The following is a 57,671-nucleotide window of genomic DNA, read 5'->3' as shown; positions in this document are numbered from 1 at the left end:
CGCTCGGCGGTGCTCACGATGTCCGCGTGCCCCGCGTGCCTTCCGGTTACCTCGGCGAGATGGATGAGCATCCAGGGGAGGTTGGTGTTGCCCCACCGGCAGTCGGGGTGGCGGCCGACGTCATTCAAAGAGGCGGCGGCCACGATCTCGTTGCCCCCGGTGCCGCCTCGTACGACGCACACGCGCGGCCGGGAGTGCGCCCCATCGCTGCGAGGGAACCGGATGCGCACCACCGGCCGTGGTTTCAGGCCCGGGTGTAGCCGCCGTCGGCGAAGAGTTCGGCGCCGGTGACGAACGACGAGGCATCCGAAGCCAGGAAGAGGGCGGCCTCGGCGATTTCCTCGGCGTCGGCCAGCCGCCCCAGTGGCACGACGGCCTCGGCGAACTGGTCGACGTCCGGCCCCGCGGCGCCCAGCAGGCCAGGGGTCCGCGTCGGTCCCGGGCTGAGCACGTTGACCCGGAATCGGCGCTCCCGCGACTGCCGGGCCCAGTTGTGCACGAGGTTGCTCACCGCCGCCTTCGAGGCGCTGTAGACCTCGAGTTGCTCATTGGGCCGCACGCTGTTGCTCGAGCCGACGACCAGGATGGAGGCGTTCTCCGCCAGCAGCGGAAGCGCCTTCTGAACGGTGAATAGTGGGCCCTTGACGTTGACGGCGAGCGTCAGGTCGACGTTCGCCTCGGTGTGGGCGCCGAGCGCGGCGTCCGCGACGATACCCGCGTTGGCCACCAGCACGTCGATGCGCCCGGCCTCCTCGCGGACTCGCGCGTAGAGCGCGTCCAGGTCGGCCAGGACCGAGACGTCGGATCGTACGCCGGTGGCCGCAGGGCCCAACTTGTTGACTGCCGCGTCGAGGCGGTCGATGTCCCGGCCGGTCACGAAGACCCGTGCGCCCTCCCGGACGAAGCGGTGGGCGATGGCCAGCCCGATCCCGCTGGTCCCTCCGGTGATCACGGCCACCTTCTCCTGCAGCACGCCTGGCATGTCGAGCCCCTTAAGTTGTGGAATGGATCGTCCATAACGTAGGCAGTAATGGACGATCGAGTCAAGAATGGCTAGGCTGAGACCATGCCGAGACCACGCGCATTCGACGAACGCCAAGTCCTGGAGCGGGCCCGGGAACAGTTCTGGGCGACCGGCTATGCAGGAACCCGGATGGACGACATCGCCCAGGCGACCGGCCTGGGCAAGGGCAGCCTGTACGGCGCATTCGGCGACAAGGGCAAGCTGTTCCACCGTGTGTTTGGCGACTGGTGCACCGCAGTCGTTGAGGTGGCCGAAGGGCGGCTGACAGGTGGCCCCGACGCAGAGGCTTTGGCCCGGCTGTCGGGATACGTGCACCTGATGGCGGCGAACACCGCCTCCGACACCGAGCGCCGCGGGTGCCTGTTGGCCAAGGGCGCGGCGGAACTGGCCCAGCACGATCCGACGGTCGCCGGACGGTCGGCCGAGACCATGACGGCACTGCTGACCCTGCTGCGGACAGAGATCAGCGCCGCCCAGCGCCACGGCGACATCGATAGCGCTGCAGATCCGGAGCGGTTGGCGGCACTGCTGCTGACGGTGGTCCGCGGTATCGAGGCGGTAGGCAAGGCCGGCCTGGACCCGGAGACGCTGCGGAACATTGCAGATACCGCACTGTCGGTCCTGCCCATGCCCGAGGGGCAGAAACGCCTCGCAACCGGGCGCAGCCCGGCCCGCGAAAACTGACTTGCCCTGCGAACCGATCCTCGAGCAGACGTCGGCGCCGGCGGAAGATCTTTCTGCCGGCGCCGACGTGTCCTGCTGCGTGTTTATACCTTGTTGTATCTCTTGGGCGACTCTGGAAACCGGTTGCGGCTAGCGAAGCCTGTTGCGGTCGAGCATCCGGCGCGTGATGTCGTAGGCCATGGTCATCCCGGTTGCGACGACGGCGGGCCAGACCAGGCGGGGATCCATTGTGCCGTCGGCGATGGCGAAGGTCATCAGGCCACCCCCGCCCAGCGCTCCCATACTTGTCAGCCGGGGAATCGGCGGGACCCACACGGAAATGTCCTTGCGTCGCCATCCGCTGTCGGTAGTCCCAGGGACGGAGAGCGGAGCGGGTGCCGTGGTGAAGGTGCGGCGGTCCGGCTGCTTCTTGCGGTCTTCCTTGTTCTTGCGAGGCATCAAAGGGCTCCATCCGACCAAGAGTGGGTGAGCAGATGTTCCGGGTCTTCCGGATCTGCACTGGACTCTTCCAGCGTGAAGCCGCACGCCGTCGCCCTTGACACTCCACCTGACACGTCACCAGGAACCCTCCCTACCAGGGGATTTACACGTCAGAGGGAGCTTGGCAACCTAACCTGACATGACGCGCACACTCTTGGACGACCTCAACGAACATGATTGGGAGTGGGATTGGCTTTCACCGGTCACACCGTGGTGGTCCTGGGGTGACGTCGGCGAGTTCTGGCTGGTGCGTCGACTTCTGAGCATGCTGCGGGACAGCCAACTGGCGCACTGGCACGACCCCGCACGGGAGCCTGTGTGCATCCTCGACGATCTGACGAGGCTTAACACGCGCCGCACAAAGCCCACCACGGACAGGGCCCGCGCGCTGGCGCTACGGCCCAAGCTCCGCACGGTGACCGCCACCCTTAGAGCGGTTCACGGGCTGCAACTGCTCCTCCAGCTCCGCCTCGACCAGTACACACATCGTGCGCGAAGACTGGGCATCCCCTGGGAGAGGATCCTGCCTGTCCTGGAGTCTGGCGCCGGTGACCGCAGTCTCCAACGCGATGGCCGGGTCACCACCCGGCAAGCCGTGGAAAAGCGGTGGAAGACGATCGAAGTCGGCGAGGCCGCGCTCGCTCCCTGGACCGGCGGCCCCTTCAAGAACGGCCTCGACGAGATTATCGGCATCCTCGCCGCGGAGCACATGCAGCAGGTCGCCGACATCCGCGTCCCCAACATCTTCGACCTCGTCGCCCGTGAGCGAAGTGCGCAGAACGATCAGGAGCGCAGAATGGCCGCCTTGCGCAGAAGAGCGGCCGACGGCCAAGCGGAGTGGCAGCAGACGTGGGATGACTGGTCGCCCCAGCAGCGCACCGCTCTGGCCTCCGTGGTCGCGATATCGCAGCTCCAGTACCGAGCTGCCAACGATCAGGAGAGCCTCGTATACGAAGCACGTCGCCGGGAGGCTACTTGGGAGGACGTTGGTCTCGCACTGGGCATGTCCCGCCAAGCTGCGCATGAGAGATTCAGCGACTGGCTGTCTGGAGACCAGGCACTGCCCGTGTCTGACCGACTGCATCGCGAGGTCCGCCTTGCATGTGTCGTTGCCAGTCGACTGCTCGACTCGCCTACCGCCTCGACGACAGACAAGGAGTTGGCGCGGCGCTTCTATACCCCCGCCGGCCCCGATTCGGCTTATCGCAACCACCGGCCCGGCTGCTGCCTGAGATGAACAGCACCGAGAACGTTGCCCATCGGTGGTGGGGTCGGGCAGGCCCGGTCAGTCATCGTGGCGATCAGACCGGAGATGGGACCACGGGTCGGCGGCGCTGCCTTTTCGCTGTGGAAAGGAACAGGACTGCTCCCATGTCACTAACCCCGGCAAGCCCCCCACCCTCAATGAGGTACGACCTTGCGGTGCGGCTGAGCGTGCGCGACCTGGTTTCCTCTACCAAGCAGGCCACGATCGGCTTTGTTCCGTGAGCTTCTTGACGACCTGCAAGAAGCGGCACCGGGCCTGGTCCGGGAAACGCTGAGGTAGCTGGTTGGCCGCGACGCTTCAGACGCTGCTGTGCAAGCACTCCTCTGCCGGGCGCGCGCGAGGCCACGCCGGGCTTCCCTCGCTCGCCTCGCCAAACTCATCGACAGGCGGCCACTGAGCAGGCTCTGTCTTTGCTGAGCCGAAGACCCTGCCTACAACGAGACCGCACTTGTTGCAGCTCTGGCCCTGAGTTGATCCCGCCAGTAGCTGGCCGCGTCCTGACCTGCCTGCATCGCGATGAACTCATCAGTCCGCTTCGTGAGCGCGACGGCGGGCGTTGTGCCCTCGGCGTAGGACTCGAGACCGAGGTTGAGTGCCCTGCCGCTCAGGAACTTGGCGTACTCGCGCACGGACTCAACTATTGCGAAGCCGGCGGGGTTGCCGTGTACCAAGGCATTCCGGACACGACCACGTCTGGCCTCCAACACGGCACCTTCGGCGGCGTAGTACTCAATCAGGGCGCGGTACTCGTTGTAGTCGCTCACACTTGCGAACATCCGCTTGATCCACGCCCGCTCGGACTCGATGCGGCAGAGCGAGAGTAGATCGTCAGAGCGGTCAGTGACGAACAGAATCCATGGGCGCGGCGGCTTGTTCGCGAGCCACTCGCGGGTCAGCTCGTCGCGCAGCTCGCTCCGAGATCCACCACCGAGGAGGCACATCTGAACGGCTCGCCGCACGTCGACCAGCCACCGAGCATGTGGCCAGCGCCTGCTCAGGAGATCAAACAAATCCTTTGGGGCGAGCGCCGCGTGCGCCGCGATGTGTTGCACTACGCGGTCCGCGAGGGGGATCACGCTGCTGATGTCGGCTTCGGAAGGCTTACGCAGCGCCATGGCACGGCTGAAGGGGTGGTCGGCGGTGGTCTGCACTTCGAGTGCGGCCGCGAGGAAACGCGGAAGCTCTCCATTGGCCAATGCTGAGGCGATGCGCGGCCCGTGTTCCTCGATCGCTCTTGCGGTGATGCCCGCGCCGTAATGATCGTCGGGGAAGCCCGTCGCATGCCCGGAGATCATGAGACTGGAAGAGCCGACCTGACCGGAGCGCAGGAGCCCGTGCTGGGCAAGGTGCGGGCGGACCCCACCAGAGTTGTGGATCGAGACGTTAAGGATCGTATTCACCATACGAACGGCACGGTTCAACGCGCCGGCTGCCGTGGTTCTGCCGAGGTCGACGCGGACCAGGAAGTCCACATCCGACTCCTCGTCGACCAGCTTGGCGACCTGGAACAGGCCACCATGCCTCACCAGCTCCCAAAGCTCTGCTCTGTGCTCGAAGTTCTGTCCCCCGGGCCCGGCGTTGGGTACCGCCCAGTAGGCATTCATGAAGGACACTCGCCCAGCGGAGAGATGCGGGAAAGCCTGGCCGCCCAGGTAGCCGAGCCACACCACGATCGGTTCGACTTTGGCGGGAGTGCTGACGTGAGCCCGGGCTCTCGCGATCCGCTCCTTCAGCGGTACGTTCTTCTGGCCGACGTGAACGTCGTGAGGATCGCGACCGTATGCGATCACCGAGACGAGATCGCGGAAGATCCGCTCCGCACTGAGGCCGCGTCTGCGCAGCTGGTCGAAGAGCAGATCAGCGATCGGGCGGTACTCCCGGCCTTCCAGTGTGCGGTCCTGTGCTGCGTCTACGAGGTCATCCCAGCTGGCGCGGACGGCTACGTCCGCGTCTAGCGCTTCGAGGAGATCCTTTGCGGCCGTGGTGACCTCGGCCCAGACGGCGCCCGTACGGGTTCCTGGTGGTTGCTTCAAGACCGCCGCGGGGCTGCGGTCGAGCCGCGAGAAGGCGGCTTGGAACTTCGCGAGTGATGGCGCGATGTGTACTCGAAGCAATGCACCGAGCGCGCCAATGGACTCGTCGAGGTCAAGCCTCAGCGACCTTCGGTTGGCGCCGTTCTTCCAGGCATCGACGCCGCTGGCAAGCTCCAGCCACTCCAGGACCTCCTCCGCGATCACGGTAAGCGGCAGAATGGTGCTGACACCGTGGTGGCGGTCGAGTGACGAGACGAGGGACTTCAACCAGTCGGGATCGTCAGCAGACCAGTGGTCGCTGACGTTGTAGTCGGTCATCATCTAGGGCCTGCCTCCACACGGTCCTGACTGCAGGCCATAGGGGCTGCTCCGTCATATCCCGCTCAGAGTAGGGGGCATGTTCGGCTGCAGACGAAGAGTTATGTTGTTGCCAGTCTGCAGCGAACCCCGCTGAGTGACTCCTGAGCCTCCTTGCGAGGAAGCGCCCGAGATCGTTGCGCGCACCTCCGTAGCACGGCAGTGGCCGTTTGGGCGTCATCTTGGACGTTTGGCTGGTGTCGTACCGCCTGGGCGGGTGGGATAGTCGGGGCCGCTGATTGCGGCCGCATCAGGATGAGGCAGGGTGGTGGGCATGGCGACGTTGGCAAGCCCGTCAGTGGGCACCTCTGTACGGGCGGCCTCGGCGGCACTTCTGGATTCCACCGCCCGCAGCGTCTCGCTGGAGCGCATGGGCAGCCAGGCCCTCATCTTCTATCGGCCCGACGACCGTGAATGCGCCCGCCGCATGAGCACCTCAGCGGGCCGGCTGGACAACATCGGTGTGCTGCAGACCCTCCTGGAGCTTCCGGTCGGCCTGCCCGTGGAGCGCACCACGCTTCCCCAGCGGCTGCAGGCCGGCATCCGCCGCCTCCCCGTCGGCGCTGCCGACCTTGACCGCAGCCAGGTCGTCCGACGCGCCGTGCGCCCCCTTGCCGTCGACCTGGCCGTCGTACGGGCCGCCACCGCCGGCTGGCGCGACGGACTGCGCCGCGCGAGCCGCTTCGCCCCCTTCTGCCGCCGTGCACTCTTCCTGGACGCCTTCCCCGCAGCACGGGAGGATCTGCTGATGGAAGCCGCGTTCTACGGTGTCGGCGTGCTGGTCCGCACCGGCACCGAGGGAACCGTGATGGCCTTGGAACCACGCCTCTATCGGCCGCAGCGGCACACACCAGCGGCATGGTGCTTCACCGAGGAGATACACCAGCAGCTGGCCTAGGGGTTGCGCGGCTCCGTACGCTCGACGCGCGGCGATTGCCGGTCGGCCGCCTCCGTGGCGCCGGACGGAGCCTTGGCCCAGCAATCGAGCTGCTTGGGCACCTTGAAGGCGTCGTGCTGGTCGACAGCCGCGTTCCAAAGCGCATAGCTGTCCACTGCCCGCCGACACCGCTCCTGCCACCAGTTGGCGCGTTCCGTGGCCTCGACGGCGTCAATAACGCGCAGCCATTCCATCAGTACGGCCGCATTGTGGGCGCCCGCCTCGACCTGCCAGTGGTTGTCAACGAAGGTGTCCAGCGGGAGTCCTCCCAGCTCATGACAGGCAGCGCACCGGCAAAGCGGCGCCTGGCCACCACCGAGCTTCTTGGCAAGCGTCTCGCCGAGGAAAAAGTCCATCAGCTCGGGAAACAGCACGTGCGGCGAGTTGGGCCCGCCCTTGGACCGCTTCGCCGGCTGTCCGGGCGGAACGATGTGCCGCACGCTGCTGGTGGCCCCGAACGCCGTGAACACCGCCCCGTGCGCCAGAGCACCGAACGCCGCCAGGTCGGCCCGCAGCAACGCCGTTCCGGGTACCTCGGCCAGCAGCCGCTTCAGATTGGCGACCGCCTTCGCAAACGAGGTCAGAGGGTCCATCTGGCCGCCGAGCATCACCGCCTTGATGCCCGGCGCGAGCTGCAGCCAGGCGATCAACTGCCCGATGGCATCATCCCTCAGCCAGCGGACATCGACCGGTACGGCGAAGATGACCCGAGGATCATCCAGCGCGATCACCCTGCGGACCGCAGCCTTCAAGGCACCTGAATCCTCCGCCTGCAAATATCCGGTCGGTGTCATCGCTGCTGTGGCCGCGTACGGATGCTCCACCTGCGCCTCGATCGACGTCAGCAGCGGATCACCGAACGTCAGCTGTCCAGAAGACACATCAGGAAAAGGATCGCTCTCACTCGCGGCCACGGTCGTGTACACCGCCGCGTCGGCCAGCAATGGGCCGCTGAACCCGTCCTGCCGCAGCCGACGGACCTTCGTCACCGCTCCTGGCCCACTGACCACCAAGCCGCTGCGCACGGGGTCCAGCTGCTGGCGTACATAGCCGACCCGCCCCACACCGGACTGCAACAGCAGCCGCCCGCGCAGCAACTGCGGCACCGTAACCGGCGTCTGGGCGGGCACGACAGCGGGCGGGTCGGGGGGATCTGCGGGATCCCGCTGCTGCGGGAAGAGCGACTCGGTCATGGCCTCACCTTCGAAGCGGACTCACCACCGCGGTCCCGTGCGGGGGTGTAGAGCTGCTGAAAGTCCTCGGGCAACAGACAGGCGCAGGACGCCAGACGCTCCAGACTCGTCCCGCGCTCAAGTGCTTCCCGGACGCTTTGCGCGACCCGCTGCGGCTGTTCGCGCGGCACCTCGACTGGCTCGGCCGTGCGATACCCGAGAGCGGACATCTCCACCATCAGACTGCGGTACTGCCAGTCGCTCACCGCACTCAGGCTGTGCGCCCTACGCAGCAGCGCAGCCATCGAAACCCGCCAGCGCCCCTTCAGTTCGGCGAGCACCGATAGGTCGATGCGACCGGTGAACACGGAGTGGATATCGCGGGCGGGCATGAGGAACTCCGAGGCGAAGTCATCGGCCTCCCGCTCCTGCGCGGCGCTGTCGCCAGGAGCACGGTGCAGCACCAGATGGCCGAGCTCATGGGCGAGGGAGAACCGGTAACGATCCCCTGGAGCCTGGTCGTTGACCAGAAGCAACGGCGCCTGAACGCCGTCCCATTGACTCACCGCGTCCAGCCGCCGACTGCCCAGGTCGCGGGAAACGACCAGAACCCCCGCCGCCTCCACCACCGAGGTCACGTCCGATACCGGCCCGGACTGCATCCTCCACGCCGTACGTACCTCCCGAGCCGCATCCTTGGCTGAGGTGAAAGCATCCACGCTCAGCGAGGGAACACTCGCCCGACCTGCGGCAGGCGGATATCGGCCACCCATGATCCCGTCCAGCTGAATGCGGGTCAAAGCGAGCTGAGCGTGCTGACGGCGCAGTGCAGTGGCCGTGAGCGATGCGCGCTTACGGTGGTGCACCAGGCCGATACCGACTCCGTGAACCTGCGGATTCAGCAGCAGCAACTCAGTCGGATAACCCAGCGCTGCCGCATACAGGTGCAACCGCTCTCCGGAGACAGCCAGCCGCCCGCTCTCCGCACGGCTGACATACCCCTGCGACACGGCGTCGCTACCGCTCTTCGTCATGGCTTGAGCCACTTCGGCCTGAGTCATCGACCTCGACTCACGGGCCAGCACCAGCATGGCCGGCTCCGCCGGACGAATACCAATCACGATCTATCACCTCGGATCAGACCTCAAAAGATTAGCCTCAAATATTCCTGCTGCAATGCCATTTGACAGAAATTCAGAAAATGCCAAGTACGCCTACAGCTGCCGCCTCAGCGGAAGACTCCAGGCCATCCCTGCCACTGCAGAAGAACCAGGACCCCGCCCACCCGCGCGCCGCCCGGAACGCTGACCGGGATCCACACCCACGCCGCTCACCCGCTCCACGCCGCGGGTACGTCGCGCTGCGGCCGTCGTGACCGGCTAAGGCGCGCCAGGCGCATCGCACACCGCTACGCCCCATTGGCTCCTGCGTGAACTGCCCGCCTGGGCCCATAGGTTCGGATGCTGGCCACCAGCTCGCGGGCCTGGACGCCCGTGACCCCTGTCCATCCGGCGCCGGGAACATCCTCGAAATCGACAGCAGACTTCATGCGTGCCGACTCCTGCGCAGCCCACCCCAAACATTCAGCGGATGCGTCATCCCGCCTCGCCACAAGAATCAACGGCCAGTCACCGCGACCGCTCGGCCCTTGAACGACCCACCGGCTGGCTCGGCCGGCTCCACACTCCGGTTCTGCGGATGGGCGCATTTGCATGTGCATGGCAGGTCGAGGCGTGCGCCGGTGGCGGGGGAGCGGCGCGGGAGCATACCCGATCTGCGGGCCTGGGCGGCATGTGTTGCCTAGGGGGTGGAATGCGGACAGTGGCGCGCGCGATTACCTCTCGGTGTCTTGAACTCGATGCCGTGTACCGGACAGAGGGCTGAATGTGACGTATCTCAGAACTGATTCGATCGTTTGGGATCGCTTTTGTGTAGGCGACGAGTGTGCAGCGATTGCATGCGAAACATGGCGCGTGTGCAGCGGCGGTCGCATTCGTCTTCTCGAAGGCGCAAGATTTGCTTAATGAACTGAAGCGGATGGCGGAGGAACGCGGCGAGCCGCTAGCGTCCATGGGCACGAGAAGACCCCGGGCGGGCTACCAACCAACTCCGGGGCCTCTCATATGCGTTGACCAACCAGCAAGAGAACAGAGGTCCCTCAGTGATCAGTCTTCCTGCCGTTCCCGGCTGGCTTCAGAAGCCGGAAGCGAGCTACGACGCTAACATTCCGCACGTTCTGGATGCCCAAACCCGCCTCGTGAGTGCCTGGGCTGGCACGGTGCAGCTCAGCGCGTTCCTCGCGCTGCTCGTTCTGCCTATCGTGCTCATCACCGGGGATTGGCAGACCCCCGACGGCGCCGTCGTCCTTGCCCTGGCATGTGCCGCCGCGCGGCGCTCCCATCTCCGCTACCTGCGACTTCAGGTCAGCTGAGGACTCCGTGGCGGCCGGCGGCCGCACCCCGGCCGCCGGCCGCCACGGTAAGAAGCACTGACCGCCGCGAATCCGGAATCCGGCCCTGCTCATCGCCGGGGAGCGATGAAGGTCTGCGGTCGCCCGGAGAGAAACGTCCAGCATGCCGCCTTGGAGGAAGCAATGCCGAACAGCGGCCCTCAGTATGGCAAGTGCTGCTACTGCAGGCAGCGTTTCGAACGGACTGGCAAGCCGGGACGAAAGCAGGAGTACTGCACCCTCCAGTGCCGCCGCCGGGCCCAGCGTGAACGCAACTCCAACACCCCACCGACCCCCGTGAATCCGCTGCCACTCGCACGGAACATCGCCGAATCCGTACAGGCTCTCGCACAGACTCTCCTGGCCTCCGAGTACGGCGAGCAAGATCTCGAGGCACTGCTGCGCCACGCCGACGAACTGACACGGGAAGTGGACTACTACATCTGTGCCGCGGTCCAGGACGCACGCAGGAAAGGGACCACCTGGGAGAAGGTCGCGGCAGCCGCTTCCGTAAGTGCGGGGACGGCGCGATCGCGCTGGGCGGAGAAGACGGTACGGCGCAGACTCGAGAGGCGCGCCGGCGAGCAGCTGGCGCTGCGACAACGTGACCCCGCCACAGCGACTGCCCCGCCCCGCACCGACGGGCAGGGCGGCGTGCCGCCGGGGGAGCGCTCCGCCAGCAAGCTGGCCGCAGCGCTGTCTCATCTGCACCGCAACAGCGGCCTGACCATCAGGCAGGTGGCCCAATCGACCGACCTGTCACCGTCGTACGTGTCCCGGATCATGTCTGGTGAACGTCTGCCGAACTGGTCCGTGGTGGAGATGCTCGCCTCTCTCTTCGAGGGTGACTCGGGCGAATTGGCCATGCTCTGGGAGAACGCTCATGGCATGACTCCGCCGGCCCGCCAACCGCTGCCCGATGCGGCCGCACGCCTCAATGCCGCGCTGCGCGGACTGTACTTGGCGGCTGCTTCACCATCGCCCACGCGCATCCACCAGGTCAGCGGCGGCACGCTCAGCATGCCCATCATTAAGGACATCCTGGCGGGCCGCACGGTCCCGGACTGGAGGACCACGGTGTCGTTCGTCCAGGCGGTCGGCGGGACCCCCACCGATATCCGCCCGCTGTGGGAGTCCGTTCACTACGCGTTCCTCGTTTTCCTCGACCCGGTTGAGGGCGACCCTCCGCTGCCGCCGCCGTTCGGCGCGGGCGACAAGAGCGGAGCGGCACGCGAAGACCAGAACCCCGGCGAGCGGTCATGAGATGGCCCCGTCCACGATTCAGGAGCATTGCGATGGCCCACCGGCCGTCCCCGCCGCATAAGCCCGTATCCCTGCCGCTGCCCCACTGCGCCATCTCGCCGCCCACCCTGACCAGTGGCCTCACCGTCGCCCTGCCGGCGGACTACATCGGGTTCTGCATGCACTACCAGGACCGCTACCTGCGCTACACCCGTGTCCGCGTGGCAGATCCGGGCCTCAGCCGGGAACTGGTCGAAACCACGCTGGGAAGCGTGGCCGTCAACTGGGCAGACCTGCTGGCCAGCCCCTGTCCCGCGGCCGAAGCGTGGGCCATCCTCGGTTCAGTCATCGCGCAGGCCGCACGCGGCCAGGCCGCGACCAGCCTCTCCAGCGTCGCCTACCGCATCCTTCCAGCGCTGCAAGCAGACGTTGTCATCCTGCGGCATCGCCTGTGCCTCAGTAACGAGCAGACCGCAGATCTTCTGGGAGTGGAGGAGTCGGTCGTGACCAGCCAACTGCGCATGGCCCACCGCACGATGTCCGGGCATCCGGAGCACTCGCCGATCCCGGCAGCCACGGGACTCCTGTGACGTTAACCAAACCTTTCAGGTTACTGCTCCATCCCCCGTCCACACTGGGCAATGGCCCAAGACACCGGTCCTCCCTACGATGGGTAACACGTAGTCGGCGTGCCGTGTTGACACGGCGGTGAGGGGCCGGATGGACAAGCACAGAACACCGCTTTCCCGCCCCATCGATGGGACACGGTCCAGCGTGAACCGTAGGGGCAGCTGCCACTTCTGCGGGAAAGTCAACTACCCAGCCGGCCGCCCGGGCCGGAGCGGCACTTCTCGAATACGCCCCCCAGTGCCCATTCGCTGACCGGCAGCCGCAGCCTCCTCCAACGGCCCTCGGAGCTCAGCGAGTTGCGTTGCCCACCCGCCCGACAGGGCAGCGAACTCAGTCCCACGGCGCCGGCTCGCTCTTGATTCTGGCCCTCCTGAAGCGTGTTCACCGAAACCTCGCTGACGGCCGGCTGCATTGCCATGCTTCTTTCGCCAACGCGCCCGAAGCCCTTCCTGCCGGTGAGTGGCTGGAAAGCTACCGCGCGCGCATACGTTCTCCCTTCACCGTGTGGATGCAATTTCAGAAGCAATTGCATCCACGGGCGTGGAGCGACGATACTGGCCCGGGCCAGGCATTCTTATGGCTGCCGATCCGGGCGGCTGCGGGGAGATGAGTAGTGCCGACACAACCCACGACTGCAGCGTGTCACGCAAAGAATGTGAACGACGTTTCGGATCCGGTTGAACCGGCAGCCTCGGCAGGAGCGATGCCGGATATTTCCGGAGAGGGCGACTGGGGACTTCTGCTGGGCATCAGTGCCGCCGAGTTCAGCGCCCACCGCTTCAGCGCAGACTCGGCCGGACTGCACCATGCCCGCCTATTCGCCCGAAATATCTTGGAGGAATGGGGGCTCTCCTCCTGCGCCGACGACGCGGTCATCGTGGTTGGCGAGCTGATTGCCAACGCCGCCAGACATGCCCTCGAACTCGAGGACCGCGACGGCCATGCCGCCACCGCCTGGCTGGGGCTGGTCCGCAGGCAGCAGGCGGTCATATGCGCCGTGGCGGATCCGAGCCCCTGCGCACCCGAACCTCAGCAGCCAGGGCACCTCAGCGAATCGGGCCGCGGACTGCGCATCGTCGAAGCCATCAGCTCCTCCTGGGGCTGCTCGCCGCCGCAGCGCTCAGGGAAAATGGTCTGGGCGCGCGTGCTGGCGGAGCCGGAACCGTGACGCGTCACGGGTCGGACTCGTGGTCAATCACGCTCACGACCGCAGCACGAGGGTGTCGTGCGCCTGGCCCTCGGAGGGAAGCGACGACCAGCAGCCCCTAAGCGCGGGTCAACAGGCGTGGGCTGGGAGCTGCCGGGCCTAAGCTCCAGTTAGCCAGGGTGCATCTCGCCCGGAGCGGACCGGGGCAGCGACAGACGGGCTAGCGCACTGCGGGCGCTGGGATAGCCGGAATCGGCCGCTCGTTGGTACCACTCGGTGGCTTCTTCGACGCGTCCGGTCTCTTCCAGGACGTCCGCCACGAGCAGCTCGGCTCCCAGGTATTCATGGTTCGCCAAGAACATGAGCCAGGTCACTGCCTCTTCGACCTGATCGTCCTGCTGCATCAGGTCGACTGCACGACCCAGAGCGCCTGGACGGTGCTGTTCGGCGAGGCCGCGCATCCACGGGATGATGCCGGCGTCCTGGCCGGTGTGCTGGAGCAGGGTAATCGCGGTGTCCAGAAGGTCGAGGTCCGTCTGCTCCGCGAGTTGCTTCACCCAGACGGCGGCTGCACCGGATTGGTCCTGGCGGAGCATGAGGTCGACAACGGTCGATACCGAGGGAAGGTGGCCTTGGGCCGCCGCCGCCTGATACTCCTGCACGGCCTCGTCCAAGCGCCCGAGTTGCTTCAGCAGTCCAGCGGCCCTTCTGCGGGCTGTCGCGTAGGCGCTGCCCTCTGCCGCGCGCTGGTACATGGTGAGCGCATCCGTGAGCCGGCCTGCACTGTGGAGGATCTCCGCGGCTTCCCACGCAGCGGCGTGGTCCCCGATCTCAGCTGCCTTCAAGGCGAACCGCAAGTGATCTGCGGGCTGGCCGAGGGCGCGTGCGGAGCGGCCCAGGGCGAACAGGTCCTCGGGGTGGGCGTGTTGGAACGCCGCCTCCCACAACGCTTGGGGAACGGGCTTGCGATACCGGGTTTCGCGGCCGTGCTGCTCCAGGTAGTCCGCCAGGCGGTAGTGCGGGGGGTCGACAGCCGCCTGACCAGGACGAGGTCTGATCCGGGTCAGTGCTCCCCGGGCCCCGTGACACGGCTGGGACGCGTAGGCCAGTGCTTCTTCGAACCAGTCGTCGCTGGCCTGATCCCACTCTTGATCAGTGAGGTATCCCGGCGCGGCAGCCACGAGCAGGGGGTGGGGTAGCGCGAGGCCGGCGCCGAGCCGCCGTGCGTCCATGGCTGCTTCCAGTACTGCTCGTGCAGGGGGAGGGGCGTTGCGGTAGCGCTCCAGCAACGACGGCGCTCCGGCCAGATACTGAGTGACTTGGCCGTCGGCGGCCCTCTGGGCGGCATAGAGCAGGCGGGGATCGCGAGCACTGTCCCTGCGGAGGGTGACCATGTCGGCTTTTGAGAACGTCGACGGCACCGAGATGTTCGTACCCGCGAGCAACTTCCTGGCCTGCTCATGGGCGTCCGGAGACTGTGGCTTGGGCAGCGCGGTGAGCGTGTCCCAGTACTCGGGCCAGATCGTGCCCAGCACCAGGACAGGCCGACGGGCTTGATCCTGCAGCAGCGCCCGCAGGCCAGCGGCCACACGCTCGCCCAGGGCACCGGTCGACGGCAACAGGTAGTGCTGCGCCTCATTCAGCCAGACAACGGTGCGCGGGCCGACCTTCTGGATGTCAGCCAATGCGGACTCCGGCCGGGTGGGATCAAAGGGATGCCACAACCGCCAACCCTCACCGAGCAGTTGAACTGCTTCCCAACACGCTCGGGTCTTTCCGCACGACGAACTGCCCACCAGCATCGCCATCCCGCTGTGCCCAGTCACGCCCCGGAGAACCAGCCCACGCAGATCCTCGTCGTGGGCCCGCGGAATGTACGGAGTAAGGGCGGGCAGCGAGGAGAGACCCTTCGACCTGGCGGCGCCCACAATCGGGTCGTAGTCGTCGTAGCGCAGGGTGCGGCTGCCCTGGAACCACTGCCCCGGCGTCGCGTCAACACTGTGGTGGACCTCCAGGTCGAATGGGTCCAGCTGGTCGATGGCACGCCCCACGGCCGTGGCGATGCGATGCTCGCCGAGTGCGGCTTCGGCCTGAGCCCGCTGCACGCCGGCCCGCACCGTGTCGGCCCTGTGCCGCGCCACCGCCGAGTGCTGATCACGCCACCACAGGGGGTCGAGCACATGCGCTTCGGATGCCGCCGGCTCGAAACCTTCGGCAGCAGCCGCAGCACGCAACTGCTCCACCACCTTGACCAGAGCGTCGACCTGCTGGGGGAAGCGGCTGCCATCCAGCCACGCCCCGATCGTCGTCGCCACAGGCCCCCCAGCGCCCCGTGACAAGGCCCGCAGACTGACACGCCGCGCGAGGTGCTCGCCATGGATGGCGCCGAGCCGCTGCATAGCAGCGAAGAAGGCTTCCTCGCTCCGTGCACTCACTGCGCTGTCCCACCCCCTGTCCTGCCCAGACACCACACTTGGACACCCGCGAACTCTACGACCTCAGACCATTGTTGTTGGGCAGGTTGCGCGCAACCTGCCACTGAATAGCTGCTGGACACCGCCTCGCACAGACATCGTCGTTGCCAGGCCGCACAGAGAGGCCTTCTCCCACGACGACACCCTCCAAGGAGCACCCCATGGGCATCGAACCGTCCGTCTTGGTCATCCCCGGCGCACTGGGCATCATCGCCTTTGCGCTTCTGTACGCCGGAGTCATTCTCCCCACCATCTGGTCCCGCCACCCCGACCGCCGAGCAGCCGCACACCGCACCCTCGACACGCTGCTCAAGGCACGCCACAGGCTCCGCCGTAACCGACTCTGAGATCATTTCTGGAGACGTGGTGTCCTACCCGTAGGCATCAGCGGACCCTGCTTTTGGGCCGTTCGCAGCGCACACTGCAAGCCGCGAGGCATTACCCGGGCGCCTTCACCGGGCGGGGCGGCTCAGCTTCGCGAACTGGGCCAGCCACGACTATCTCACTCGGTCGTCGACGGGCCTGGATACGATCACCGGCGTGTGATCGCGGCCATTACATCCCTCGTCACCACCATCGTCGCGTGGTCGGTGCACCGACGGTCCACATGCAGGCCCGCACAGCACGCCTATCAGCGGAGGCCGATGAGCGGGCACAGCTGCAACACACCCGACGAACAAGCCAGCACGTTGACCGACGACGCGGTATACCGCACAACGTGACGGAATCCGGCACGCCTCGCGCCTCAGCTGTCTGCATCAGAGCGGACAGGGCAAACTGCGCCACCTTCGCAGGACACGCTCCGGCTCTCTGCTTCTGAGCGCTAGCATCCGCAGGTTCTGGCACTTGGGGGAAGGGCGAGCAGATGCTGCCGTTACAGGACCGGCTGGAGCCGTGGGGAGCTAAGGCAGAGGACTTCCTGAGCGGAAGCGACAAGATCGGGATCTATCGCCGGTGTGTGCGGACCGCGCTCGCCGATCCGGAGACGCAGCGGCTGCTGGGAAAACGGGACGGTGTGACCCGGGAGGCCGTCTTTGAGCGAATGAGTACGCCCCGATACCACCGCTACGCCACCATCCGATGCCCATCTACCGACTTGGACGAGGCGGTAGAGAAGCTGGATGAACTCTTTGAGAACCACGAGAGGGCCGCCAGCAGGACCGAGTGGAACTGGCGGGTGGTCTGCTCCCTGACCGCAGGTGGAGCCATTGCCGTTCTCTACTTCGGCGGCCTGATCGCCCTCGTTGCCGCGGCTCTGACCATGGCCGTGGTGATGTTTGCGTTGTTCTGGCGCGGATCCTCGGTGTGGTTCAACTTCGGACACTGTTTGGTTGCCGCCGGCCTTGGCTTCTCCTGGCTGGTGCAACGCTTCGAGGTCGGAGTGTGCGCCGCTCGCTGGGGAGAGGAATTGCAGGACGCGGGCACAAGCCCGGTCGTTACCGATCTGGTCCGCCACATGCTGGGCGATGACCCAGACTCCTTGTTCGTTCCCGAGGACTACGACTGGGGCCTGCGCGCACCGCGGGCACCCGGCTACATCGTCGAGAACGGGGCCAGGCGGCAGCTTGAGCGCAAACTCTCGCACATCGAGGACGGCACCATCGCCGTCTGCGGCCCACGGGGCGCGGGGAAGACGACACTCTTGGAGCAGAGCGTCAAGAAGGCCGGCTTCGGCGTGATTGTCCAGGCTCCGGCTACCTACACTCCGCACGACTTCCTGCTGTCGTTGTCGGTGCAGCTGAGTGAGAGGTACATGCGCGACCAGGGTTACGAGCCGCCTGAGTTCACACGGCTGTCCCCGGCGCGCAGGGTCCTGCGGCGATTGAAGCACCGAGCCCAGCGACTGGCACGGTGGAGCTCCTTTGCCCTCCCGGCCGCCGCCCTCTTGGTGCTGGGCCTGTCCGCTTCGGTGCGTGTTCTCTATACGCAGTACGCCGCGTCCGTCACCGCCTCTGTCCGCACGTTCGCCGAGTCGATCCACCACGATGTGGTGGACATTTGGCAGGGTCACGCGATCCTCGCCAGCGTGATGGTTACGACTGCTGGAGTCGTCTGGTGGCGGACGCGGCACACGGCCTGGCTGCTCCGCCTGTTGGGGCGGATGTGCGTGAGCGGCAGTCGGCCTCTTGGTCTGCTCCTGGTCTGGCTGTCCGCTGCCTCGGTGCTCTTCGACGACGAGCTCCGTCAGCAGGCCCAGCGGATGCAGCACACTCAGCCGGACGAGCTGGCCAGGGCCGGGGCATACGTGCTGTTTCTCTTGTTCGTGTGGGGGCTCCTGCGCCTTGCCCGTGACTCCGGCGTCGAGTTCCCTCTCGGACGATGGCACATCTCCCTGAAGAACGTCTTCCGCCCCTTGGCTGCGGCCGCCGGGACGTACCTGCTGCTGTACGCCATCGACAACCCGCAGACGCGCACTCTCCTGTCAGACACCGAGAATCCACTGCGGCTCGCCGGCGTCATTGCCGGAGTCCTGCTGTCGAAGGCGGGGGACTGGAGCCCGCAGCCCGAGGAACCAGAACTGGTCACCCGGTGCCGCAACCACCTCTACCGTCTCCAGACAATCCAGCAAGCCACCAACGGGTTCACTACCGGCGGTGCCGCCCAGATCCTGAGCCTGGGCACCAACCACACCACGTCCGTCTCCACCGTTCCGCCGAATTACCCAGAACTGGTCGACGAGTTTCGCGAACTGCTCAGGTGCATCGCCACGGACAGAGCCAGACAGGGCAAGACCGTAGTGATCGCCATCGATGAGGTCGACCGCCTCGGCACGGACACCCAGGCGCTGGCCTTCCTCAGCGAAATCAAGGCCATTCTGGGCGTGCCCGACGTCTACTACCTCATCTCCGTAGCCGAAGACGTCGGGGCTGCGTTCGTTCGCCGGGGCCTGCCACACCGGGACGTCACCGACAGCTCCCTGGACGACATCATCCACGTCCAGCCCAGCACTCTCGAAGAATCGCGCGCGATCCTCGCGAAACGCTCCCAGTCTCTGAAAATCCCCTATGTCATGCTCGCCCATGCCCTGTCCGGGGGAATCACCCGTGACCTGCTCCGCTATGGGCTGCAGATCCGCGAGATACAGGACAAGACACAGTCCCACGAGCTGACCAAACTCTCCCGCCACCTTGTTCTGGAGGAGGTGGCTGAGACGTTCGGAGGCTTCCGGACTCTGCTGAGCAAACAGCAATGGACCCACGAGACCAGTGACGTCCTTGCCTCGTTCCGTACTCTGTGCGGCTATCTGCGCGACCCCTGCCCCTGCAGCGAGGCCGAGATGCTGCACGCTTTGGACCAGTTCGCCTTCTACGCTCTCGCCGCGAGGACACAAGCCGACCCCGGTGACGACTCCGCAGCCAGCAGAGAACTCACCAGCGACGCCCGCCAACTCATCGACGAGGCCTCCGCATACGCCTACTTCTCGCTCACCCTGCTCGACATCTTCAGCTCCGAAGGCCTCGAGCGCCGCACCCAGCTGGCGGCCGCACACGGGCCGGAGGGAGACCCGGAACGGCTGGCCGATGCCCGGCAAGAGCTGGGCATCTCCCCCTACAGCGCACGCCCACTGATAGACACCATCCGCAAGGCTTGGTCATTACCCCTGGCCCCAACTACCAGCAGCCACACTCCGTCCCTACCTGCCGGATGCCCACGCCATCACCGCCACGCATGACCTCCCGAACGACTCGGCCGTATCACGATCCCAGGCATGGGTAGTGCACAGCATCACTGCGCCAGCGTCACGGCAGCCGATGCCGCCCGAGCAGCCGAAGCGCCCTCGCGCCCCGCCGGTCCGGGGCGGTCGACGACGGTGTGCTCTGGGAGACGCACGTGGGGGGTGCGGACCGGCACTCCGACTTGGAGCAGGTGGCAGTGATGCGGCGTCTCACGGGGAGATGGAGTCACGAGGGGCGACTGCCCTTTGCGGTTCGCCGTCGAGCGGCCAGCACTGCCGCTGCGGCTATTGCAGCGGCTCCGGCACCCAGAGCGACCCCGTAGCTGAATCCCCATCTGCTCGTCTTGCTCTCCTGGAGAGCTTCTACGTGCAACTCGCTCCACACAACGGTGGAGTCGTAGTCGCAGACGCTGTCCCTGTCTTCTTCGTTCCAGCATGGGACATCGCGGTAGGTCAAGGTGAACTTGGCCTTGTACGTGCCTGGTTTGACCTTGGCGACAGCGTGCGCTGCTCCGACCCAGGCGCGACCGGTGTCTCCGAGGACGCTGTCCTCCGCGAGCGCTGGGCTGGACACCGTCACGCCGGACGGGTGCGGGTTTCCCGGCCGTTCCTTCACGCTGACGCTGACGTACCCGCCGGGGCTGACCGAGCCGGCGAACGTGGCGTCCCCACTGTCGGGGAAGGGCACTTGGTCTGCCCACCCTGGCCCTGAAGCGACGATCAAGAATGAGCCAGCTAAAGCCAGAACGTGGCTGACACGCCACCTATTCAACATGCTTCCCCCTTTACGTAACGCATGATCTTACGATCATGGCGCATTCAAGGGGGATCACGCCACACAGAGTGATCTGCCTCTCTTTTGACCACGGAGAAGCAACGTGCACATACGAAAAACGCTCGCGGTCCTCGTGAGCGGACTGGCGCTTGCGGTGCTGCCGCTACCGCAAGCCCATGCGGAACCCGCACCACCGCCCACACCCGTCCCGGCCGCGGGAGACAACGATGCCCGCGGATTCACCCCTGCTGACGCGGACGCCTACTGGACGCCCGAGAGGATGCGCGCGGCGCAGCCGGTAGAAGGCGGAAAGAGCAACGGCGGTCCTGCACCACGCGGATTAGCGGCATCACCCAGCAAGCAGTTCGAAGGCATTCCGATTGTCGGGACCTTCTTCTTCAGCGACGGCACCGACACGGGCCGATTCTGCGGAGGAACGGTCGTCAGTAGCCCAGGCAAGAATCTCGCCATGAGCGCCGGGCACTGCTTCGACGACCAGGACGCACGCAAGAATCTGACGTTCGTTCCGCAGTACGACAATGGAAAGAAGCCCTTCGGGGCTTTCACCGTCAAGCCGGGCCGGATCTACGTCGACAGCCGCTATCTGGCACAGGGCCCTGATGCCGCGGCCGACCTCGACTTCAACTTCCTGCAGCTGGAACCCCGCGGCGGCAAGAACATCCAGGACGTCGTCGGCGCCGCAGAACTCCAGATCAACGCCGGCTACGAGCACAAGCCCGTCCGTCTCATCGGCTACCCCAACGTGCTGCAGCGACCACTGGACTGCACCGACAAGACCGTCCGCTACAACAGCACCGACGCCAAAATCCCCGGCAGCTTCCTCCGTATCGAGTGCAAGGCCTACTCGGGCGGAGCCTCCGGCGGCCCGTTCCTCGTCAAGAAGGGGAACGGCTGGGGACTCATCGGGGTCATCGGCGGCTGGCACACCGGCGGCAATGTCGACGACGTCTCCTACAGCTCCTATCTCGACGCAGACGCCAAGAAGCTCTACGACGACGCCGTCAACAACCGTCCCCCGGCCGGCCGTGGCGTCCTGGGATCCGCATCGACTTGGCAGCACGCCGAGGTGCTGGCCGGCGGCTACTTCACACAGAGCAACGCGGGCGGCTTCGACTACTCCGACCTCGTCGTGCGCTGGTCGGACGGCGAACTCACCCTCTACAGAGGCGCCGGAGAAGACGAGGACAACTTCGACAAGGAGATACGACTCGCCGGCCCAGGAGGTATATGGAGCCACGCGGAGAGCATCGCCGCAGGCGACTTCACCGGCGAAGACACTGACGACCTCATGGTCCGCTGGACCGACGGAGAACTCACTCTCTACCCCGACGTCGATGAACAGGGCTTCCACGGTGAACACCAGATCCAGCCACCCAACGCCCTGTGGAAACACGCCGTGTCCATCACCGCCGGCCGCTACACCACCGGCAGCAAATGGACCGACGACCTCCTGGTGCGCTGGACCGACGGCGAAGTCTCCCTCTACACCGACATGAACAAGGACGGCTTCCACGGCGAGAAGAAGCTCGCCGCAGGCAACAGCGTCTGGAAACACGCCACCAGCATCGCCGCCGGAGACTTCACCGGAAACGACCAGTGGGACCTCATGGTCCGCTGGAAGGACGGCGAACTCACCATCTACAAGGACATCGACCAAACCGGCCTGCACGGCGAAGTCCAGGTCAAGAAGCCCAACGACCTCTGGACCCACGCCACCGTCATCGCCGCCGGCGACTACACCGAAAACGACCACCCCGACGACTTCATCGTCCGCTGGTCCGATGGCGAAGTGTCCCTCTACCCCGATGCTGACGAAGCCGGACTCAGCCGCGAAATCACACTCGTCTACCCGCCAGCCTGACGCACGCCGAACACCACACCGCAGATTCCATCAGCCAGAAAGGAACACCATGAATTCCCTCACAAAAGCACTCTCTGTAGTGAGCATCGCAATGGGATCCCTCCTGCTAAGTTCAGGACCGGCCCTGGCCAGCATCTCTACACCGGACATCGTCGCATGGCACGAAGTCGGAGAAACCAATGCCAACTGGAAATGCGGAACAGTCACAGACCACCCGGCTGCAGACGGCATTCGATTCCGGGCATGCATCATCCGAAATGAAATGGACATGGCTCAAGCCGTACTCGTCCTGGTCAATAACTCCGGAAGAAAGGTGCAGATACACGGTGAAACGAATACGACTATAAGGACAAGCTGGAACCCGAGCAGGAAGAACCTCGCGGACGTAGACTGCGCCTCATCGCCTCTGAATACAGGTTTCCAAGTGGGCTGCTTCTCCAGAACGAAGCGTGTTGAGCCCTCGCTTTCTGTGAAAATGAGACTCAACATTAACGGCCACGTAAAAACCATAGAATACTCCCGGCCGGACTAAGCGGCAGGCAGGCTCCCGATGCTGGGGTGAGGGTTTCCGGCACTTTGCGTAGGGATCGCATCCTGCTGGCTTGCCTGGTGGTGGGCATGACTTTCGCCTGCCGCTGGGTAAGCCGTCCCGATCGGACCTATAGACGAGGTGGGGCGGGAAGCGGCGCAGCGGGACGCGCAGCGGCCGGGATGTAAGGGCTGCGGGCAGAAGTTGACCGATGGACGGCGACGGTTTCGGTCGACGAACGGCATCTCTGAAGCCTGCGCGTCATGGCGGAAAATCCTGGCAGGCCAAGGAACTTAGGCGTGCGGAGCCCGCTGCGGCGCATGTCTGCGTACATGCGGAGCGTGACGCCAGCCTGGCCTGGCACGCGCCGGACCTCGTCCGGCCGGGAGGTGGCCCACTGGCTGTCCATTTCGGCGACGGCGCCGAGTGCGGTGGCTGCGTCCGCGGCGGTGATGTCGATGACGATCAAACCGGGTTCCGTCACGTTGGTTCACGGACGCCGCGATCACGACCCGTGCGGGTGAATGGCGGCAGGCCCGGAGGCGGCGTGGGGCGTTCGGCGTGCGGCCCTGACACGACGAAACCCTGCATGCGGTCCCGCCCGCCCGGCGCCGGGACCGCATGCAGTGTGCGCAGGTTCTATGGCGCGGGGGTGTAGATGACGGCCGCGTCCTCGCACGGTCCGTCGGCGAACAACTTGAGTGCCTCGATCTCGTCGGTGTCGGCGGCGAGTTGCCAGCGGAGCTTGGTGGCGACCCATTCGGTCAGGTAGCGGCAGTGCGATTCGGCGGCCGGCGGCAGCCACTGAGCGGGGTCCTGGTCTGCCTTGGAGCGGTTCGTGCGGGCGGTGACGGCGACCAGGGAGGTCTCGGCGTGCTGGTCGTTGGCGTAGGCCTCGCGTCGTGCGGGGGTCCAGGCGGAAGCGCCGGAATCCCAGGCTTCGGCGAGGGGGACCATGTGGTCAATGTCGAGACTGCCCGCGTCGGTGACGAACTGCCCGTCGTAGTAGGACAGCCACCGTCCACCGGTGATGCGGCATCCCGGCGCGACATCCGGCCGCTCGATCGCTTCGGCGAGCAGGACCTCGTTACGGGTGTGGCAGCCGTCCGCGGGATCCAGGCCGGTGTTCCAGTGCTTGAAGCTGGTGCGCTGATATCCCTCCCGGCTCTCCGGCGCGATCGGCAGTCTGCCGACCGCGTCGGCGAGCGTGGCGACTTCGGCGGCTTGTGCGGGCGGGGCGGGTGCAAGGAGAGGAATCAGGGCGAGGGTGAGCGCGCTGAAGCCGCGCGTCAGGTTCTTGATCACTCCCGTTTGATAGCGGTCGCCCGCAGGGCGTTTCACGCTGCTGGAGTCCGCTCTCACCCGTGCGGACGTAGATGTTCACCGCAGAAACGATCAATTGCCGGGCTGGCTCGGTGCCTCAGGATGGGGTAGTCGGGGGTCGCTGGCGGGATGGCTCCTTGAGTGGGGCGTCTTCGGCGCAACGTGGCCTGAGCTTCGGGCGATCGCTTGCATGGAGGGCGGCGATGCTGTCCACGCTCCGTGCGGATCTCTCGCCGCTCACGAGCCGATCCCGGTCGGAGTGCGCGTGACGTTCTTCAGCCGTTGATGCTTCCTTGCCCGCCGATAGGTTGGCCCGATGAGCGAGCAGCGGAATGTAGAGGATGAAGCGGCTGGACTGCGGTGGATCGGGGTGCACAGCTACGAGAAGCCGCAAAGCGGCGCGCCCGGGATGCGTGGCAGCATCTCGCTGACAGCCGCTCGCGGCGTGGAAGCCGAGGAGTTCCTTATCCGTTTGGGAGCGGACCGTGAACAGCTCCGGTGCCAGGATCTGTACAAGGAGCGGGATGAGTTGACGATTTCCTCTGGTGTGGACGGGCACGTCAGCCGTGCGATGTACGGCACCTGCGGGGACTGGGTGTACGTCCTGGAGGACCAGGGCTGGGCGACCTGGTTCATGGGCTACCGGAGCGTGGCCGCGATGCAGCCGCTCATCGGGGAGGAGATCGTCTGCCTCACACTGAACCACCACGATGCTCCGTCTTTGATCCTCCACGCCCCACGGGATGGGAACGTACGGGAGGCCGAGTTCCGAGGGGACGCGGATTGGTCGCCGGAGCTCGACGCCGCATTGCGCGCGGCGGGCGCCGTGTTTCCCTCTCTGTACGACGGCGTGTCCACCGAGGAAGAGGTGGAGCTGTACTACGAGGAACACGCGGATGAGATCCCCGCCCGGGTGTTCGCCGGCGTCGGCCGCTACTGCAGCCTGTCGATCGACCGCGCCACGGTCGAGCGCGGCATGCTCCCGCTGGCTCTTCTTCCCGCGCCGCTGATCTGACCTGGCCGGCCGGTGGGGACGCACACGCTGGGCGCCCCCACCGGCCCTTCAGATGGTGGCCGCTACTTCGCGGTCATCGTGCAGATGACGGGGTTCACCGGCTTGCCGAACGCGTCGGTGGCCGCGCAGCTCCCGGTCATACGGGTGTTGAGCCAGTAGGCGTCCCTGTCCATGATGCGCATCTGCTTCATGAACGAGTTGAAGTTCCCGCCCATCGACTCCTGGTTGTGGATTCCGGAGATGGCCGAGCGCCCGCACACCTCGTGGAACGTCGGCACGACGCCGTTGTCGATGTTGTACAGGTGCACCTTCGTCCCGTGCTTCTTCGCGAAGGACTGTACGCAGGCTTTCCCGTTCGGGATGCCCGTGGTGCTGCCCGTGGGGACGGCCTCGTTCAGGCCGCCCTCGCTCTTCTTCATACCGCCGCTGTTGTAGGAGGAGGCGAAGGCGAACTCGTCACAGTTCAGCTTGTCCGACGCATCGTCCAGCGCGCTGGCGTCGCCGTTCTCCGCAGCCCACTTGTCGGGGCAGATGCGGGCGCGGTTCCTCGTGTTCTGCGCCTCATCGCCCATGTAGTACAACGGCTTGTTGTTCGCCTCGGAGCCGGCGTGGTTCGGCAGCACAGTCTGGATGAGCCATGCGTGCGCCGCGGCCTGCGGGTACCTCTTGGCGTTGAACACGTAACTCGGGGCCGAGTTGACAAAGACACAGCCGGCGGAGCCCCACTTTGTCTTGAAAGTGTCGCAGCGGATCTGGTCAAGGTCGGGAGTGTCCTGCCAGTAGCCCTTGCTCCACTGGTAGTTGACCTTCTGCACGCTGCCGGGGGAAAGAACCTGCCCCTCGATCTTGACGTCCGGCTTGTACACGTACTTCATGTCGGCTGCGGACGCGTCCCACGTGTACTTCGTGGTCAGTGACGCGGTGTGCGTGTCGCCGGGCTTCCAGGTCGGGGTGGCCGTCCAGTCCCCGCCTTGGGGCTCGATCGGCTTGCACGAGCCCTGGCAGATGTGGCCGTTGAACGCGGACAGGGCGATGCCGCCGTCGAAGTCACCCGGGATGTTGACCCCCTTGATCGTGAGGGTTTCGGTGAAGCTGTCCGGGCCGTCCAGGCGGAGCGTGCGGGTGAACTGGAAATCAGCCTTCGCCGTGGGGTCGTCGTCGGGGCCCAGGTAGTAGGTGACCGGCCGGCTGTCGCATTCCTTGAACCGGTCGGCGTAGGCCCCCATGGAGCCGTTCTCGCACCAGCCCGCGTCGCGCGTGCCCCTGGATTTGGCGGGCTTGTCCGGGGTCGGGGCGATACACACCCGGCGGCCGGCGGCGTCGGTCGGACCGCACTGCTTCGCGGCCTTGTAGGTACTGCGCGTGACGCTGCCAGAGGCCAACGGCTTGGTCTGCTGGCTGTTGGGTGCCGTGGTGAAGCCTGGATTCGGCGCGTCATAGACCGGCGCCGGAAGCGTCAGGTCCACCGGCAGCTCGATACGCAGCCTCGCCCACGGCGACCACGACGTCTCGTACAGGGAGCCGTCGTAGGCGCTCGTGTGGAAGACGTAGTCGACGTTCGGACTCAACCACTTCGGGTCGATCGTCACCGTGGCTGCAGTCCCGGAGTTGACGTAGCCGGAGACCTTCACGCCGAACTCGTTGTCATCGATCTTGACTTTGGTTTTGGGCTTGCCGCCGGCGTCGACGGTCCACACCTCGAAGGTGAGGTTGGCTTTGTCGCCGTCGGCGTCGGTGACCGTGTTCCGCAGCTGGACCTTGCGGGTGTTCACGCTCCAGGTGCCCAGCCCCTCGTCGACCTGCTTCCAGGCCGGCCCGGCCGACGGGTTCTTGCCCGACACCGGACGGGCTCCGGCCCTGACTTCTTTCTCGGGTCCGGCACCGGGCCGTGTGGACGGTGCGGCGTTGGGATCGGGGTTCGGATCGAAGGAACCGGCGGATGCGGTGCCCGCCAAGCCGGACCCCAAAAGCAGGACGGTGGCGGCGCCACAGGCTAAGCGGGACAGGACTCGTCTTTTTCTGGAGTTTCCAGACAAGAGATGTGTTCCCTTCTGGCCCCACCCCCTTTGTGCTCCCCGGGGCAGGGCTGGTCGGTGATTGTCGCGCCAGACCTTCCTATGGGCCGCCGTGATCACACAGCAAGGCCATGGACTGGGGAGCGTTCACCCTTATCAGGAGGTAACAGACGTGACCCCCAACACGGTTGTGTCCCCGGCCGTCACGATCTCGTGAGGGCCGCGTGAAGGACTCACAGGTTCCGCCTGCAACGCCCCCGGCGTGCCATGGCTCACCTCCAGTACCGGCACTTTCGGCGGGCGGTGATCCCGGCAACAAGGGAGCCGTCTCCCGGCCGTCCGGGAGAGTGAAGGGCGCCAGGCTGGCGGTGAGCGGCTTCAGCCGCCAAGGCGTGTTGCGGGGCGCATGGGAGCCCAGTGGAGTTCATCGGTGTGCGGGTCATGCGCCCACGTGGTGATCGCTCCGGCGATGACGAGTCGGTTGAGCAGGCCTTCGAGCTCGGCGGGTTGGGTTCCGCAGGCGCGGCTCAGGCGATCGGCCTCCACGCCGGTGTGCGGGTGAGCCGGCGAGCCGTGTGCAGCGAGGGCAAGCGCTGCCAGCCGTACGCCGGCAGGCAGAACTCTCACGTGCGCTGCGGAGGTGACGTGCAAAGCCCAGTTGGCGGCCTGGAGGCGGTCGGGGCGGGCGGGCGGCCAGCTCACGGCATCGACGAGCCGGGCGATGAACACCGGCCTGCCCGGGTGGGTGGTGTCGTTCTGCGTGTGGAGCCAGCGGTGATGCTCGAGTTCACGCCACGGCGTGGGGTCGTGGGCCAGGCGCATGCTGCGCAGGAGTCCGGTGGGCAGCTGCACGTGTCCCCGGGCGTCGGCGCGCAGCGCGCATTGCAGGGCGAGCAGACGGGCTTTCGGGTCGGCCTGGGGAGAGAGCGCTGCTGCCAGATAGCTGAGCACGTCCTGGATGCGGACCTGCTCCGAGGGGCCGCGTGACCGTCTGCTCCGCTTCCTCCGCTGGGAGCCGGCGTCGTCCCCGCCGCGCGGCTGTGCCGGGGTGCCGGCGAAGGCGGTGTCGGGAACGGCGGCGGCGTACGGGGTGGCGTTGGCGCAGGCGGCGCAGACATCGGCGAGGCGCCAGAGGCGGCCGCCGTGGTCGCGGGTGAGGACGAGGAGGATGGGGCCTGCGCAGCCGCGGTGGCGGGGGTGCCATCGGCAGCCGCGTTCGTGGCACTGGCAGACGCGCAGGTGCGCTGGGAGGGCGTCGCTTCGGGCGTGCCGGGCGAGGTGGGCGAGGGCTGCTGGCCGGGCTGATGTCCCGTGCAGGAGCTGGCCCTGGGGCGCGCAGCGGGGGCAGTGGAGCGCCGGCCTGCCGTTATGGGGGCGTAGTTCCACGGTCCAGGTGCGGGGCACGGGTGGGTGCATGGTGCACAGCCTCATGGGACGTGCGTTCCTCCTGTCGTCGGCGCGAGACCGGTCCGCGCTCCCCGCCAGTCGATGGGGGAGCGGTGTGCCGGCGGCACACCGTAGTGCAGACCTCTGCCCTGTCGATGATCCCGCCACCTGCAGAAATAGGGCAGAGGTCTGCACTGACAGGGCAGGGGTCTGCACCGTCGGATGGTGGGGTGACGATCTTCCCGCCGGACCCGAACCTCGACGCGCTGCGTCTGCAGCTGGCGCGCCTGAGGAGCGAACGCGGCTGGAGCTACGACGAGCTCGCCCGCCGCAGCGGCCTGGGCAGACGCACCGTCATCGAAATCGAGCAGGGCCGCACCATCGGATCGCTGAAGACCTGGCACGCCCTCGCGCACGCCCTGAACGTGCCCGTCGACCAGCTCTTCGCACCGCTCTGCGAGGGCCACACCCCGCCCGCAGAAACCACCGACTGACCCGCCCCCGCGTAGGCCGGGCGAATCACTCGATCAGGGAACCCGCTTCGCTCTGACATGCGACCAGTCGTCCGCATGTTCCTAGGTATTGGTCTGTCCGGAGGACGCGGGCGGCACGGCCGCCGTGTCGGCGGCGCGCCGCCTGTCACCTTCACCGCCATGCGCTCCACCACCACTGCCTCATCCGGCCGCCGCTGGGACGGCAGCCCCACCACCGCCCGGCACCTGCGCGCTCTGCGGATCGCTGCGGACAGTCCGTCCCGGCTCCTGCGCACCGCCCAGCCCGGCCGCTGCCACGCCTGCGGCAACCGCATCGACTGGTACACCCGCACCGACCACCGCTCCATCAGCCTCCACCCGGCAGAACTCCGCACGGCCACCGTCCCCGCCGGCTCCCGCTGGCACGTCGCTGCCGGCATTGCCCACCCCGGCAGCGACGGCACCTCCTGGTGCCGCATCCCGCACCTCGCGCTCTGCCCGCGCGGCGATGCCCCGGCCGAACTCACCCCGCTACTCACTGAACTGCGCCGCCACCTCGCCCTGAGCACGCGGCGCCTGCTCGACTCCGGCACGTTCACTCCCACCGCCGACCGGCCGACCCGCGCGCCGGACGTGGCGGCGTGCAGACCGACCCGGCCCGTGGTCCAGATCCTCTACGGCCGCTACCTCGCCGCCCAACCTGTCGAGGACATCCGGTGCATCGCCCAGACCCGACGACGGGAGCGCTGCCCACACCCCGTCCTCGCCCCCGACGCCCCAGCCGGCCGCTGGACACTGATGCCCGCCACCCCGGCTAGCGGACAGCTCGCCCTGCCCGCAGCCGACATGGCCATCTACAGCCTCAGCTCCCTGCCGTATGCGGAACAGCTGCGCTGGCGCGCCCAGCGCTGCCCCGCGCACGCCGCCGCCCCGGCCGCGGCCGACCTCGCCCTGGCCGACTGGGAGGTCTTCGACCCCCTCGTCCACCACCAGCACCTTCACCCCCGGACCCCCACCGCGGTACGGCGTCGGCGAGGGCACGCATGAACCACGCGAAGGCTCTCGCGCGGGGGAGGCACCGGCATGCCGCATCACGCCCTTGAGATCACCCTCACCCGGCCCGCGACCCGCGCCGAACTCGCCCGCGCCGCCCACGTCATGGCGCTCGTGCCGAACCGCGACCGAACCCGCCTGATCACGCTGGCAGCAGGCAAGACCCCGGCCAAGGCCCTCACCCGCGCCCACCGGAACCTGGCAGGGCTCCTGCCCGTAGATGCCGTAGCGACGCACTACCCGGACGCCGACCATCGCATCAGGCTCTTGATCAACTTCGGCCCGGATGACGACGCCCTCATCCGTCACGCAGCCAAACGCGCCGGCCAGACAACAGGCACCTTCATCGAGACTGCCGTCCACGACGCCCTGGCCCACCGAGAACGTGAGCAAGCCGCACGACTCGACCGTGCCCTTCAACAGCTACTCACCACCACCACGCCCCTCGCGCTTCTGGCAGCCATCGGGCGCCACCTGTCCCACCACACCCTGGAACCCACGCGTGCTGCATCCCACTGACGAACAGACCGCAGCTGCCGATGCGTTCCGCGCAGGCGACCACCTCGCCCTCCAGGCCGGCGCCGGAACAGGTAAAACGAGCACCCTCGTTCTCCTCGCCTCCACGACCCGGCGCCGCGGCCGGTACATCGCCTTCAACAAGGCCATCGCCCAGCACGCAGCCACCCGCTTCCCGCCCACCGTTGCCTGCAAGACCGCCCATTCTCTCGCCTTCGCCGCCGTCGGCCACCGCTACGCCCGCCGCCTGAACGGCCCCCGACAAGCGGGCTGGAAGACCGGCATGGCCCTCGGCATCACCAAAGCGGTGCGCATCGGCGAACGCGAAGTGACCCACAAGGCCCTCTCCCACGCCGTACTGCGCACGGTGACCCGCTACTGCCACTCCGCCGACCGCACCCTCACCCCGTGCCACGTACCGCAGCTGCGCGGCCTCGAAGACCCGCGCTTGCACACCCAACTCACCCAGACAGTCCTGCCGTTCGCCCGCAAAGCCTGGGCCGACCTCCAGCACCCCGAAGACGGCGTTGTGCGCTTCGACCACGATCACTACCTCAAGATCTGGGCTCTGTCGGACCCGAAGATCGACGCCGACTTCCTCCTCCTCGACGAAGCCCAGGACACCAACCCCGTCCTCGAACAGGTCCTCACCGCCCAGCGCGCCCACGCTCAGCTGGTGATGGTCGGCGACTCCGCCCAAGCCATCTACGGCTGGCGCGGTGCCCGCGACATCATGGCCGGCTTCGACGGCCACACCCTGCCCCTGTCCCGATCCTTCCGATTCGGGCCCGCCCTCGCCTCGGAAGCGAACCGGTGGCTGACGATCGCCGACGCCCCCATCCGCCTGACCGGATCCGACACCATCCCCACCGAACTCGCTCCGGTCGAGCGCCCCGATGCAGTGCTGTGCCGCACCAACATCGGAGCCATCACCGAAGTGATGGCGCACCTCGCGGCCGGCTATCAGGTCGCCCTGGCCGGGGGAGGACGAAGCCTCTACACGCTGGCCACGGCAGCCCGCGACCTCAAGAGCGGGCGACCCACGACCCACCCAGAACTGATCCTGTTCTCATCCTGGGGAGAACTGCAGGACTACGCCGACCACGACCCCGCCGGCGGCGATCTCAAGCCGTTCATCGACCTCATCGACCAGCACGGACCCGACGCCCTCCTGCACGCCGTCGAACGGCTGGCCCCCGACGTCCATGCCGACGTCATCATCTCCACCGCTCACCGAGCTAAAGGCTGCGAGTGGCAAACGGTCAGAATCTCCGGCGACTTCACCCCGCCCAAGAACACCAAGGAGCAGGACGCGAACGGCGGCCCCGTTCCCGGCCCCATCAACGACGCTGAAGCGCGCCTCGCTTACGTCGCAGTCACCCGCGCTCGTGGCCGACTTGACCGGGGCGGCCTGTCCTGGATCGACGATCACCCCGCAGGTAACCAAGAGCAGCGGCCGCCAACACTTTGATCCCCCGTCCGTGCACAGGGTGCTTGGTCTCGTTCCTTTGGTAGCGGTTGGCTATCTGCCGACCGAGCTGTCTTCGTCGCCCACGGTGTCAGGCAGGACGGGGAAGAATCCGAAGCGGTGGTCGTGCGGGTCGCGGCTGAACATGTACACATGCGCCTGCTCCACGATGTCCGCAGGCGGATCCCCGTTCTCCACGACGACGGCCTGGCCTGCGAAACGGCTGAACAGGTCACGGTAGAAGTAGTCGATGACGCTGTCGGGCAGGTCAGGGTCGTCCGTGCGTCGTATGCCGGGCTGACGGTAGGTGACGAGGGGGGAGTCGAGGACCACGAACCCTGGGTGGCGGTGTTCCTTGGCCAGGCAGTATTCGGCCAATGAGACGGCGAATGCGGCGTGCAGCACTGCACGCATGCCTTTGCCGTGGCCTGCGCGGGAGTGATCGCCGACGAACAGCTCCGCGCTGTACTGGTCGTAGGACACGTCGTGGAGGCGGACCTGCCACTGTTCCAGTGTGCGTTCGACGGCGCGGTCGAACTCGGCGACGATACCGGCAGGGACGCTGGTACTAGGACGGCCGCCGGGGACGGCACCGTCGGCGACCAGGCCTGCCCTGACATCCTCGAGTTCCTGGATCCGGCGATGGAGGCCGAGCTGGGCTTCCACAAGCGAGCGCACTGTCATCAGCTCCGCAGCCTCGTTCTGCAGTGGCTGCATGTCGTCCTCGATGTGTGCGATCGACCGGTCTGTCTCCTGTGCTCGCCCCACGTGGACGGTGCGCTTCCCGATGAGCTCCTCTCGCTGCACCCGCAGATCGTCGATGGTAAGACGAAGATCGGACAGGAGCTGCCGGGTCTTCGTGCTCTCCGCGTGAACGGCGGTGTGCAGCGCCGTTGTCTCCTGGCTGTCGTGGTTGGCGCTCTGGTGCTCGGGCTCTGCTCCGCAGAAGACGCAGGGTCCGGTCCGGAAGTAGCCGAGCAGGCTGCCGGCCTCATTGACCATTTCCAAGCGGGCCAGGTCGGATTCGTACTGGTTGCGCAGGAGCCCGAAGCGCCCTAGGAGGTCGTCGACTTCGCCCAGACGTTGCTCGTACTGGCCGAGAGTCACCGACAGTTCTGCCCTGCGCGCCACGGCCCGTGCGTGCTGGCCTGTGATGTCCCGAAGGGACAGAGCGGCTTCGTCCTGGTGGGTGAGGACACGGTGCAACTGCCCGGCCAGTTCGGCTTCGTTGCCTCCGTTCGGATCGAGTTGCCGCTGCAGATCGAGGATCAGCTCGTCCAGGAGACTGATCTTGCCCTTGTGGACGCGGCGCTGGCCCGGGCTCGGCCGGTCGTCGGCCGGAGGCTCGCCCTCACCGGTCAGCAGCAGCTTCAAGACGGATTTGTGCGCGCTCTGTCCACTGGTGCCCGTGGCGCGCAGCACGGGTGAGACCTTGGAGACCATCCGGGTCTCGCTGATCAGGCACAGATGGAGCAGATCACGAAAGCCCAGGAGTTTCGAGCCGCCAGTGTCGTTGGTGCTGATCAGGCTGCCGTCCAGGCCAATTTGCTCCAGCAGGTAGCGGGAGAGATTCTTCGAACTTTTGGCGCTGTGCTGTGCGGTCAGCTCCAGATCGGCGGCCCGGTAGATCAGCTCGCGCAGATCCGCGTTGTACACGCTGACCTTGCCCGACTGCGGGCCGCGCATGAGCGTAATGACACTGCTGTCAGGCAGCTGCAGGCCGAGGAGGATCTGTGTGTATCCCTCGGCTTCGGGGATCATGCTGAGTTTTCGTGCGCCGAGCATGTAGTCGATCGCTTCGGTGACGAACGACTTTCCAGTGTCGGAGGCTCCGTAGATCACTGTGAGCTTGGGGTCGAACACGACCCGGGCGGGGTCGCGGCCAATCCCGGCGAACGTCAGGTGCAGCAGCCTCAGATTAGGCATGGTCACTTCCAGAGGCAGGAAGACGGGACTCGAAGTCGTAAGCCCACCGGTCGGTGATGGCCCGTGTAGCGGAGCGCACGTCCAGATCGGACGACGCCCGAGCCGCAATCAGCCACGAAGCCCTGTCCTTGAGAGCATCCGCATACGGTGCCGCGAGGATGTCCACGAAGCCCGGCCCTTCCTCGCTGGCTCGATAGAGCAGGCCCTCCGGGGTCGCCTCGAGCTCGGCGAGCCCCGCCCGCAGCAACACGACCAGCCCTTGTTCGATCAGTCCGCGTTTCATCGCGAGTTCTCCCGGTCCGGCCGGCAATGCCGGATGCAGGCTGGGGGGACCGTTCACTTCGCTGCTGTGCAGCATGAGATGGTCCAGACACACCAACTGCGCCACATCCAATGGCTGTGGAAACGAGGCTGTCAGAAGCATCAGAGTGCGCATGCCGACCTCGAGCGGACTGTTGAGGGGATTCACTGCTCCGCCCCCTGAACCCAAGTGAGTCGGTCTTCGTTGGCGAGCTGATGACAGATGCCCTTGCGATCGTCCTGATCCACCACCTGCAACAGCACGTTGGAACCCAGCTGCATGTTCCGGGCTGCGGCGAGCACGGCCTTCAGCCGCGCCCAGCCAGTGGCGAAGTCGTCTTCCTCCACTTCCACCACACCACTGAATACGGACTCCTGCAGGGACTCGAAGGTTCCCACCGGCACGCTGTCCCGGGCGAACATGCGCAGCTGCTCTGCACGGTAGAACGCCTCCCGCTGATTCTGCAGATTGCGGCCAGCCTTGGGGTGCGCCCTGGCCTCCTCCGGTGAGGCCGCGGAGCAGCCCCACTTCTCGCAGTAGACATCCAGCAACTGCTGGATGTACCGCGCCTCTTCCGGAGCGTGCTCGGCCGGCGCCGGCTCCTGGGCAGGCCGGTCCGGCAGAGGCGTTCCGAACCGCCGCACATGATGAGGCGTCGAGGCGTGCTGCTCAAGGATCGTGTCCAGGTTGCCGGCTTCGAAGCGCGAGAACTCAGACTGGCGAGCAAGATCCAGCGCCCGGTCCAGCAGGCCGCCCGTGTATTCCAGCGCGAGCTTGGCCGAATTCTTCGTCACCCAGTCGAAAAACCCCGCGCTCAACGCAGAGGGCTTCGCCAACAACTGGATGAGTGACCCCCCGATCCGCGGCGCCACAAAGACATACCGCTCGGGCAGCACTTTGTACTGCCGCTCGGCCACAGCCGAATGGATCTTGAGGATCTCCGGATAGGCGACGGACGGTCCCAGCGCTTTGTCGTAGTGCTTGCACTGATAGCAGTGCCAGCGTCTGTCGGTCTTCGCCGGCGTCAGGAAGGCGGCAATGTCCGCGCCTCGGTCGTTGGATCCCCCCATGCCCACCACGTCCACGTACCCGGCCTCCTTGAGCGACATCACCCACTCGTAGATGAACTCCTCCCAGTCGTCAGCTGAGTAGTGCACCAAGCGCTGCTTCGGCGTCAGAGCGGGCGGTAGAGCCATCATGGGGGACACCACTGTCACCGGCGTCTGCGACGCCGTGGGCAGCTCAGTGAACAAGGGCTCGGCAGGAAACGCCGACGACCGCTCCGGTGTGCTCATTGATCTCCCGGTCGTACCTCAACCAACCGCCGCAACAGACGTATTACCACTCGTTATCAGTTCCCAACAGCCGGTGACTAGACCGTGATGGCTTAAACGCTGCACCAGCGAGCAGACTCCGCTTCCCGCCCGAATGGACCCGGGCGACGTCAACACCACGTCATTCCCCCGCCCGCCGCTGCGTCATCATGGGCACATGGTCACGCAGGTTGATGCCTTCACCGCCCGCTCGCTTCGAAAACCACTCCTTCACGCGGACCAAGAGCGCGGTTTGGCAGCAGTGGTGCAGCACCTGCGGCGACCGCACAGCCGCGCGCTCTATGTCTCTGCGACGGGGACCGGCAAGACGCTAGTGTCGATCCGGGCTGCCGATGCGATCAACGCCCGACTCGTCCTGGTTGTGGTGCCCACGCTCGATCTAGCTGCACAGACTGCCCTCGCCTGGCGCCGGGACGGCCATCAGGAACACATGGTGATCGTGTCTTCGATGGACGCCACCGCGCAGGATGTCCTCGCCGCACGCCGCATTGGGTCCACCAGCAATTCTCAGACCCTTGCCGCCCTGATGTCTGTTGTGGGGGAGGGCACGGACCAGATCCCCGCGCTGACTCTGATCTGTACCTACGACTCGCTGGACAAGATCGAGGAGACACAGAACACGAGATTCGTGGTGCCGCCGTTCGACCTTGCCATCATGGACGAGGCGCACCGGATCGCCGGCCGGGCCGACAAGAAGTGGGCAGCCGTCAATGACGGGGCGCGGATCCGCGCCGACCGCCGCCTCTACATGACCGCCACCCCACGCATCTTCGCCGCCCCCGAACTGGCCGAGTCCGCTGACACCACCCGCCCCCGCCGCCGTGCCACCGCGCCGAACCAGGAACTGGAGGTGGACGCGTTCGCCAACTCCATGGACAACGAGCAGGTGTACGGAAGGAAGGTCTTCGAGTACCCCCTCGCCCAGGCGGTGGAAGACGGCCGGGCTGCGGACTACCGCATCGTGGTGCCCACCCTCACCGACGCCGACCTACGCCGCAGCCTGAACATCCCTACCCCCACCACATCCCCGCCCAGTGGGGACGGTGAGGAGGGGGACAGCGCGCTGCGCACCACCGCCCTGCACCTGTCTGTCCTGCGCGCCATGACCGAACACCGTCTGAGCAAAATCCTGGTCTACTTCAACCTCGTCTCCGACGCCCGCCGCTTCGCCCGCGAACTCCCCCACACCCTGCGCCTGCTGGCCCGCACCGATCCCGACCTCGTCCCGGACATCACCCCCAGGCTGTTCTTCGCCCACGGCGAGTACACCCCCGCCCAACGCGCCGACACCTTCACGGCTTTCGCGGCCGCCGACTGCGCGATCCTCGCCAACTCCCGCCTGATCGCCGAAGGCGTCGACATCCCCAGCGTGGATGCCATCGTCTTCGCCGACCCCACCCGCAGCGTCATCCGCTGCGTCCAAGCCCTCGGCCGCGCCCTGCGCCTGGACGTGTCTGGCAAGACCGCCTCACTGATCGTCCCCGTCTACGTCCCGCCCGGCGCCGACGGCGAGAACATCCTCGGCACCGCCTACGAGCCGGTGTGGGCGATCGCCTGCGCGCTGGCCAGCCACGACCACCGCATCCTCGAGCGCCTCCCGGACAAGACCAACCGTCTCCCCAGGGAGACCAGCGACGTCATCGAACGCCGCTGGCACTTCGACTTCACCGTCCACCCCGAGCGCATCGCCCGCGCCATGGATTTGGCCTCCTTCGACCCCCGCGAGGCGGCTGTCTCCCGCTCCCGGCGCCTCGGCCTCGCCGCCGCCCAGTCCTACCGTGACGAAATGGGCCACCTCGACGTCCCCGCCGACTACACCGACCCCGCCGGCTACACCCTGGGCACCTTCATCACCACCATGCGCGACGCTGCGAAGGCCGGACGACTCGAAGCCGACTGGATCGCCGAACTCGACGCCCTCGGCATGATCTGGGACAAGCACGACGCCGCCTGGCGCGCCCGCCTGACCGCCGCCGCCGACTACCTGCGCACCCACGGCCACCTCGCCGCCCCCGCCACGACCGCCGTCGGCTCCTGGCTCGCCGAACAACGCCACCTCGCAGCCAAGAACCAGCTCGATCAGGCCCGCGCCGACGCCCTGACCACCCTCGCACCCGACTGGCGCCTGCCCCACGGCGCCGACTGGCACCGCAAATACCACCTGCTGCGCGCCCATCTCGCCGACGGAGCCGACCCGGCCATGCTCACCCGCGACACCCTCCTGGCCGGCGTCAAGATCGGCTCCTGGCTGCACCGCCAGCTGGCCACCTGGCAGACCCTTCACCCCGGCCAGCAACATCTGGTGAGCTCTCTTGGCCTTTTCCCCGGGAGCAACCCGCTCAGCCCCGCCCGCCGCACCCGCCGCACCTTCGAACAGACCGTCCAGCTCCTGGAACTCTTCCTCCACCGCGAAAACCGCGCCCCCGCCGCCCGCGAGACGATCCGCGTCGACGGCGAGACGGTCAGGATCGGCGCCTGGCTGGCCAAGGCCCGCACCAAGCACCGCGCCGGGCAGCTCGACGCTAGCCAAGAGCGCCTGGTCGACGCCCTCTTCGACGGGGACTGGACCGACGAGAACGCTACTCCAGCGCCCCTCGTGTAGTTCCGGCCCGATCGCGCTCAGCCCTGGCCACGTCGCCCCGTCGGCTCACGGGCAGCCTCCGGCGTGCCTTCCGGCGCAGACAGTGGCGCAACGGGCAGGATGCATGATCGTGGACACTGCCACCGCGCAACCGGCCCTTCCGCCCTTCACCTGCCCTGCGTGGTGCGACTGGAAGCACCAAGCAGACGCGGGTGTCGCGTCTCTCGAGGACGTTGTGCACATGGTGATGGGGCCGGGCCTTGCCGTTCCCCGCCACAGCCGGGCAGGCTGGCTGGAGGTCATGCTGACCCTGACATCCGGCACATGCCCGGACGGCGCACCAGGAGCGCCTCACATCGAGGTCGAGGCGACCGGCGAGGCCGGTCGGCTGTCCAGCCAGGACGACGTCGTGGGACTCATTCAAGAGCTGCGAGCGATGACAGCAACTCTGGAGACCTGGATGGAGCGTCTTCCCGGATGAGGTCGGCTCCGTCGGCGGCGCCGGACGGGCCGCGCTCTCCTTGCGACGTTGACGACGGCCGGGCCCTGCGCAACGTGCGCTTCGCTGATCGGCTTCATGCCCGGCACGACGCGTCCGTGCGCGTTCACTCGACCGAGTAGCGCCATCACCGGCACCGGGCCCCGTACCCTTCGACACCCCCTCTGCCGTCGATAGGCGCTCACCCACCGGAAGCTGATGCGTTTCACGTCAGCGTCGCGGTCCGGGGACCGACCCGTTCGTAGGCGCAGTGCTGGGTGACCGGATCCAAGACGGCGACTTTCAGCAGGCTCTGGGCGGCTTCCTCGATACGCAACAGCCAGACCCGGCCGGGGACCAGGATGGTCAGGTCCGCAGGCCACCCGGCGAGCGCCGAAGGATCAGGGCACACCACACCGGCCAGCTGGAACGCGGCCCCCTTGCGCGGCCGGCTGTAGAGGAGCAGCCCGTTGCCATGGGCGGGGCTCTGGTCACCGCATGTGACGGCCTTGCCAGAGGCGGAGCAGACCAACTGCATGAACGCGGGCCACAGCGCGGCCTTGATGCCCGCGTGCTCGAAGAAGTCCGCCAGCCGCTCCTGCTCCGCCTGCTGCTCCTCGTGCGCCTCTTCCTCGGCAGCCAGTCTGCGCTGCTCGGCGGCCAGTCGGACCCGCTCGGTGGCAGCGGCCTGCTCCTGTGCGGCCCGTCGGCGCTGCTCGGCCGCAGCCGCCTGCTGGACGGCTTCGGCATCGGCCTCCAGCCGGGCCCGGGCGATGGCCAGGTGGACGTAGGAGTGGGCGGTCCACCACACCGAGCCGCCCGGGCCGGTATGGGCATGAACCCGTCCCTGAAGAATCCACCGGACCGCCTCGTCCAGACAACAGCTGATGTGCGTCCACGCCGCCTTCGTCTTCACCGTGCGTGGCGCTGCCCAGGTGTAGCGCGCCATGCCATGGCGCACTGTCCATGCGTCCCCGCGGTCCCTAGGGGGCGCTACCCGCAGGGAGGGCACGCCGCGCTCCCACGGGCGCTTCTCCATCGCCACCCAGCACACCGCCACACCGTCCGCCGCGTAGCGGTCCGTCCGCATCCGAGCGTCCTGCGGCGTCATGGGCGACAACTGCGCCTCCAGCGCGATGAACGGCCGGTCCTGCCGGTCGAAGACCAGCACGTCGGCACGCCAGGTCCGGGCCTCGTTGCCGACCTCCAGCTCTGCTCTGAAGCCCGCCGCCCGGGCGGCGGTGGCCAGCTCCAGCTTCAGCAGGTGATGCTCCGGCGACTCGTTCGCCAACTCACAGTCGCGCGGCCGCACCTGGTGGTAGAAGTGCCTGGCGCGGTGGGGGGAGATGCGCGCGAACACCCTTCCCCGGCACTCCGGACACGCGAGCTCCAGCCCTTTCACGCGGTGGACGTCCGCCCAGGACCGGCCACAACCGAGATCGTCCAGCGACGCATCCAGCCGGCCCCAGCCCGCGTGCACAGCGGTGTACCCCATCAGCCCCCTCCCGTGTGGCCCGAGAAGGACAGCATCCCCTCGCGGCGGGACGGCGATACACCGGATGAGGACGCGCGGCTCCTGTGCCGTTGGTGCGCCGATGAGCCGGTCCGGCCCGGCCGGCCGCTGGCGGTGCCCGGCGGCGGCAGCATCGGCCGGACACAGGGCACGCCGCCGGGCGGTTCAGTCTCTCTCATGAGCCAACTCGGCCCGGCGGGGGTGTCCAGCTTCAGGGACACCGGTCCGGCCAAAGCCCTCTCTGACGGGATGCGCCTGTCAGACGGCTCACGCTGCCACCCGGCCTGGTCGAACAGCTTCTGGACATGGGCGCGCGGAAGAAGTCGGCCAGCTGTCCGGCTTCAGCGTGAGCGCTGCACCGTGGCCGTGGGCTTGGCGCCCGGCCCGGCGCCTTCGACGTCCGTCTGCAGGTAGGTGCGGCGATGCGAGTGAGGTCGTCGCCTACGGTCTCGGGGGACGAGTCCGCGCGGCAGCACGGTCTTCCAGCGGTTGTGCACAGCCCGGTCGACGAAGCCGTCGGGGTCGGCGTCCTCGCCGAGTTCGGACTCCCAGCGGCGCCAGGCCCGCGGTGGACGGCCTATAGGCGGTCGCTCAGAGCGTGAGCACCGGCCGCGTGGAGAAGTTGTCGTACAGGTCCTCCCCGTCCGGTCCGTACACGAACTCGGCCATCCCGGGGTTACGGTTGGCGGTCGCCAGGGGGAGCCAGGCCAGCAGATGGCCGTAGCCGCCGCACACCGACTCGCCCCCGTCGCCGCCGTGGACCGCGGTGACATCGCTGGTCAGCTCGGTGCGGTAGGTGTCGTAGGCGATGTGCAGGCCGAAGGCGTTCAGCTCGTTGTGCGGGCCGGTGTCGTCGCCGTAGGGGATGCGGTCGAGGGGACAGTCGTCGCCCCACCGGAACAGGGTGTCCGACCCGGCGCCGCAAGCGTGTTCCCACTCGTCGGAGCTCGGCATCCGCAGACCACGGGCAAGGAGGGCAGCAGCCATGTCGGCCGGAGGTTCGGTCAGGTTCTCGTCCTCCACGGCCATGAGGAGGGTGTCCAGGTGAACGCTGCGGCGAGCGCTGAGGATCCGCTCGAGGTGGGTCCGCAGATCGGACCCGTAACCGTAGCCCTGCTGCAGGCTCTCCGCGTAGTCAGCTGCCTGCTGCGCGGTCGGCTTCCAGGTGGCGGCGTCGAAGCCCAGGGACACCCGGCCTCCGGGTATCAGGGCGAACTCCTGCCCGTCCCGCTCGACCCGGACGCGGTGCAGCGGGGCACCGAGGTGTTCCGTGGCCTCGACCAGTGACACCCGGCCGCCCACGTGGTCAGCGGCATTCTGGGCGATCCGCTGGGCGGTGACCTGGTCGAAGGTCCGCCACAGGTCGAGAGTGAGATCAGCGAGCGACATGGCCGGCAGTGTGGCACGCGGCACTGACACAGCACCGATGTCCGCCACGCCGACACCTGCCTGGTGTTCACCGATTTTCTGCCGCCCCGCCGGGAAATCGGCCGTGACGTGGGGAGGACGTTCGTCGTTGTCCGGGCGGTGCCGCCCCTTTCCTGCCGCGCTGTGACGGTGCCCGGCCGAGTGCCGCGTCAGCCCACGACTGACCCGGACTGGTAGGTCCCAGACGCGCCGCGTCACTCACAGCGCCCCGCCGTGCGGCCCCGGCCGCCCGACAGGCGCCGGATCGTGGGGTCGGCCGGAAGACGGCACCGCCATGACCTCACCCCACCCGCGAAGGCGCCCCCAGCGGCGCAGCGAGATCGCCCGTGGCCCGCAGCAAACCGCGGGCCTGCAGGAAGTCCGCGACGCCCTGCCGCCCGCGCCCGGTTCCTGCGCCGTGGCGCCCGCTCCGCTCCCGGCCGATGAGGGCGTACCGCCCGAGTTGCTGGCGCTGGTCACCTACCACTGCCGTCACATCAACGCCTACCTCGCCCGCGCCCAGCACCTGAAGACCCTGCACGGCGACAGCATGAAGCAATGGCAGCGCCTGGTCCTGTACGCCCTGACCGACGCCCTCGCCCACAACCACCTCCTGGTCGGCACCCTCGCCGCCTACCTCCAGCGCCAGGATCTCGACGCCGACCTGCTGCGCCGCTACCTGCAATCCCCCGACCCTGACCGCTACATCACCCGTGAGGCCGTCGAGCACCTCGACGGTCTCACCGGCGCCGTGCCCGAGGAAGCGGCCGAGCCGGTCTGGACCGGCATCGGCCGGCGGATTGCTCGCGACGGCGGCTGACGACCGCGCCAGCTCGATGCTGAGCGCGATGTTCTCTGCGGGCTCGAGGAATGCGTTGCGAGCGCCGGGCCCGGGCCGTGGTAGGCGCGGCGCGGGCCGGACTCACTCAAGCCGAGAAGGACCGCGCTGTCGTCCGGCGGCGCGGTCGGCCGACGCGGCGGGCAGGGCACGGAGCCCGACGTCGTACGCCATCGCGCCGAGGGCGAGGACCACGAGCGGCCCCACGAGGGGGGAGCCTGCCGGGACGGTGCCGTGGACCAGGGCTGCGCCGACGCTGCCGGTGCCGAGTACCGCGGTGCAGGCCGGAATGTTGGGCAGGGCGATCCGCAGCACCACTTCCCGGCGGCGGGCCGGGACGGGGTTGAGGGTGCTCATCGTCCGCTCACCATGCTTGTCTCGGCCTCCAGAGAGCGGCCGGTGATGCGCGCAGCGAGCTTCTTCACCTTTCGGCGGACCTGCTCGCCCTGACGCTTTGGCTCCGCAGCCCCAGCAGCTATGGCCGCTTCAGCCCAGGTGGTGACCCCGGGGGTGGCGAGGGCGAGAGTCACCGCTCGCTCGGCCGGGGAGAGGGCCTCCAGGATCTCGGTCAGGCGCGGGTCATCGAAGCCGGCTTCGACTCCGGTGTCGGCGGCGGTCTTTGCGGGGACCAGGTCGTACAGGGTCAGCCCGCTGCCGAGCGGGGTGTCGAGCAGCCGTAGCCGCGCCTGGCCGGTCTTGCGGCGCCAGACCGGGGTGAGCTGCCGGTTGATGGCCTTGGCCTCTGACTTCAGCTTCTTCAGGGCGTCAGGGGTGAGGTGACCTTGGTCGTAGAGAGGATCCGCCCAGTTGCCGAGCAGGCGGTGGAGACCGGCTCATTCCATCCGCTCCACATCCCCAGCACCTCCGACCTGAAGGAGCGGATCGTGGATCCGTCGCCGGCGAGGGCGGCCTCGCGGGCGCTCAGCGCCTGGATCACGTCGGGGACCGGGATGTTCAGAGACCGGAACCCGGACTCGATGGTCTGGTTGGCCGGGTGGCCGGCCTTGAGCACTGCCATGCCGGTGGTGGTGGTGATCATCATGGGAGGGGCGACACGGTCGAACGGCTCCGGCAGTCCGAACGTGCCATCCACGTCGAGAGCGACGCTTCCGTCCTCCCGGAGGGTCACGGTATCGCCGGCGTTCCCGCTCCAGTGGGCCGGGAACAAGGCCGTGACCGCCGCGCCGGTATCCGTGTCCCAGTTGAACTGGCTGATCCGCTCCGCCAAGTCGGTGTGAACAGAGCCGTCATCCTCGACCATGGTGTAACTGGGCGTCGGGTCCTCGGTGGCCATGGGTGCCTCCTTGTCGGGGAAAATCCTTCTCCTCTCGGTCCCGGCACGGACCCGATCCGACAACGCATCCCTCGAATCTTCCTGTGATCCGCATCACGGAAACCCGAGGCTTCAGAGCTCGTCGGAGCTGGCCGGCAGCCCTTCGAGGCGTAAGAACCGACCGGTGCCATCCGGAGCGTCGACGGGGCCACAGCAGCGCGCCTGGCCGGACCATCTACTACGAGATCTTGTCGGCGCCGTGCTCGTCCATCAGCCGGTCGGTTCAACATCTGACGGACACGAACATCGCCTGGATCGGCCCCAACGCTCCGCCCTCGCGGCCGAGGCGGACGGCCTTCTATTCTTCGTACGGCTCGTGGGCGGGCACCTGTCCGTCGCTGCGCCGCTGCCGGTCGCTGGTGAGCGCGACGATCCGGTGGACGGGCACGGAGATGGCCGGGTGGCCGCCCGCGGGGGAGAACCCCACCCGGCCGGCTCGGGCTCGTAGGAGGTCACCGTGCCGTACAGCCGGTGCAGCACGCATCCCGCACTCGACGTCCAGGCACAGCATCCAGTCCTTGAGCCAGTGGATGGGCAGGTTCTCTATCTCAGCGGCTGCAGGGCCGGGGTGAGCATCGTCAGGGGGACATCACGGGGGGTGGGTTCGCGGAGCCGATCGCCCGGGGGGTGATGGAGGCGGTGCTGGGGAGTTGAGGGTCCCCGCGCTGGGGGACCACTCCGTGGGGGTGGTCAGCCATGAGGGCGGACCACTCCATGAGACAGGGGGTGTGGCCACCCGGCGCAACCGTCACCAGCACGAACAGGACACCGGCCACCAGCCCTCCGGTACCGGCAAGACCGGCGCGCAGCGTCGCGCAGAACCGCTTGAAGTGAACGAAGCCAATCCACCGTGCCCAGTACCGGCCACACGCCCCGGCACAGTGTGCCGTCAGCCGGATGTCTCCCAGGTGGTGGTGAACAACGCGCATTCGAGCAGGTCGGGGGCTGCACCGGACGGCCAGTTGTCGCCTGCGGCCAGCTGGTCGGCGGCGGCGTGCATGAAGGAGAGGTAGACCTGGTAGCGGTGGGGCGTCCAGTTGCTGTCCGACCACATCCAGGCGGCGATCGAGCCGTCCACATCGTGGCTGCTCTCGCGGCCGACCGCGGCGGCCATCCACCTCAGGCGTCTGGACAGCACGCGGTCGAGGATGAGTGGCCGCGGGCCGTGGGCGGGCGCCAGCGCGATGCCGGTGAAGTAGAGGAACTTGGTGAAGAAGGCCGGCCCGAGCCCGGGAACTTGCCGGTGGAGTGCGGCGTACGCCTGTGGTGCACCGTGCTCGCGCAGCGCGGTGACCGCGGTGGCCAGCGCCGTGTCGAGGCCGTCGAAGGCCAGGATCTTGTGCAGGGTGGCCGGGCCGCTGCCGCCGGGAGTGCCGCGCTTGCCCTTGCCCCACACATACGTCGCGACCAGTGCCTCCTGGAACGCCTCCCGCCGTAGCGCGTCGGCGACGGCCGAGGCCACCTCCGCCCGGCTGACCGCAGCGTCACCACCTGCGGAGGTGGGCGCCAGCGCCTCCGGCCACGGAGTGATCTGCGCCCACCGGCCGGGCGTGTAGCGGACGGTGTGCGCGCTGGGTGTCCCGTCCGCGTAAGCAGCCGCATTCGTCTCCCACCAGCGGCCCAGCGCCCGTACAACGGCGTCGGGCAGCAGGTGTGCGGCCATCTCGCGGTCCACCGCGTCCGCACGCTCCTGGCGACCCTGCCCGTCCTGTGCGTTCACGAGCCGTTCCCTGCCTGACGTGCCGCCCAGTTGGGGGAGGGTGCGCCGGATTCCTTCGGCTCGGGCTGCTCCGGTAGGCCCCCGCCCGGCACGAGCTCGGCGGCTGCCTGTTCCAGTGCCTGCCGGTGAAGTTCGCCGCCCTCGATCAGGTACGTGTCGGGCAGGGGCCGTGCCGGCAGCCCCCATGTGGCGGCGCGTGTCCGCACGCCGATGTCGCGGCTGACGACGATCACTTCCACGGGAGCGACGGCCTGGTGCAGACGCAGTGCCGAGGCCACCAACTCGTCGTCCGGCACGGAAAGGCGGGAGTGCCCAGGCTCATCGGCCGCGATGAGCAGGAGTGTGCCGTCGTCCGCGGTCCCTCCCTCGGGCCCCGCTTCCAGGATCGACTCCAGCAGCCGGAACACGCCGCGCGCCCGCCTGGAGATCTTCTTGTCCCCCGTCTGGTAGCTCTTGGTGTCGATCTCGTCGACCACGACGTGCGGCACCACGACCGCCGTGCCCTTCCCGAACACCTTCTGCCAGGGGACCTTGTCGAACCGCATGAAGTGCAGCGTGGTGTTCGTGTCCAGCACCGCGTACCGGACGGCACCGGCGCGCCCGTACCGCTCCTGCATGGCACGCACCCGGTTGGCCAGGGTTCTGAAGTAGTCCCGGAGCTCGGCGATTTCCACGTACATCATCAGCCGGGCCTCGTCCAGCGGTGCGGTGAGGATCGCCCGGTAGCGGCCAGCACGCAACTGGCCGGCGATCTCTCGGTCGCTGAACCGCCGGTTGATCTCCTCGGCAGCCTGCCATGTCCACTCGTCGTACCGCTTGCGCACGGCTTGCATCTCGGCCTTGGCGTCCGCGCCCGTCTTCATCATGTGCGGGATGCGGTTGGAGACGTCGTTGAGGGTTCCGGCCACGAGATCGTTATCCAGGAAATCGATCGCCTCGGCGCAGGTCGTTCCGGCTCTCAACATGCCCTTGTTCCTCCCCCTCGGGGCCCGGCGGTCCCCGTCTGGCACATCCTGTCAGCGCTGACGCCCGGTGCGAGTTCCGTCTCCTGCACCCGACCCGGCCAGGCCCCTGACCGGTGCGGCGTAGACGACGTCCCGCTGGTGTCCGATGAGGACCTGCTCGTCAGCCCTGTCGGGCACGGGCTCGCTGTCGCGGACGAGCTGCCCGTCGACCTCGCGGTCTGGGGTGCGCAACGGCTGACCGACACACCGGAGTTCGCGCCCCGGGACCTCCGGCTAAAGTGTCGGCTTCTCGTGTCGCGCCAGGAGGTCGGTGAAGAAGACATCCAGGAGCTGTTTCCCGCCCGGCGCGGTGAGTTCCCAGCCGCCGAAGCGGTAGATCTCGTATCCGGCCAGCCGCAGCCGGCGGTCCTCGGCGACCATCTCCGCGTACAGCCGCGGCACGGCGGTATGGGTGACCCGGCCCTTCTCGTCGGGCGGGTTCGCGATCCCGTAGTGCTGCACGCCGTCGACCTCGATCACGATGCGGGAACGGTCCGGGGCCAGGAGCAGGAAGTCCATCCGCTGCCGGTACAGCGCCCCGGACTGCTTGCCGCTCCTGCGGCTGTAGGGGTCGTAGTGGAGGTAGACCTGCGGGATCAGCGCGGGCAGGTCGAAGCCGCCGGCCTCGGCGTAACGGGCGCAGTAGGTGATCATGAGCAGCTGTTCGGGCGGGGAGTCCAGCGACCGGTACAGGCGCCGGTACAGCGCGTCGGCGGCGCTCTTCTCGTCGGCGTCCGGCTGGTGCTTCTTCCTCCACCAGGCCACCATCTGCCGCCAGGTCAGCCCGTGCGGCGGCAGGGGGTCGGTGAAGACCAGGCAGTTGTCGGAGTTGCGGACGATCTCGACGTCGTTGTTCACCGCGTCGCGCAGCACGATCTGTGGCTTCGCCCCGTCGGCGGCGAAGATGAGGTTCTTGAAGCTGCCTGAGGGCCCCTTGGTGAACCGGCGTTCGTACTCCAGCTCCTGGAGGTCCTCCAGCGCGTCGCGGGTGGGGCCCATGAGCTGCTCGATGCAGTCCCGCCGGGCCTTCCAGCTGCCGCTCATGTTGTTGTCGCGCCAGTAGGTGCCGAACCCGCGCGGCCCGTCGAACGAACGGAACGGCCAGGACGGCGGCTCGAGGGCGAGGCGTTCCAGAACGGCGCGGTGGGCCTTGATGACGATCGGCACGCTCTCGTCGTCCAGATGCCTGCCCTTGCCGTCGGTGCCGTGGGAGACGAAGTCGTGGTGCAGCAGCCGGGTCAGCGCGATGGCCACGTCCAGGTCGGTGTGACCGGCTGGCGGGCCGAACCGCAGGGACTCGACCAGTTCGGTGTCGAGCACCCAGGGCTGTGCCCATCCGTCGCCGCTGCTGAAGAACGCCGTCAGCTCCACGCCCACCCCCGCTGGTGATCCTCCAGGACATCGTCGGCCGTCAGCGACGCGGCCACCAGAGGGCGCGCGACCCTCGCGCCGTCGCGACCACGTCTAGGCCGTCTCCGTGTACCCGCACCTGCCACCGTCTCGGCGCCGCCGTCACACCTCGGCGCTACTGGGGCGTTCGGGCCCGAGGTAGCGCACGGCCGGGAAACGCTCGGCGATGCGCATCACCACGGTTGCGTGCCCGCGCGCGGCGAGGTCGCGCCGGGCCTCTTTCATGTTCAGGATCTTGTCCATGGTGTAGATCTCGGTGCAGGGACCGAGGTCGATCTGGTGCTCGCCGAGGGTGAAGAGCATCCCCTCGTAGCTGGCGGTGACGCGGAACATCCCCGCGCGGATGTCCCCCAGTTGAGTGAGGGCTTCGGCGCTGTCGACGCCCACGGACACGGTGCCGCCCCGCAGCACGATCTCTTTCCCGTCGAGCAGGGAGAGAATGTCCTTGACCTCGCGCGCATCGCGCTTGGTGAAGTCGTCGGGGACGGGGAAGAAACGCCCGGTCCTGCTCTGCAGCCGCGTCAGGTCGTCGAAGGCATCGGCCCACAGCTGGGCTTCTCCCGGCTCCCAGCCCTGAGGCGTCATGGTCGTGCTGATCGGTGCCCGCACCCGGCCGGCTGGCTCCCCGGCGAAGGCGAGTTCCATGAAGCGACCGGGCGTGGCCTGGCTGAGCAGCCGGAGCACCGGGACCATCGTCTGCGGCATCGCCGCCTCGGGCGGCTGGAAGGAAAACTTCAGCTGAGCGGAGAGATCGCGTTGGTCGTAGCGCAGCCGCACTCGCATCAACCCCGTCATGTCACTGCCGAGGAGGGTCCCGCCGTCCATGCCGCTCACCCGGTGCGTGAAGGACACGGGCAGAGAGGCGAGCGGAACGCCCGAGGACAGCTGGACGACGACCTGGCCTCGCAGTGGCGGCGTCACCTCCTGCCGGGGCGAGGTGATGCGCACACCGCCCACCGTGATCCGCTCCAGCCCCAGCCCGGCGGGGCCCGACAGGGCGGCTTCGGCGAGATTGTCCGCGCTCAGCTCCACCTCGCCGCCGAAGCGCATGGTCTCCTCGAACCGCAGCCTTCGGCGGGCCTCCTGCGGGTCCCCGCCGGCGAAGCGGACCCGGCCGGTGAACCGGATGGTGCCCTGCCCGTCCGGGGCCGGCCCCTGCGGCGTCAGGTGCACGACCGTCCGCCCGTCGGCGTCCATGGAGGTGTGCACCGCGTGGTGGGGGGAGATCTCCTGGACCCGCGTATGCAGCGCGCTGGCCCGCTCGGCGTAGTCGCTGATCCCGCCGGCCAACGTGTCACGCTCGGCGCGCGCCTCGGCGATGCGCTCCAGGATGTAGTCGGCGGACTCCTGCAGCGCATACCGGACCAGATCGGGATGGGCCGCGAACTTCTCGTCCAGCCAGCTGCGCCCCCGCCACCGCCGCACGAAAGGGAACTCATCGCGCAGGCCGTCGAACCACCGCAGCTCGGCGGGGTTCGCATCGATCGGCACGAGGAGATCCCAGTGGTCCGGCTGGTGACGGGCCGCCGACACCAGCGACCGCTCCACCTGCCTGCGCCGTCCCGCGGTCATCCGGCCGGTGAACGACTTCGCCTCATACAGGACCAGTTCATCGTCGTCGGTGTGCTCGAACAGGTCCCGGCCGCCGTCCCCGCCTGTCCCGTCGACCGCCTGTGCCCGCTCTTGCAGGCGCATCACCAGCAGTGTCACCAAGGACTCCGACAGCCTGGGGTTCTCGGCCAGCTTCTCCCACGGAACTCGCACCACACGCCCACCCTACGAACCCCCTCTGACATCCCGACCCGCTCCGTACGCCGAACTCCTCGCCCCGCCCCCGGCCCCGGCGGGCAGGGCGAACGGTGCCAAGGGCTGCCGACCGGCCGCCGTCGCCCGCCGTAGGGGCCGGCCCGGGGACGCCCGCCTGTGCCTGCCGACCGGTACGAGCCCGCCGGTATACGCGGCGGCCCGTACCGGCCCAGGACCCCTCTGACTTCCGGGTGTTGATCAGGCGCGCAGGGGTTCGGAGTAGGTGGTGAAGAGCCGGTCACCGGTGAGCTTGTGGTGCGTGAGCTGTTCGCGGACGGCCTGTTCGTCCGCCCAGCGTTCCGGGCTGCTCGCGAGCGCGGCCACGTAGGCCGTCACGGCCTCCTTCAGCTTCTCGAACATGGCGGGGGTGACGACGCGCATGCCCGGCACCGCGGTGGCCTTGCCGTCGCGGACCCGGCTGGGATGCAGCATGACCGCCACGGCCTCCACTTCGGCGTTGTGCTCGTTGAGCCAGCGGACGCTGCCGCCGAGCTGGTCCATGTCCTTCTTCGCGATGGTGTCGGTGATGCAGCCGGTCTTCAGCTCGACGACGGCCTGCCGCGCCGCCGAGAGCGCCCACAGGTTGTCCGGGCCCGTGCCGTACAGCTTCTCCGGACGCGTGCTGGCGAACCCGAGATGCAGCCCGAGTTGCTGCCAGGCCCGTTCGGCGTCGTCGGAGCGCTCCTCCTCGCCCCACACCACGTCCTCGAACAGCGCCTGCACGCCGAGCCTGAGGCTGACGCCGTCGCGGTACCGGGCGGCCAGGAACTCGGCGGCGGCGCGCGACTGCACCGCGGCTGCCTTGAGCTGGACGGGGGCGCCGCCGTTGACGGGTCGCAGGACGAACGGGTTGTCGTCCAGTGCCCCGGCCAGGGCCCGCTCGGCGGCCGCGTGATCGGTCAGGTGCAGGTAGGCGGCCTTCTGCTCCCGCAGCCAGCCCCGCAGCGCCGTGTCGCCGTTGCCGAGGTCGTTCACCGCCTTCTGCACCCGCTCGGCCGCGGCCGGGGTACGGCCGGTGGCCGCGAGGTCGAACGCCTCGCGCAGCGCGACGGCCTCGTCCCGCACCGTCCCGTGCTCGGCGTAGCGCACCTCCGCCAGCGCCCGCCGGCTGCGTTCGCGCCACTGCGGCACCCGCCCCAGGCAGGCCCGCAGCGCCTGCCTCACCGCGTCCAGTCCCTCGCCCTTGATCTGGCCGGCGATGTCCCGGCTCAGCTTCAGCTGCGCCTGGGTCGCCGGGGAGAACAGAGCCAGGTGGCGGGCGTCGTGGATCGCCGTGGCGAGTTTCGCCCCCAGTAGCAGGACGGCGCAGTAGTCCTCGCCGTCGCGCACGCCGCGGCCCATGCCCTGCTCGATCCGCTGGACCTCGCGGGCCAGACGGACCGTGCTGTCGGCCAGCGCGACAGCCTCGCGCCGCTCCACCCCGTCCAGGGGCCGCGGGATCTGGTCGAGGATCAGCAGACGGCAGGCGTCGGCCGGGAGGTTGACGCCGTCGTACTTGTTGACCAGTACCACTAGGCCCACATGGCCGGCCTGGAGTTCCTTCACGCCCGCCTCGAGGTCCCCGACCCGCCAGATGTGGTGGGCGTAGGGCCGCCAGTTCGCGGCGGCCCGGTCGCTGGGCACCAGAACGACCACGTTGACTGGCTCGGTCTCGGCGACACCGTCGCCGTCCTGGTCCCCGTCGGCGAACTGGCGGGCCAGCACGCGGACGGCCTCGTCGTCCAGGTTCGGGTTGAGCGCCACCGGGGCCAGGATCATCCGCTCACCGAGGTCGGCGGCGCTGCCCGGGGTGACGGGCTTCGCGACGAGGGCTGGGTCGGCACCGAAGTCGGTGACCAGGGCGCTGTCGTCGGCGAGCGTCGCGGTCAGGTAGACCCGGCGGCGGGCGCGCACGAACGACGGGATGCGGTCGATCGGCGGGCACGAGGGCCTGATTTCGATCGCCGACGACGTCGCCGTCGCGGTGCACAGGTGCAGCACCTCCGCGAGCAGCGGCCATACGAACTCGAAGACCCGCTCCGTGCGGTGCGGGCGCAGGATCTTCAGCACCTCCTCGCGCTTGTCGGCCCACGCCCAGAACGGGATCGGCGCCAACGCGGTGGGGTCCTTGTCCTCCAGCGCCGACCAGGCGTTCGCCGACTGGTGGCGCAGGTCCTGCGCGAACAGCTGCAGCAGCTTGTCGTACGCCTCGTGCCCGGCGGGCACCCGAAGCCGGAACTGGTCCTCGGTCCGCGCCAGCGCGGCGTGCGCGTCGTCGACGACGACGATGCCCAGATCGAGCGGCTCCTTGCCGTCCCCGACGACACCGAAGGCCGACCTGCCGTTGAGCAGCTTCTGGTAGTTCGTCACCAGCACGGCCTGCGCCGTGAGGAATGCCGGCTCGTACGGATCGTCCGTGGTGGCGATGTTGAGCTTGTCGGCCTCCTCGCGGACCTGCTTGACGAGGTAGTTGTCCGGGGTCAGGTAGACGGCCTTGCCGATGCCCTCGTTCAGGGTGCTCTGCGCGATCAGCAGGCCGACGGCCGTCTTGCCCCCGCCGGTGTTCTGCTTGATCACCACATCGCGTTCACGTCGCCGCTCGAACCACTTGTCCAGCACCTCGCCCTGCTCATGCCGCAGATACGGCCACGGCCGGCTGGACAGCCCCGCGTAGATATCCCGGGGCCGCAGCAGCGCCTCGCTGTCCCCCGTACCGATCCGATCCCAATCCAGCGCCACTGCGCCGTCCTCCCTCACCTGTCCCGGCGGCCCAGCGCCGCACGCACTTCCTCGTTCTTCAGGGCCGTCGCCCGCCCGGCGACGGCCTCGCGCCACACCGACGTCTCCGCCTCGGCGCGGCCCTGCTGCGGCTCTGGCACCCACGCCCGCCGGCGGGGTGCTTCCCGGCCCGCCTGAGAAGCGGCGGGCCGGGAAGCACCCGTTCGCGGACCGTGCCTGGCCCGTCAAGCCGGCACCGCAGGACAGCGGCTGTCTCCTACCGAACCTGGGCGGGCAAGGAGACCAGCGTCGCGGGCGTCTGCGTGAGATCCACCCGCGGGTGGGCCGAGCCGTCCGCCGGGTTCAGCAGCCGGGCCGTCCACCCCTCGGCGACGCGGACCGCCTCCAGGGGAGTCCCCTCCGACAGCGGGAGCACGGTCAGCAGGCACCAGGACGTCCGCCGGGACACCCCGACCGTGCGATGGGCGTAGTGCTCGGCCAGCCGGTCGCCGACCGCGCACGGGCCCTGGCGGCACACGCTACCCACGTACCGGCACCCACCGCGGTTGTCCCACGCGACGTACACCGCGCAGCTCGCCGCCACCCGGCGGCGCACCACGTCCGGGCTGGCCCGGCACACCACCACCGGCGAGCCCGCGCGGCCCTCTGCGGTCGCGGGGACGTCGAGCACCGGGCCCATCAGCCGCAGGACCGGCCGCAGCGCCTGAACGATCGCCGTCGGAAGCGTCGGAGCCGTGCTCACTCGGAGTCCTCATCGTCCTCGTCGACCACGAAGATCGAGGGATCGGCTGGCCCGAACTGCATGAGGATCTCTTCGAGATTGCCCAGCTGCACCCGCAGCGCCTTGACGGCCTCGAAGGTGCCGAAGACCTGGTTGCCGCGCTTCTGGCTCATACGGGCCAGGGCCCGTCCGGCCTTGGCCGCACCCTTGATGCCCTGGTCGAGGAGCCGACGCTGGCGCGCGTCCTCGGCCTCCGGTTCCGCCGACGTGCCGTCCGTCTTGGCCTTGGCCTCCGCGCGGTTCTTGGCGATGGTGGCCAGGGCGTGGGCCGGGTCGGCGGCGTGGACGAGGTCCCACTCGTAGTCGAGGATCTCCTGCTCGCCGGACTTGTCCAGCATGGGCTTGCCGTCGTGGACCACCACGCCCTCGACCTCGCGCTCCTGGGTGTGGAACAGCTTCGGCAGCACGGCCGGGTCGGCGGCGACGTGGGCGACGGCGATTGAGTGCAGCATCCGCAGCCCGCCAGAGGTCTTCGACAGCAGCGCCAGGAGCTTGACCGGCGTCGCCCGGAAGGGCGCCTTGTAGCTGTCGCGGTCGGTGCCCTCCTTCGAGCCGCGGTCCCGTGTGATGTACCCGTCGAGGATCGCGGCGGTCCCGCCGAGCACGGTCAGCTCCGCGACAGCGTCCTCCTTGCCGGCCAGGGCACGCTCGAGGATGTCGTCGAGCACCCCGAAGGCGTCGTCGCCCTTGGTCAGTTCCCACGGCTGCTTCCACACCCGGTCGGTGATCGTGCCGCCGTTGCCGAAGGCCCGCAGCGGCTGCTCGATGCCCTCCTTGCTGCGGTAGGCCGACAGCGCCATGGGCGCCAGCCGCTCGCTGATCGGCTGCCGGTACGCCTTGACCATCCCGAATTCCTGCTTGATCAGCCGGTTCATGGCGTCCGCGTGCGGTCCGGCGAGCACCGCGTGCTGGTGGACGGCAGCCGACCACAGCCGGTGCGCCGGCACCCCGAGCAGCTCGTGCATGGCCTGCGTACCCACCGTGCCCGACAGCACCCGGTGCACGTCCGGGGTGATCAGGCCCTCGCGCAGGGCGTGCCGGTAGACCCGCTGCATGCCCTGCGTGTTCTGGGCCCCCGGCGTCCAGGCGGTGACGCGGACGTGCAGGGTGGCCAGCAGGTCGTCCCGCGCCGCCACCAGGTCGGCCAGCGGCCCACCCCCGTCCGCCTGCGCGCCGACCACGACGGTGGCGGGGAAGGCCAGCGTGTGGCCCTCGCGTCGGGTCGCCTCGGTCAGCGTGGGCGCCGCCAGGTTCTTACGGGTCCGCTTCGTCAGCTCGCCCACCCGCCGCCGCGTGGCCGCCTGCTCCGCGCGGCTGCGCCCCCCGGACCGCTCGGCGGAACCGATGACGGAGGCGGTGCAGGCCGAGATCGCCTTCTCGATGTCGCCGTCGGTGCGCGCCAGCCACATGCTCACCATCCGGCTGTTGCCGTCGCCCGCGACCAGGAAGGTGTCCTCGGTGCCATCGTCGTACACGACGCGCATCACGAACAGCGTCAGCGGCTCCTTCACGCCCTGCTGGAGCACGCTCTCGGTGTAGACGTTCTCGCCCTTCTGGGCCTTGTACGTCTTCCGCATGCTCTCGCCAACCGCCTTGGCCAGCGCCTGGCGGTCCCGCATGCGCACCGTGAAGACCGCGAGCGGCTTGCCGGTCTTCGGATCGGTCACGGTCTCGTACGTCGGCACCACCGACGTGGACGGCGCCACGTCCATGGCCGTGCGCAGCTGGTCCGCCCACCGCTGGTTGATGAAGTCCGGCAGGACGTCGAGGTCGAGGTAGCGGTAGTGCGGCGGGGTCGCGTACAGCATCCCGCCGACGACCGGCTTGGCCGTCAGCAGGCTGATCGGCTCACGGGCCACGAGGGCCTGCAGCCGCTCCGGGTCCACCGCACCCGAGGTGATGGCGTTCGCCGCGGCCTCGTCCAGCGCGGCCTCGGGGTTCTCGAGCAGCTCCCTACGGGTGCTGCGGAGCTTGGTCACCGGCAGCGGGTCCGCGACCGGCTCGGGGCGGCGCAGCAGGGGCGGCAGGCCCTCGTCGGGCTCCTGCCCATCGAGGCCGTCGAGTTCGTCGAACGAAGAAGTCACGATCTTGCTCTCCTGGGCATCGCGCGCAGCAGGAAATACCCGCGGCAGGGCGTGAGCCACTGCCTCCACTGCGCGCCGTCCACAGGGGGCGGCGAGCGCCGTCACGCTCCACCAGCGGCTCATGTCTCCGCGATGTCCCGTGCCGACCAGCGTTCCACGGTCCTAGGCGAGCTGCTGGTCAGTCGGATCCCCAGGGGACCGAACTCCCGTCGACGACGGGTGCCAGCCGCTCTTCATGCCTCAGTTCGAACCCTGCGGCATGCAGTTCCATGTAGCCAGAGCGGTGCGCAGCCGACGACAACGAACTCCGCCGGCTCCACCCAAGACTACGCCCATCTCCACCTAAAACAGACTGACTTCAAGATGACGGCTCTCAACCAGGCAAATAACTTGGTCAGTTCGGTACAGCCAAGCCCAACACCAGTTCTGATCTACGCCACTTGCAGGGGCCAGTCATCCGACAGAACAGGCCCAACGCGCTCTCGGCGAGCGTCCTGGTGCACGCCACCGCCTGACTCTCACCCGGCCGCGGTCTGTTCGCGCAGGGTGCGTACCCACGTCTCGCCGAAGCCGGCGGCGCCTGTGTCGTCGCCGGGGATCCGGAAGACGTACGGGTCGGCTGCGAGCTGCTCCATCAGCGCCTCGTACAGATTGTCGAAGGGCGGCTCCATGCAGACCGCCAGGGACTCGGCGAACTGGCCGGGGAGGGGCTGACGGTGATGAGGTGGTCCAGGAAGGGGAACATGCCCCATTCGTCGTCCGCTGCCGCAGCGCGGCCTGCGCCGGTGTGTCCGGCATGAGCAGCCCGTGCATCACATACAGCCCGTAGAACCCGCGCAGACCGGCCAGCACCGTCCGCGCCCGCACGAGGTCTTCGTCACTGGCCCGCTTCACCGGACCCACCACGTCCGCATGCTGCTCCAGCAGCCCCCAGCCCAGGGGCGGTACCTCGCCGCGCTCGGCCGCCCCCAGCATCTGCGCCCAGTCCTCGACCGTCAGGCCGTACATGCCGAACGCGGCGAACGCCTCGGCCAGCGCCTCCGCCCCCACCTCTTCCACTCCCAGACCGATCGCCGCGACCACATGCACCATGCTCCTGGAGTCCGGCCCCTCGGCCTCCACCGGCACGTCCTCGCCGGCTTCGAGCGCCGCGCGCACCAGGGCGGGGTTCGCCGCCCCGCGGCGCGGCGCCACGAGCCGCTCGGCGGCCGCATACAGCACGTCCTGCCCTTCCTCACCCGCCCCGGCCGCGCTGCGAGCGAACTCCACCAGCCGGTGCGACACCGACCTCTCCAGCACCCAGACGAGAGCCTGGCGCACGGCGCCGATGGGGGCTCCGGCACCTGAACCGCCCCCGGCCGCACGCCCATGCCGGCCTCGGCGAACCACTCCAGCACCGCCAGCCGACGATGCCGCCCCTGCCGAAGATGCCGCGCCAGCGCCGCGGCGCTCTCCACCACCACCGGATCGACCGCGTCCACCACCGACCCCTGCCCTCGCCCGAGCCCGCGGCGCCGGTGACGCGGCAACAACCCCGCCCGCCGCCAGCTCTCCAACTGGCTGGCCGTCACCACCACCTCCCGCGCGGCAAGTTCGCGAATCACCCACAGATCAGCCGGACTCGGCGCTCCTCGTGCCATGCCCACCATTACAACCCCGAGAAGCGCAATTTTCTGCAGACCTGCGGCTCTGGCTCACTGGTCCCAGCACCACAGCCCGCGCTGCCGCGCCCCGCCCGAACGGACACCCGCCATGCCGAAGAAGAACCGCACCCCCTCCACCACCCCGCACCAGGACCACGTGACGCCCGACCCCGTCTCATGGCGGCGCCTCGTCTCCGTAGCGCTCCTCACCGGAGCCGTCCGCCACATCGGGGCACTCCTGGCCGGCCTCGTAGTGACGTGGTGGCAGCACGACTGACACCCGCCCGAGCACGAAGAGGAACTCAATGTCTGTGCAGCCAACCGCAACTGGCATCACCTCACCCCCCGGGCACACCCCGCCTCCGCCACCTCCAGCCCAAGGAGGCACACACCCCGAAACCGGATCCACCAAAAATTCTGCAACGAAGGAAACGGCTAGCCAAGCACCCCGGCCACGCTGCCTCGTAGCCAGCCGCCCGCGAATGCGGGCCGGGTTCGGGAGCGCAGCGGACGGACCCTCAGGCTCCTTCCAGGAGCGCAGCGACGAAGGAGCCGCCGGCTCGGAGCGTCAGCGGAGAGCCGGAGGGCACCAGCCAATCTCCGGATATAGCGAAAGTTCTGACGGAGGGAAACAAGGCTCGGAGCGCAGCGCAGAGCCCAGACTCCTCGCACCGCGAGGAGTCTCACTTCGGTCCCCGCGCGCAGCGCGGGGTTTCACTTCAACTTCCGTGCGCAGCGCGGAAGTTCCTTCAGAGCCTGCGCAGCAGGCTCTTACCCGCTCCGCGGG

Annotated in this window: 50 protein-coding genes (1 of these 50 running past the window's edge); 21 read left to right on the top strand and 29 right to left on the bottom strand. The window is 68.1% G+C overall.

The window, feature by feature from the left end:
- Positions 1–143, bottom strand: partial view of a DUF664 domain-containing protein gene (locus RPQ07_RS00250; protein WP_313948728.1) — the 5' portion only. It extends 43 nt beyond the left edge of the window; only the first 143 of its 186 coding nucleotides appear in the window; its start codon is at positions 141–143; its stop codon lies beyond the left edge, outside the window.
- 101 nt (positions 144–244) lie between these two features.
- Positions 245–982 carry an SDR family NAD(P)-dependent oxidoreductase gene (locus RPQ07_RS00245; RefSeq protein WP_313941909.1) on the bottom strand — a complete coding sequence of 246 codons (738 nt, stop codon included), beginning with the start codon at positions 980–982 and terminating at the stop codon, positions 245–247.
- A gap of 84 nt (positions 983–1,066) precedes the next feature.
- Between RPQ07_RS00245 and RPQ07_RS00240 the strand changes: the two genes are divergently transcribed.
- Complete coding sequence (locus RPQ07_RS00240) at positions 1,067–1,708, top strand: TetR/AcrR family transcriptional regulator (RefSeq protein ID WP_313941908.1); 642 nt, start codon at positions 1,067–1,069, stop codon at positions 1,706–1,708.
- Positions 1,709–1,837: 129 nt separating this feature from the next.
- On the opposite strand, the gene RPQ07_RS00235 is transcribed toward RPQ07_RS00240, so the two are convergent.
- Positions 1,838–2,146: a hypothetical protein gene (locus RPQ07_RS00235; RefSeq protein WP_313941907.1), complete on the bottom strand. Its 309-nt coding sequence runs from the start codon at positions 2,144–2,146 to the stop codon at positions 1,838–1,840.
- Between the two features lie 181 nt (positions 2,147–2,327).
- On the opposite strand from RPQ07_RS00235, the gene RPQ07_RS00230 reads away from it, so the two are divergent.
- Complete coding sequence (locus RPQ07_RS00230) at positions 2,328–3,425, top strand: hypothetical protein (protein ID WP_313941906.1); 1,098 nt, start codon at positions 2,328–2,330, stop codon at positions 3,423–3,425.
- A 461-nt stretch (positions 3,426–3,886) separates the two neighbouring features.
- Here the strand turns inward: RPQ07_RS00230 and RPQ07_RS00225 are convergent, their stop codons facing one another.
- Positions 3,887–5,809, bottom strand: coding sequence for a hypothetical protein (locus RPQ07_RS00225; protein WP_313941905.1), 1,923 nt, complete (start codon positions 5,807–5,809; stop codon positions 3,887–3,889).
- A gap of 310 nt (positions 5,810–6,119) precedes the next feature.
- Between RPQ07_RS00225 and RPQ07_RS00220 the strand changes: the two genes are divergently transcribed.
- Positions 6,120–6,743: a hypothetical protein gene (locus tag RPQ07_RS00220; protein ID WP_313941904.1), complete on the top strand. Its 624-nt coding sequence runs from the start codon at positions 6,120–6,122 to the stop codon at positions 6,741–6,743.
- On the opposite strand, the gene RPQ07_RS00215 is transcribed toward RPQ07_RS00220, so the two are convergent.
- On the bottom strand, positions 6,740–7,975 hold the full coding sequence (locus RPQ07_RS00215; protein WP_313941903.1) for a hypothetical protein: 1,236 nt from the start codon (positions 7,973–7,975) through the stop codon (positions 6,740–6,742). The two genes, RPQ07_RS00220 and RPQ07_RS00215, sit on opposite strands and share 4 nt — an antisense overlap.
- Complete coding sequence (locus RPQ07_RS00210) at positions 7,972–9,075, bottom strand: ImmA/IrrE family metallo-endopeptidase (RefSeq protein ID WP_313941902.1); 1,104 nt, start codon at positions 9,073–9,075, stop codon at positions 7,972–7,974. The genes RPQ07_RS00215 and RPQ07_RS00210 overlap by 4 nt, the downstream gene beginning before the upstream one ends.
- Before the next feature lie 1,040 nt (positions 9,076–10,115).
- On the opposite strand from RPQ07_RS00210, the gene RPQ07_RS00205 reads away from it, so the two are divergent.
- The 4 genes from RPQ07_RS00205 to RPQ07_RS00190 all read left to right on the top strand — a co-directional run bounded on the left by RPQ07_RS00205 (position 10,116) and on the right by RPQ07_RS00190 (position 13,443).
- Entirely contained in the window at positions 10,116–10,385 is a 270-nt protein-coding gene (locus RPQ07_RS00205; protein WP_313941901.1) for a hypothetical protein, read from the top strand.
- Positions 10,386–10,700: 315 nt separating this feature from the next.
- Entirely contained in the window at positions 10,701–11,666 is a 966-nt protein-coding gene (locus RPQ07_RS00200; protein ID WP_313941900.1) for a helix-turn-helix transcriptional regulator, read from the top strand.
- Positions 11,667–11,698: 32 nt separating this feature from the next.
- Positions 11,699–12,235: a hypothetical protein gene (locus RPQ07_RS00195; RefSeq protein WP_313941899.1), complete on the top strand. Its 537-nt coding sequence runs from the start codon at positions 11,699–11,701 to the stop codon at positions 12,233–12,235.
- A gap of 695 nt (positions 12,236–12,930) precedes the next feature.
- Complete coding sequence (locus tag RPQ07_RS00190) at positions 12,931–13,443, top strand: ATP-binding protein (RefSeq protein WP_313941898.1); 513 nt, start codon at positions 12,931–12,933, stop codon at positions 13,441–13,443.
- 149 nt (positions 13,444–13,592) lie between these two features.
- On the opposite strand, the gene RPQ07_RS00185 is transcribed toward RPQ07_RS00190, so the two are convergent.
- On the bottom strand, positions 13,593–15,737 hold the full coding sequence (locus tag RPQ07_RS00185; RefSeq protein WP_313941897.1) for a tetratricopeptide repeat protein: 2,145 nt from the start codon (positions 15,735–15,737) through the stop codon (positions 13,593–13,595).
- 320 nt (positions 15,738–16,057) lie between these two features.
- Between RPQ07_RS00185 and RPQ07_RS00180 the strand changes: the two genes are divergently transcribed.
- Together RPQ07_RS00180 and RPQ07_RS00175 are read left to right on the top strand one after the other, a co-directional pair.
- Entirely contained in the window at positions 16,058–16,243 is a 186-nt protein-coding gene (locus tag RPQ07_RS00180) for a hypothetical protein (RefSeq protein ID WP_313941896.1), read from the top strand.
- Between the two features lie 518 nt (positions 16,244–16,761).
- Positions 16,762–19,569, top strand: coding sequence for a hypothetical protein (locus tag RPQ07_RS00175; RefSeq protein WP_313941895.1), 2,808 nt, complete (start codon positions 16,762–16,764; stop codon positions 19,567–19,569).
- 229 nt (positions 19,570–19,798) lie between these two features.
- On the opposite strand, the gene RPQ07_RS00170 is transcribed toward RPQ07_RS00175, so the two are convergent.
- On the bottom strand, positions 19,799–20,260 hold the full coding sequence (locus RPQ07_RS00170) for a hypothetical protein (RefSeq protein ID WP_313941894.1): 462 nt from the start codon (positions 20,258–20,260) through the stop codon (positions 19,799–19,801).
- Positions 20,261–20,450: 190 nt separating this feature from the next.
- Here RPQ07_RS00170 and RPQ07_RS00165 point away from each other — a divergent pair, with 190 nt between their 5' ends.
- Both RPQ07_RS00165 and RPQ07_RS00160 read left to right on the top strand, forming a co-directional pair.
- Positions 20,451–22,229, top strand: coding sequence for a trypsin-like serine peptidase (locus tag RPQ07_RS00165; protein WP_313941893.1), 1,779 nt, complete (start codon positions 20,451–20,453; stop codon positions 22,227–22,229).
- A 49-nt stretch (positions 22,230–22,278) separates the two neighbouring features.
- Positions 22,279–22,761, top strand: coding sequence for a hypothetical protein (locus RPQ07_RS00160; protein WP_313941892.1), 483 nt, complete (start codon positions 22,279–22,281; stop codon positions 22,759–22,761).
- Positions 22,762–22,888: 127 nt separating this feature from the next.
- Here the strand turns inward: RPQ07_RS00160 and RPQ07_RS00155 are convergent, their stop codons facing one another.
- A complete protein-coding gene (locus RPQ07_RS00155; protein ID WP_313941891.1) occupies positions 22,889–23,242 on the bottom strand; it encodes a DUF6207 family protein in 354 nt (117 codons plus the stop codon).
- A 155-nt stretch (positions 23,243–23,397) separates the two neighbouring features.
- The gene (locus RPQ07_RS00150; protein WP_313941890.1) at positions 23,398–24,063 is read right to left on the bottom strand and encodes an HNH endonuclease family protein; all 666 of its coding nucleotides are present in this window, start codon (positions 24,061–24,063) and stop codon (positions 23,398–23,400) included.
- A 334-nt stretch (positions 24,064–24,397) separates the two neighbouring features.
- On the opposite strand from RPQ07_RS00150, the gene RPQ07_RS00145 reads away from it, so the two are divergent.
- A complete protein-coding gene (locus RPQ07_RS00145; protein WP_313941889.1) occupies positions 24,398–25,096 on the top strand; it encodes a hypothetical protein in 699 nt (232 codons plus the stop codon).
- Between the two features lie 62 nt (positions 25,097–25,158).
- Here RPQ07_RS00145 and RPQ07_RS00140 read toward each other — a convergent pair whose 3' ends face one another.
- Both RPQ07_RS00140 and RPQ07_RS00135 read right to left on the bottom strand, forming a co-directional pair.
- Entirely contained in the window at positions 25,159–26,937 is a 1,779-nt protein-coding gene (locus RPQ07_RS00140) for a hypothetical protein (protein WP_313941888.1), read from the bottom strand.
- 552 nt (positions 26,938–27,489) lie between these two features.
- Complete coding sequence (locus RPQ07_RS00135) at positions 27,490–28,527, bottom strand: hypothetical protein (RefSeq protein ID WP_313941887.1); 1,038 nt, start codon at positions 28,525–28,527, stop codon at positions 27,490–27,492.
- A gap of 200 nt (positions 28,528–28,727) precedes the next feature.
- Here RPQ07_RS00135 and RPQ07_RS00130 point away from each other — a divergent pair, with 200 nt between their 5' ends.
- The 4 genes from RPQ07_RS00130 to RPQ07_RS00115 all read left to right on the top strand — a co-directional run bounded on the left by RPQ07_RS00130 (position 28,728) and on the right by RPQ07_RS00115 (position 32,010).
- Positions 28,728–28,991, top strand: coding sequence for a helix-turn-helix transcriptional regulator (locus tag RPQ07_RS00130; RefSeq protein ID WP_313941886.1), 264 nt, complete (start codon positions 28,728–28,730; stop codon positions 28,989–28,991).
- Between the two features lie 159 nt (positions 28,992–29,150).
- Complete coding sequence (locus tag RPQ07_RS00125; protein ID WP_313941885.1) at positions 29,151–30,017, top strand: DUF6083 domain-containing protein; 867 nt, start codon at positions 29,151–29,153, stop codon at positions 30,015–30,017.
- A gap of 36 nt (positions 30,018–30,053) precedes the next feature.
- Complete coding sequence (locus RPQ07_RS00120) at positions 30,054–30,542, top strand: hypothetical protein (protein ID WP_313941884.1); 489 nt, start codon at positions 30,054–30,056, stop codon at positions 30,540–30,542.
- On the top strand, positions 30,529–32,010 hold the full coding sequence (locus RPQ07_RS00115) for a UvrD-helicase domain-containing protein (protein ID WP_313948727.1): 1,482 nt from the start codon (positions 30,529–30,531) through the stop codon (positions 32,008–32,010). The genes RPQ07_RS00120 and RPQ07_RS00115 overlap by 14 nt, the downstream gene beginning before the upstream one ends.
- Positions 32,011–32,061: 51 nt before the next feature.
- Here RPQ07_RS00115 and RPQ07_RS00110 read toward each other — a convergent pair whose 3' ends face one another.
- Genes RPQ07_RS00110 through RPQ07_RS00100 form a run of 3 tightly spaced genes read right to left on the bottom strand, consistent with a single transcriptional unit; the run spans position 32,062 to position 35,529 of the window.
- The gene (locus RPQ07_RS00110; RefSeq protein ID WP_313941883.1) at positions 32,062–33,933 is read right to left on the bottom strand and encodes a hypothetical protein; all 1,872 of its coding nucleotides are present in this window, start codon (positions 33,931–33,933) and stop codon (positions 32,062–32,064) included.
- Positions 33,926–34,402 (bottom strand): ABC-three component system middle component 2, encoded by a 477-nt coding sequence (locus tag RPQ07_RS00105; protein WP_313941882.1) that lies wholly within the window; start codon positions 34,400–34,402, stop codon positions 33,926–33,928. The genes RPQ07_RS00110 and RPQ07_RS00105 overlap by 8 nt, the downstream gene beginning before the upstream one ends.
- On the bottom strand, positions 34,399–35,529 hold the full coding sequence (locus tag RPQ07_RS00100; RefSeq protein WP_313941881.1) for an ABC-three component system protein: 1,131 nt from the start codon (positions 35,527–35,529) through the stop codon (positions 34,399–34,401). Before RPQ07_RS00100 ends, RPQ07_RS00105 begins: the two co-directional genes overlap by 4 nt.
- Before the next feature lie 196 nt (positions 35,530–35,725).
- Between RPQ07_RS00100 and RPQ07_RS00095 the strand changes: the two genes are divergently transcribed.
- Both RPQ07_RS00095 and RPQ07_RS00090 read left to right on the top strand, forming a co-directional pair.
- A complete protein-coding gene (locus RPQ07_RS00095; RefSeq protein ID WP_313948726.1) occupies positions 35,726–38,170 on the top strand; it encodes a DEAD/DEAH box helicase in 2,445 nt (814 codons plus the stop codon).
- 103 nt (positions 38,171–38,273) lie between these two features.
- The gene (locus RPQ07_RS00090; protein ID WP_313941879.1) at positions 38,274–38,630 is read left to right on the top strand and encodes a DUF6907 domain-containing protein; all 357 of its coding nucleotides are present in this window, start codon (positions 38,274–38,276) and stop codon (positions 38,628–38,630) included.
- A 223-nt stretch (positions 38,631–38,853) separates the two neighbouring features.
- Here RPQ07_RS00090 and RPQ07_RS00085 read toward each other — a convergent pair whose 3' ends face one another.
- Together RPQ07_RS00085 and RPQ07_RS00080 are read right to left on the bottom strand one after the other, a co-directional pair.
- On the bottom strand, positions 38,854–40,122 hold the full coding sequence (locus RPQ07_RS00085; RefSeq protein WP_313941877.1) for a competence protein CoiA: 1,269 nt from the start codon (positions 40,120–40,122) through the stop codon (positions 38,854–38,856).
- A 609-nt stretch (positions 40,123–40,731) separates the two neighbouring features.
- Positions 40,732–41,529 (bottom strand): hypothetical protein, encoded by a 798-nt coding sequence (locus RPQ07_RS00080; RefSeq protein WP_313941876.1) that lies wholly within the window; start codon positions 41,527–41,529, stop codon positions 40,732–40,734.
- Positions 41,530–41,842: 313 nt separating this feature from the next.
- Between RPQ07_RS00080 and RPQ07_RS00075 the strand changes: the two genes are divergently transcribed.
- Positions 41,843–42,367: a hypothetical protein gene (locus RPQ07_RS00075; protein WP_313941875.1), complete on the top strand. Its 525-nt coding sequence runs from the start codon at positions 41,843–41,845 to the stop codon at positions 42,365–42,367.
- Positions 42,368–42,469: 102 nt separating this feature from the next.
- Here the strand turns inward: RPQ07_RS00075 and RPQ07_RS00070 are convergent, their stop codons facing one another.
- From RPQ07_RS00070 to RPQ07_RS00015, 12 genes are all read right to left on the bottom strand, one after another.
- Entirely contained in the window at positions 42,470–42,742 is a 273-nt protein-coding gene (locus RPQ07_RS00070) for a hypothetical protein (protein ID WP_313941874.1), read from the bottom strand.
- A gap of 400 nt (positions 42,743–43,142) precedes the next feature.
- Positions 43,143–43,679, bottom strand: a complete 537-nt coding sequence (locus RPQ07_RS00065; protein ID WP_313941873.1) for a hypothetical protein — start codon at positions 43,677–43,679, stop codon at positions 43,143–43,145.
- A gap of 337 nt (positions 43,680–44,016) precedes the next feature.
- Positions 44,017–44,145, bottom strand: coding sequence for a hypothetical protein (locus RPQ07_RS00060; protein WP_313941872.1), 129 nt, complete (start codon positions 44,143–44,145; stop codon positions 44,017–44,019).
- A gap of 462 nt (positions 44,146–44,607) precedes the next feature.
- Positions 44,608–45,438, bottom strand: coding sequence for a hypothetical protein (locus RPQ07_RS00055; RefSeq protein WP_313941871.1), 831 nt, complete (start codon positions 45,436–45,438; stop codon positions 44,608–44,610).
- Positions 45,435–46,403 (bottom strand): PIN domain-containing protein, encoded by a 969-nt coding sequence (locus tag RPQ07_RS00050; RefSeq protein WP_313941870.1) that lies wholly within the window; start codon positions 46,401–46,403, stop codon positions 45,435–45,437. Before RPQ07_RS00050 ends, RPQ07_RS00055 begins: the two co-directional genes overlap by 4 nt.
- 273 nt (positions 46,404–46,676) lie before the next feature.
- The gene (locus RPQ07_RS00045; protein ID WP_313941869.1) at positions 46,677–47,819 is read right to left on the bottom strand and encodes a hypothetical protein; all 1,143 of its coding nucleotides are present in this window, start codon (positions 47,817–47,819) and stop codon (positions 46,677–46,679) included.
- A 135-nt stretch (positions 47,820–47,954) separates the two neighbouring features.
- Positions 47,955–49,619 carry a hypothetical protein gene (locus RPQ07_RS00040; protein ID WP_313941868.1) on the bottom strand — a complete coding sequence of 555 codons (1,665 nt, stop codon included), beginning with the start codon at positions 49,617–49,619 and terminating at the stop codon, positions 47,955–47,957.
- A gap of 237 nt (positions 49,620–49,856) precedes the next feature.
- Entirely contained in the window at positions 49,857–52,376 is a 2,520-nt protein-coding gene (locus RPQ07_RS00035) for a DEAD/DEAH box helicase family protein (protein WP_313941867.1), read from the bottom strand.
- Between the two features lie 14 nt (positions 52,377–52,390).
- Positions 52,391–52,516, bottom strand: coding sequence for a hypothetical protein (locus tag RPQ07_RS00030; protein ID WP_313941866.1), 126 nt, complete (start codon positions 52,514–52,516; stop codon positions 52,391–52,393).
- A 116-nt stretch (positions 52,517–52,632) separates the two neighbouring features.
- Positions 52,633–53,118: a hypothetical protein gene (locus RPQ07_RS00025; protein ID WP_313941865.1), complete on the bottom strand. Its 486-nt coding sequence runs from the start codon at positions 53,116–53,118 to the stop codon at positions 52,633–52,635.
- Positions 53,115–55,241 carry a hypothetical protein gene (locus tag RPQ07_RS00020; RefSeq protein WP_313941864.1) on the bottom strand — a complete coding sequence of 709 codons (2,127 nt, stop codon included), beginning with the start codon at positions 55,239–55,241 and terminating at the stop codon, positions 53,115–53,117. Before RPQ07_RS00020 ends, RPQ07_RS00025 begins: the two co-directional genes overlap by 4 nt.
- Positions 55,242–55,759: 518 nt before the next feature.
- Positions 55,760–55,993 carry a hypothetical protein gene (locus RPQ07_RS00015; protein ID WP_313941863.1) on the bottom strand — a complete coding sequence of 78 codons (234 nt, stop codon included), beginning with the start codon at positions 55,991–55,993 and terminating at the stop codon, positions 55,760–55,762.
- Between the two features lie 55 nt (positions 55,994–56,048).
- On the opposite strand from RPQ07_RS00015, the gene RPQ07_RS00010 reads away from it, so the two are divergent.
- Together RPQ07_RS00010 and RPQ07_RS00005 are read left to right on the top strand one after the other, a co-directional pair.
- Entirely contained in the window at positions 56,049–56,588 is a 540-nt protein-coding gene (locus tag RPQ07_RS00010) for a hypothetical protein (protein ID WP_313941862.1), read from the top strand.
- A gap of 405 nt (positions 56,589–56,993) precedes the next feature.
- Complete coding sequence (locus RPQ07_RS00005) at positions 56,994–57,161, top strand: hypothetical protein (protein WP_313941861.1); 168 nt, start codon at positions 56,994–56,996, stop codon at positions 57,159–57,161.
- The last annotated feature ends 510 nt before the right edge of the window (positions 57,162–57,671 follow it).

This window comes from Streptomyces sp. AM8-1-1 (assembly GCF_032229325.1).
GTDB lineage: Bacteria > Actinomycetota > Actinomycetes > Streptomycetales > Streptomycetaceae > Streptomyces > Streptomyces achmelvichensis.
This window is presented reverse-complemented; position numbering and strand designations above follow the sequence as displayed.

What these genes read in the sequence shown, in the direction of transcription:
- RPQ07_RS00245 (WP_313941909.1), bottom strand. Translation starts at nt 982, where the DNA reads ATGCCAGGCGTGCTGCAGGAGAAGGTGGCCGTGATCACCGGAGGGACC.
- RPQ07_RS00240 (WP_313941908.1), top strand. Translation starts at nt 1,067, where the DNA reads ATGCCGAGACCACGCGCATTCGACGAACGCCAAGTCCTGGAGCGGGCC.
- RPQ07_RS00235 (WP_313941907.1), bottom strand. Translation starts at nt 2,146, where the DNA reads ATGCCTCGCAAGAACAAGGAAGACCGCAAGAAGCAGCCGGACCGCCGC.
- RPQ07_RS00230 (WP_313941906.1), top strand. Translation starts at nt 2,328, where the DNA reads ATGACGCGCACACTCTTGGACGACCTCAACGAACATGATTGGGAGTGG.
- RPQ07_RS00225 (WP_313941905.1), bottom strand. Translation starts at nt 5,809, where the DNA reads ATGATGACCGACTACAACGTCAGCGACCACTGGTCTGCTGACGATCCC.
- RPQ07_RS00220 (WP_313941904.1), top strand. Translation starts at nt 6,120, where the DNA reads ATGGCGACGTTGGCAAGCCCGTCAGTGGGCACCTCTGTACGGGCGGCC.
- RPQ07_RS00215 (WP_313941903.1), bottom strand. Translation starts at nt 7,975, where the DNA reads ATGACCGAGTCGCTCTTCCCGCAGCAGCGGGATCCCGCAGATCCCCCC.
- RPQ07_RS00195 (WP_313941899.1), top strand. Translation starts at nt 11,699, where the DNA reads ATGGCCCACCGGCCGTCCCCGCCGCATAAGCCCGTATCCCTGCCGCTG.
- RPQ07_RS00180 (WP_313941896.1), top strand. Translation starts at nt 16,058, where the DNA reads ATGGGCATCGAACCGTCCGTCTTGGTCATCCCCGGCGCACTGGGCATC.
- RPQ07_RS00175 (WP_313941895.1), top strand. Translation starts at nt 16,762, where the DNA reads ATGCTGCCGTTACAGGACCGGCTGGAGCCGTGGGGAGCTAAGGCAGAG.
- RPQ07_RS00160 (WP_313941892.1), top strand. Translation starts at nt 22,279, where the DNA reads ATGAATTCCCTCACAAAAGCACTCTCTGTAGTGAGCATCGCAATGGGA.
- RPQ07_RS00145 (WP_313941889.1), top strand. Translation starts at nt 24,398, where the DNA reads ATGAGCGAGCAGCGGAATGTAGAGGATGAAGCGGCTGGACTGCGGTGG.
- RPQ07_RS00135 (WP_313941887.1), bottom strand. Translation starts at nt 28,527, where the DNA reads ATGCACCCACCCGTGCCCCGCACCTGGACCGTGGAACTACGCCCCCAT.
- RPQ07_RS00125 (WP_313941885.1), top strand. Translation starts at nt 29,151, where the DNA reads ATGCGCTCCACCACCACTGCCTCATCCGGCCGCCGCTGGGACGGCAGC.
- RPQ07_RS00120 (WP_313941884.1), top strand. Translation starts at nt 30,054, where the DNA reads ATGCCGCATCACGCCCTTGAGATCACCCTCACCCGGCCCGCGACCCGC.
- RPQ07_RS00110 (WP_313941883.1), bottom strand. Translation starts at nt 33,933, where the DNA reads ATGCCTAATCTGAGGCTGCTGCACCTGACGTTCGCCGGGATTGGCCGC.
- RPQ07_RS00100 (WP_313941881.1), bottom strand. Translation starts at nt 35,529, where the DNA reads ATGAGCACACCGGAGCGGTCGTCGGCGTTTCCTGCCGAGCCCTTGTTC.
- RPQ07_RS00095 (WP_313948726.1), top strand. Translation starts at nt 35,726, where the DNA reads ATGGTCACGCAGGTTGATGCCTTCACCGCCCGCTCGCTTCGAAAACCA.
- RPQ07_RS00090 (WP_313941879.1), top strand. Translation starts at nt 38,274, where the DNA reads ATGATCGTGGACACTGCCACCGCGCAACCGGCCCTTCCGCCCTTCACC.
- RPQ07_RS00085 (WP_313941877.1), bottom strand. Translation starts at nt 40,122, where the DNA reads ATGGGGTACACCGCTGTGCACGCGGGCTGGGGCCGGCTGGATGCGTCG.
- RPQ07_RS00080 (WP_313941876.1), bottom strand. Translation starts at nt 41,529, where the DNA reads ATGTCGCTCGCTGATCTCACTCTCGACCTGTGGCGGACCTTCGACCAG.
- RPQ07_RS00075 (WP_313941875.1), top strand. Translation starts at nt 41,843, where the DNA reads ATGACCTCACCCCACCCGCGAAGGCGCCCCCAGCGGCGCAGCGAGATC.
- RPQ07_RS00070 (WP_313941874.1), bottom strand. Translation starts at nt 42,742, where the DNA reads ATGAGCACCCTCAACCCCGTCCCGGCCCGCCGCCGGGAAGTGGTGCTG.
- RPQ07_RS00065 (WP_313941873.1), bottom strand. Translation starts at nt 43,679, where the DNA reads ATGGCCACCGAGGACCCGACGCCCAGTTACACCATGGTCGAGGATGAC.
- RPQ07_RS00050 (WP_313941870.1), bottom strand. Translation starts at nt 46,403, where the DNA reads ATGTTGAGAGCCGGAACGACCTGCGCCGAGGCGATCGATTTCCTGGAT.
- RPQ07_RS00015 (WP_313941863.1), bottom strand. Translation starts at nt 55,993, where the DNA reads ATGGGGCATGTTCCCCTTCCTGGACCACCTCATCACCGTCAGCCCCTC.
- RPQ07_RS00005 (WP_313941861.1), top strand. Translation starts at nt 56,994, where the DNA reads ATGCCGAAGAAGAACCGCACCCCCTCCACCACCCCGCACCAGGACCAC.